We start from the raw sequence: 56,890 nt of genomic DNA on the forward strand, positions 1-56,890 counted from the left end.
GCTGCTGGCCGAAAAGATCGCCACCGGGCTGACCGTCATCGGCGTGCCGACATCGGAGCGCACTGCAGCCCTTTGCCGCGAACTCGGCGTGCCGCTGTCGACGCTGGAGGAAACGCCCGAACTCGATCTCACCGTCGACGGCGCCGACGAGATCGACGCGGCGCTGACGCTGATCAAAGGCGGCGGCGGCGCGCTGCTGCGCGAGAAGATCGTCGCGGCGGCATCTCAGCGCATGATCGTCATTGCCGATCGCTCGAAGATGGTCGAGACCCTTGGCCAGTTTCCCTTGCCGATCGAAGTCAACCGGTTTGGCCTGCGCGCCACCGAAATCGCGGTCGCGGCAGCGGCCAAAAGTCTCGGCCTTTCCGGCCCCGTTACATTGAGGATGACGGGGGGCCAGCCTTTTGTTACAGACGGCGGCCATTTTATCCTCGATGCATCTTTTGGCCGCATTCCGGATACAAGAGCGCTTTCGAATGCTCTCCATGCCATTCCTGGTGTGGTCGAGCATGGTCTTTTCATCGGGCTGGCGTCAGCGGCCATCATCGCCGGCGGCGACGGCATCCAAACCGTCCATGCCGCCCGAAAACCAGGGAGTTCTACCGATCATGATGTTGCATAACCGGGTTCGCAATCTTTGCGCCGTTCTGGCGGCTTCGGCCGTTTTCGCCTTCTCCTCCCCGGCGTTCTCGCAGGAGATCACGGAATCGCATCTGAAGGCGGCACGGGAAGCGGTCACGGCAATCCACGCGACCGACTCGTTCGACAACATCCTGCCGCAAGCGGCGGCCTCGCTCGAGCAGCAGCTCATCCAGAAGAACCCTGATATGCAGGAGCTGATCGGCAAGACCGTCAGCGAGAAGGCGCTGGCGCTGGCCTCGCGCCGTGCCGATCTGGAGAAGGAAGCAGCGCTCGCCTATGCCAAGGTGTTCTCCGAGAAGGATCTCACCGACATCGCCGCCTTCTACAATTCCGATGCCGGCAAGAAGCTGCTCGACAACGGCCCCAACGTGACGCGCGAACTGGTCAAGGCCGCCGACATCTGGCAGAACGGCCTGGCGCGCGATCTCGCCCAGCAGGTCGGCGAAACGCTGGCAGCCGCCGCGAAGGCCGCTGCTCCGGCCGCGCCTGCGCCGGATAACGCAACTGCCCCCGCCGATGGCGCTGCACCTGCCGACGGCGATGCGCCCGCAGACGGTGACCAGCCGGAAGCGCCGAAGAACTAAGACGTCTGATTTCGCCACCGGCATCCTTGCCGCTGGACCAGAAAGCCCGGTGGAAACCGGGCTTTTCTTTTGGCTTCATGCGGCCTACCTGTCTCAAACATTTCTTGAGGAACAGCAGCATGGCCGGTTACGACTACGATCTCTTCGTCATCGGCGGCGGCTCCGGCGGGGTGAGGGCGGCGCGCGTGGCGGCAGCGCTCGGCAAGCGTGTCGGCATCGCCGAGGAATACCGCTATGGCGGCACCTGCGTCATCCGTGGCTGCGTGCCGAAAAAACTCTATGTCTATGCCTCGCAATTTCCCGAGCATTTTGCCGACGCCGCCGGCTATGGCTGGACGGTGCCGGAGGCGAGCTTCGACTGGCCGACGCTGGTCGCCAACAAGGACCGCGAGATCGCCCGTCTGGAAGCGATCTACGAAAAGAACGTGAAAGGCGCCGGCGGCGAGACGTTCCACTCGCGCGCCATGCTGGTCGACCCGCATGTCGTGCATCTCCTGGGCGATGACCGCACCGTCACCGCCGACCAGATCCTGATCGCCACCGGCGGCCGGCCGGCGCCGCACCCGGCGCTGCCCGGTCACGAGCATTGCATCTTTTCCAATGAGGTTTTCGACCTCAAGCAACTGCCGAAGGCGATCATGATCGAGGGCGGCGGCTACATCGCCGTCGAATTCGCCAATATCTTCCATGGCTTGGGCGTCGACACCACGCTGGTCTATCGCGGCAAGGAGATACTGTCGCGCTTCGACATGGACCTGCGGCGCATGCTGCACGAAACCATGGAAAAGAAGGGGATCAAGATCCTCTGCCACGCCGTGTCGGAATGGGTCCGCAAGCGGCCGGACGGCAGGCTGGATGCGTTGGTCACCGGCGGCAAGGTGCTGACAGTCGACCAGGTCATGCTCGCCATCGGCCGCCTCCCCAACACTGAGAATATGGGCCTGGAAGGCGTCGGCATCGAACTCGGCAAAACCGGCGCCATCGTTGTCGACGAATATTCCCGCACCAACATCGACAACATCTGGGCGATCGGCGACGTCACCAACCGCGTGCAGTTGACGCCGGTGGCGATCCACGAAGCCATGTGCTTCATCGAGACCGCATTCAAGGGCAATCCGACCGCGCCCGACCACGACACCATTCCGACCGCCGTCTTCTCACAGCCGGAGATCGGCACCGTCGGGCTGTCCGAGGACGATGCCGTCAAGCGCTACTCCGATATCGAAATCTACCGCGCCACATTCCGGCCGATGCGGCACACGCTGTCGGGCCGCGACGAAAGGATGCTGACGAAGCTGGTGGTCGATGGCGCCACGCGAAAAGTGCTCGGCGCGCACATCCTCGGGCCGGACGCCGGCGAGATGGCGCAGTTGCTCGGCATTCCGCTGAAGGCCGGCGTCACCAAGGATGATTTCGACCGCACCATGGCCGTCCACCCGACGGCAGCGGAGGAACTGGTCACCATGTACAAGCCTACCTACCGCGTGAAGAACGGCGTGCGGGTCGATTGACGCCCCGCGCGCTCGATCTTGAAGAACCCCCCATGGCAGCCGCTGTTGCCACCGAGATGGGAGGCCTGAAGCTTATTACAACAAAGTGCCGCGCAGGATGACCAGCGCCACCGAGAAATAGATCACCAGGCCGGTGACATCGACCAGCGTGGCGACGAACGGCGCCGAGGCGCTCGCCGGATCGAAGCCGATCCGTTTCAGCGCGAACGGCAGCATCGACCCCGACAGCGAGCCGAAGGTGACGATACCGACAAGGGCTGCCCCCACGGTCGCCGCGATCAGCGGCCAATGCGGCCCATAATCGTAGAAGCCCATATACTGCCAGAGCGCGATGCGGCAGATGCCGACCACGCCAAGCATGGCGCCGAGTACCAGGCCGGTTGGCAATTCGCGCAACGCCACCCGCCACCAGTCACGAAGGCCGATCTCGCGCAGCGCCAGCGCGCGAATGACGAGCGAGGTCGCCTGCGAACCGGAATTGCCGCCCGAGCTCATGATCAGCGGGATGAACAGAGTGAGCACGATCGCTTTTTGCAGTTCGCCTTCATAGCTTTGCATGGCGTTGGCGGTCAGCATCTCCGAGATGAACAGCGCGCACAGCCAGCCGCCGCGCTTCTTGATCATGGCGAGGAAACTCATCTTCATGTAGGGCTCGTCGAGCGCCTCCATGCCGCCGAAGCGATGCGCGTCCTCGGTCGTCTCCTCGATCATGGTGTCGATGATGTCGTCGATGGTGACGATGCCGAGGATCTTGCCGTGGTCGACGACCGGAACCGCGAGCAGGTCGTATTTGGAGATCGTCTGCGCCAGTGTTTCGCGATCGGTAAGCGGCGTCACCGTCACCGGGGCGCGATCCGGCGCCACCGACAGGATCGGATCGTCCGGCTCGCCGGTGATCAGCCGGCGCAGGCCGGTCGAGCGCACCAGCACATGCGTGTCTGGATCGACGATGTAGATGGCGTAGACGGTCTCCCGCGTCCGCTCCACCTTGCGGATGTAGTCGAGCGTGCGCCCGACGGACCAGTCCGACGGCACGCTGACGAATTCGGTCGTCATGATCGAGGCGGCGCTGCCTTCGGGATAGCCGAGAATGGAAAGCAGCGTTGCCCGCAGCGGCGGGACCAACCCGCCGAGCAGCTCGGAGCGCGCCGGTTCGTCCAGTTCGCGCAGGATATCGGCGGCGCGGTCGACCGACATGGCGGTCAGGAGCTTGCACGCCTTGGCGCGCGGCAGCGCCTCGGCCAGATCGGAGGCGCCGTCGAGTTCAGGCTGGTCGAAGATCTCGACCAGCCGCTCGAACGGCATTTCGCAAAGCAGTTCTATCGCGGTATCGCGAGATTCCCGGTTCAGGGCCTCGACGACATCGGCGACGTGATCATTGGCAAGGATACGCGCGATAGCGACGGCATCGTCGCTTGCTACGACGGGGGTAAATTCGTTCATGGCTCACTCCTTGCCGTCCGGCGGGACGTGAGCCGTTAGAGGTCACATCGAGGCGGACGGCGGTTGCGTTCGACTACTGTCGCCAGGCATGGCGCGGTGACCTTTCTGCTCGCGGGTTCAAGTTGGAATTCAGCGAGCGGGCGCAACATAGGAGCGCATCTTGGCGAGTCAATCGCGGGGGTGGCGGAAAACAGCCGGGAGCCGGCCCAATCGCGAGACTGTGATGGTTATTGAAGGGGGAGGGAGCGAGTGCCCCGCCGCCAGTGGCGGAACGCGCTTCGGCGTGGCTGCTATTTCTGCTTCAGCCGGCGTGAAAAACGCATCCATTTGTCCTCGACCGGCCGCGGCTGCGTAAGGATGGTGGTGAGCTCGCGCGGAAGGTTCGGAACAAGCGGCCTCTTGGTGGCGACGCCGTCTGCGATCGCGACCACGCTGTGATAGAATTCCTCGCCCGAGGCCGAGCGTGGCGCCACCGCCTCGTGCATGATGCTGATCACCGTGACATCGGGACAATTGTCCTTGATCGCCTGATGGAAGGCAATCTTGCCATCGGGATCGAGCGCGCCGGTCGCTTCGTCGAGGAACAGCAGTCCCGGTTGCTGCAGCACGATGCGGGCCACCACCAGCTTCTGCTTCTGGCCGCCCGACAGCAGCTGGTCCCAGATCTTTCCCTCGCGGCTTTCATCGGCCATGTGTTCGATGAAATCGCCAAGGCCGGCCTTGTGCAGGGCTGCCGCGACCTGCGCATCGCCATAGTCGTCCTCGGAGCCGGGCAGGCACACCAGCTGCTTCAGCGACACCTGCTGCAGCTTGACCTCCTGGGCGGCATAGAAGCTCCTCACACCGTCAGGGAAGACGATGGTGCCGCGGCCATAAGGCCACAAGCCGTTGATCGCCTTGATCAGCGAAGTCTTGCCGCAGCCGGATTCGCCCTTGAGGAATGCCCACTCGCCGCGCCGAAAGCGCAGATTGGCTGCGCTCAGGAACGGCGTGGCGTCTTCACCCTGATGCGCCAGTTCAAGCTTCTGGATGGTCAGGCCGAAGACCGGGTTCTGGCTGGCATAGTGGAAGTCGGAACGGCCGGTCTGGCTGTAGAATTCCTGCGGCTGTTGGACGTTTTCAATGGCGTGCGCCAATTCAATGACGCGCTGGCTGTTGGCCCGCAAGGTGGCGAGACTCGGCATGACATGGATGAACCAGGAACATTTGCTGATCAGCGCGTTGACCTGCTCGGAACCGGTTATGTAGCCCTTGAGGTCGACGCCGTTGTGGATGAACGGCACCAGACCAGGTCCGTAGGCGACAACTTTGGCCCCGACGAAATTATAGACCGATTCGAATCCCGCATAGAGGGTGTTGACGATGTTGAGCTTCGACCAGGTGGTATCGATATCGAGATAGAGCCGTCCATGTATCGTCTTTTGCACGTCTTCGCCTTGCGACGCCGACACATGGAAACTGCGGCGCAACAAAGTGATCAGCTCGCTGCGATAGGTGCCTTCGGCCTTCTGAATCCTGACGTTGAGCCACTCCAGCATTCCGCCGAGTTTGATCGCGATCCAGGTATTGACCGGCACGTAGATGGCAACCGCCAGCAGAGCGAGGACGGCGCTGCCATAGCTGCCGAGGGCATCCAGGCCTTTTACCTCCACGGAATTCGCCAGCAAAGCGCCGCCGACAAAATAAAGTGAGGTGAAGACGCCGAACACACCTTGGGCAAGCCCGATGGCGCCGCCCGCCATGTCTTTGATGGATTCCTGCACGCGCTGATCAATGTTGTCGGGCGCTGGCGCATCTGGCGAGCCATTCTGGGCGTGGTAGTGCGTATGGTTGGTATCGAGCAGCGCCGCATTGAAACGCGCGTTCAACCAGGCGCGCCATTTGCGATGCAATGTCGCCGATACAAATTTGCAGGCGCCTATGATTCCCATGTCCTTGAACACGACCAGCAGGACAAGCAGGCCGGCATTGGTAAGCACCGATTCAAGGGGCGTGGTATTCGCGGCGTCGTGAAAAAAAGCGATTGAGGCTGCCAGTTCGCCCGCCAACACGGTAAACCACACGTCCGCCTTGCTCGACAGGGCTATGATGAGTGCGAGGACGACGGTGAGAGCCCAGGCTTCCCTCCACCGGTCCGAGAACCAGTAGGCCCGCATCAGTCCCCAGAAGGTCCGCATCGACGATACTGGCGTCAGGGGCGACGGCCCGGCGGGGGCGTCGCGGTTCCAAAGTGCCGATATTGAACGTCGCGGTCTGTCGACCCGAATCACAATCCCGCCCAAACCTTTTTTAGTTTTGTTACGGATAGTAACACCAATTGATCATTTTCTATGAATTTTATCCCGGCGAATGTGAGGCAGCCCACCCCCGTTGCTATGAGGCAACAGTTGGTGCTGCGAGACCGCCGTCTTTGGGCCCAATTTGTCCTTTGTTTCAATGTGTTGTGAGAACGCTTAGATGTGCGAAAATATTCCCTGGGGGAAGGCTCATACACGGCTTTGTGACCAAAAGGCCTGCCCGTCGGCCGGTTTTCCCACCGCGCGCTAACCGGATCGCCCGAAAAATTGCCGTCCGTGATCGCCCCAGGCCGCCCGAATCATTTCACTGGCCATCATGGTTGGGCACGCAAGATCGTCGCTCCTGTAAAGCGACTGTTCATGAGGTGGCACGCGCTTTTTAGCTGCAGCTCAACACCGTTTGACAATCAAGCGCACTGGAATGAACCTCGTCGGGCACTGTCGGCACCAATGCATGTCCGGTCCCCAACAAGGAAGCTCCCCAATGCTTGCACACGCCGCCGCTCCCGCGATCCTGTCGCTCTTTGCCTGGCTGCCTCTGGCGCATGCCGGCAGCCAGACCATTGCGGCAAGCGCCGAAGGGCAAATCGAGTTCAATGGGCCGTCCGGCAACATCGGCTGCATCTACACGCCGAAGGGCGGCACCAGCACCTACGAGCCACAGGATGGCGGTCCGGAACTGAGCTGTTCGCGCGTCGAGCCCAGCTACGTCACCGTGATCCTTGGGCCGAACGGCCCGGCGACATTGATCAAGAATCCGGGAGAGCAGGGCTGCTGCAGCGATGTCGCGAAGCTGGCCTATGGCAACAGCTGGAGCAAAGGGCCGTTTACCTGCCAGTCGTCAACCAAGGGACTGACCTGCACGGGCAGCAACGGGCATGGCTTCTTCCTCAGCAAAGCCAAGGTGACGGTGAAATAACTTCGGTCAGCCGGCCTTTTCCAGCTCGCCCTTGGCCTTTGCAGCCGCGACCTGGCGGATGGCATCAGTCAGCGTGTCGGCGTCCTGCGCGCCCATGACGGCGTATTTGCCTTCGAGCAGGAAACACGGCACGCCGGTGATCCCCATCCGCGATGCCGTGGCGATTTCTGTGCGCACCTCCTCGACGTCGGCATCGGTCGGCAACAGCGGTTCGACCACGGCAGCGTCCATGCCTGCCTCGCGGGCGGCATCGACCAGCACGGCGTGGTCGCCAATATTGCCGCCTTCCTCGAAATACAGCTGGAACAGCCGGCGCACGAGCCGGTTCTGCACGGCTTCACCGGCGGCACCGGCCCAGCGGATGACACGGTGCGCGTCCAGCGTGTTGGCGGCGACCTTGATGGCGTCGAAAGCGAAATCGATGCCTTCGGCTTCGCCGAGCGGCTCTATGCGGGCATGCATCTGACGGATGCGCTCGTCGCTGCCGAATTTGGCCAGCATGTATTCGCGCCGGTCCTTGCCCTCGAGCGGGATGGTCGGGTCGAGCTGGAACGGCCGCCAGCGCACATGAACCTCAACGTCGCCGGCAGCGGCAATCGCTTTATCCAGCCGCTTCTGGCCGACGAAGCACCAGGGGCAGACGACGTCGGAAACCACGTCGACCGTAATGGAATTGTCATCGCTCATCTTGATCTCCTGCAGCCGAGCGTTTTACCGAGCATGATCTCGGCTACGCTCAGTTCGGCTTGCGCCACCATGTCGGCCATTGATAACCGAATATGGGTGTCTTTTTGGGATGATCCAGGTAATTCCAGTAAGCGAGCCATTGCTGCGCGTTGTACTGCATCGGCACCATGTAATTGCCGGAGATCAGCAATCGGTCGAGCACGCGCACGGCGGCGACATAGTCTTCCTTGGTCCGTGCTCTCAGCATCGCGTCGATCGCCGCGTCGACCGCCGGATCGGCGACGCCGGCCAGATTGAATGAACCTTCTCTTTTGGCCTCTGAAGAACCCCAGCGAAGGTTCTGCTCCATACCGGGAGACAGCGAGTTGCTGAACCCGCTCGACCCGACAAGAACCTCAAAGTCGAAACGCTGCTTGCGCGACTGGATCTGGTCGGCCTCGAGGCTGCGGATGGTCACCGCGATGCCGATCTTTTCCAGCGAGCGCTGATAGATGGCGGCAAAGCGTTCCTCGTCCTGCGACGCCGTCAGGATCTCGAAACCGAACGGGTTTCCCTTGGGATCCAGCAGGACGCCATCCCTAACGGCGTAGCCCTGGCTCTTCAGCAGGTCGAACGCCAGCTTCAGCACCTTGCGGTCCTGGCCGGTGCCGTCATTCACCGGCGGGCGCCAGCTGCCGTCCATGACATCGGCCGGCACGCGGCCGGGGTAGGGCGCCAGCAGCGCCTTTTCCCTGTCGCTAGCGGGATGGCCGAGCGCGGAAAGTTCGGAATTCTGCCAGTAGCTCATCGTGCGCGTGTACTTGCCGCCGAACAGGTTCTTGTTGGCCCATTCGAAGTCGTAGAGCATGCCGAGCGCGCGCCGCACCTCCGGATTGGAAAACTTCTCCAGCCGCGTGTTGAACAGGAACCCGGTCACCACGGGCGGTATGCCGGTGTCGAAGGTCTCGGCGATCACCTCGCCGCGATGAAAGGCGGGAAAATCGATATCGCGCTCGCGCTTGACCGGATCGCCCTCATCGTAAATGGCGCAGATGCCTTTCTTGAACGCTTCCGTCTTGGCATTGGCGTTGAGGAAGTACTCGATGGTGATCTGGTCGTAATTGTCGAAGCCGCGCTTGGAAGGGATGTCCTTGCCCCAGTAATTCGGGTTGCGCTTGAACACGATGCGCTGTCCCGGCTGCACCTTGTCGATGATGTAGGGACCGCTGCCGATCACCGGCTTCAACGTCGTCTTGTCGAAGGTATCCTTGTTGAAGGCGTGCTTTGGGATGATCGGCGTCAGCGCGATGATCAAGGGGGTCTCGCGATTGGCCTTGTCGTTGAAGGTGAAGCGCACGCTGTGATCGCCGGTCTTTTCGAGCTTGGCGATCAGGCTCATGCGATCCCTGTAGGGCGGGCGGCCCTTGTCGGTGAAGACATCGTAGGTGAACAGCACGTCATCCGGCGTCACCGGGTCGCCATCGGACCACTTTGCATTTGGGTTGAGATGGAACTCGATCCACTTGCGCTCGGGATCCATATCGGCTGTGTCTGCGAGCAGGCCATAGAGGCTGAAGGCCTCGTCGTAGTTGCGCATCATCAACGGCTCGAAGACGAGATTGCCGAAAATGAGGTCCTGCATGCCGCGCGCCGTGGTGCGCAGGCTCTTCAGGATGAACGGGTTCAGATTGTCGAAGCTGCCGACGACGCAGTAAGTGATGTTGCCGCCTTTCGGCGCATCGGGATTGACGTAGTCGAAATGCTGGTAGTCGGCTGGCAGCGCCGGCTCGCCCTGCATGGCGATGGCATGTTTCGGTTCCGACATCGCCACGCCGGGTGCAAAGGCGAAGAACGAAATTGCGGCGATCAGCCAAACAAGAATGCGGCCCATGACCGTCTCCTTACTGGGCGGCTTGATGATTCGGAGTGCACCCTAACATGGCCCCGCGGCGCTCCGGCCAGATACATCAACCCAAATCGCACGACCCAAATTGCGAGGCCAAGAATTGCAGGCGGCGGGCTGGATTCGGCTGCTCATGCAGTGTAACACGCGCTCCGAAGTCATTCTGTTGCCTCAATTCGGCAACAGGTAGCAGGACCACACGGCGCGAAGAAGCCGGTCCCGGGATCATTTGAGAGGAAATGCACGACATGACGAGCCTGAACAGCAACGCATACCGCCTTTCGGTCCTGGCCGCGGGCGTGGTCGGCTTTCTGGGCGCCGGACTTCCCACCGCTTCGGCACAGCAACAGATTCCGCAGGGTTGGTTCAAGGCCTGCACCAAGCAGGAAGATGTCGACATCTGCAATGTCCAGAACATCATCACTGCCGGCAACGGCCAGTTCGTCACCGGCGTCAGCCTGATCGAGTTGAAGGGCAAGGTAAACCGCAAGGTCTTCCAGGTCACGGTTCCCCCAGGTCGCCTGGTGCCCCCCGGCATCGCCCTGCAAATAGACGCCGGCAAGGCGACGAAGCTGGATTATGTCATTTGCTTCGCCGACCGTTGCGTTGCCGAAGTGCCGCTGACCGACGCGCTCGTCGCGTCCTTCAAGAAGGGACAGGCGATCACGCTGACCTCGATCAACTTCCAGAGTCAGCCAAATCCAATCAAGGTTGCCTTGACCGGCTTCAGCGGCGCCTTTGACGGCGCGCCGCTGCAGCAGTCGGACATCGAGGATCGGCAGAAAAAACTCCAGGATTTCGTCGTCAAGAACAACCAGGACTTCGCCAAGAAGCTCAAGGACGAGCAGGCCAAGGCCAAAGCCGCCAACTAATCGCCGGGACAGATACCGGAGCGACAAAAAGCGGGGTCATGCCCCGCTTTTTTGTTGTCGTCACGTCGATGCAAGGTGATGTCAGTGTCTCGACTGGCGTTTCGGCTCATAGCGTCCGTCCGGCCGCTTGTCGAACATCTCGCCGATCTGCGGATGCCGGACCGGTTCGCCCGATTGATCCTCGAGCAGATTCTGCTCGGAGACATAGGCAATGTATTCGGTTTCCGAGTTTTCAGCGAGCAGATGGTAGAACGGCTGGTCCTTGCGCGGCCGCACGTCGGCCGGGATGGCTTCGTACCATTCGTCGGTGTTGGCGAATTGCGGATCGACATCGAAAATGATGCCGCGGAACGGAAACAGCCGATGACGAACCACCTGTCCGATCGAAAATTTGGCCGTTTTCATCATACTCACCACTAAGCCTCTAGAGCGCCCGGCGTCCCCTCGAATGTGCGAAGAGCGCTCTAAGACTTTGAATTTACACACACCGTGGCCAAAAATCGAGCCCGACTTAGGTCTGGGATCAGGCTTTATTTGGCGCAGATAGCGTGTCAGTTCAATGCCGAAGCGCTTGACGCCCGATGAAGCTACGGGCTAGCCCGGTCCAGGGGTTTCGGGCCAGGGCAAAAATGTCTGACGTCGTCGGTCTTGTTCTTCCGTTCTTCGGGCTGATTTTCATCGGCTTTCTGGTCGCACGCATGACCAGGCAGCCGCTGGAGGCGCTTGGCTGGATGAACACTTTCATCGTCTATGTCGCGCTTCCTGCCCTGTTCTTCCAATTGCTGGCCCGCACGCCGTTCGAACAGTTGACCGAATGGCGCTTCATCTTCGGCTCGGTATTTTCCACCTACACGATCTTCTCGATCATGTTCGTATGGTCGGTGACGGCGTCGCGCGGCGAGATCGCCCAGTCGACGATCAAGGCGCTGGCCGCGGCCTACGGCAATATCGGCTATATGGGGCCGGGGCTGGCGCTGCTCGCCTTCGGCGAACAAGCGGCGGTTCCCGTCGCGCTGATCTTCTGCTTCGAAAATATCATGCATTTCGCCATCGCGCCGATGATGATGGCGCTGTCGGGCGACGACAAGACATCGCCGTGGCGGCTCATCCTCGGCGTAGTCAGGAAAATCGTCCTGCACCCGTTCATCATCGCGACCGCGCTTGGCGTCGGCGCCGCCTATCTCGGCTTTCACCCACCGCAGCCGGTCGATCGCCTGCTCGAATATCTGTCTCGGGCGGCCGCCCCTTGCGCCCTGTTTGCCATGGGCGTGACGCTTGCGCTCCGGCCCCTCAACCGCGTGCCGCATGAGTTGGCGTCGATCGCGGCGCTGAAGCTGATCCTGCATCCATCGCTCTGCTACGTCGTGCTGAGCTGGATCGGGAACTTTTCCGAAATCTGGGTTTTTTCAGCCGTGCTTTTGGCGGCATTACCGACTGCAACCAACGTCTTCGTCATCGCCCAGCAATATGGCGTCTGGGTGCAACGCGCCTCGGCCAGCGTCATGATCACCACCTGTCTCTCGGTGCTGACGGTGACCGGGCTGCTCTACATGATCCGCCACGGCATCTTACCGCCGGACCTGTTTCCCTGAACCGCCGGTAAGCGCCGCAAAGCCGCTGCCCGGCCTCAAGCCTTCGCGCATGAAAAAGGCGCGCAGCGGCGCGAAACTGCCGAGCACATTGAGGCCGGCGCTGCGTGCCATCTGCGCCGGCAACATGTCCGACAGCAACGACATGTTAAGCAGATTGACCGCGCCCGAACGCGCCAGAACGTCGGGACGGCGCCTGGAATCATAGGCGGCCAAAGCCCTTGCGGCGCCAGGGTCGCCGCGATTTTCGCGTGCGATTCCAATCAGATCCTCAACGTCCCTGATGCCGAGGTTGAGACCTTGGGCTCCGATCGGCGGGAACACATGTGCAGCCTCGCCGACCAGCGCCACACGGTTTTGCGCGAAGCGCCCCGGTGATGCCGCTGAAAGCGGGTAAATTTGTCGGCCGGGCTCAACCGACACCCGGCCCAGCATCGACTGCATCTGCTGCTCGACACGCTCGGAAAGTGTCACGTCATCGAGTGCGGCGAGGTCCTTCGCCGTCTCCGGTTTCACCACCCAGACGAGGCTGGAGCGGTTGCCGGGCAGCGGTACCTGGGTGAACGGCCCGGTCTCTGTGTGGAACTCGGTCGAGGTGAAACCATGCTCGCTGCGATGGCCGAAATTCAGCACCAGCGCCGCTTGGCGGTAGGATCGCACCGAGGCCACTATGCCCGCCGCCTCACGCGCCGGCGACAGGCGCCCATCGGCAGCGACCGCGAGCGAGGCCGAGACTTCGCGGCCATCAGCCAAAACGGCATGCGCCTGATCGGCGTCCAGACGCCAACTCTCGACCATCGACGTCAGCCATTCGATGCCGGAATGTGCCGCGACGGACTTGGCCAGCGTCGGGTTCAGCTCACTGTTGGGCAGGTTGAGCCCGAACTGCTCCTCGCCGATCTCCATGGCGCGAAAAGTCACCACCGGGCTGCGGATCAGCCGGCTGGTCGCATCGACGATGCGCATGACCTTCAGCGGCGCGGCCTTCGGCGCAAGTTCGGCCAGCACGCCCAGCCGATCGAGAACCTTGAGAGCAGGGTTCATCAGCGCCGTGGTCCGGCCATCGGGCCCGCCTGCTTCGGGTCCGACCAGGGTTACCGGAAAGCCCGCCTCGGCGAAACCGAGCGCCGCGATCAGTCCGGCAGGGCCGCTGCCGGCTACCAGTATCCGTGCTGTCTCGCGATGATCCAAATTGGACTTCCAGTTTGCGATGCAGGTGTCTACCCATGGATATAGGTCAGACCATGCGGCTTGATCAACGCGGCGATTAGGCTCATTCGGTTGTCATGACCGGCCAGCAGGACGATTTCAGCCATCTCGACCGCGCCGGCCGCGCCACGGCAAGCCTGGCCCGCAGCCCCCGCCTGACGGTCAACATCGCCATCGTCGGCGGCATTCTGCTCGCCTGGTTCATTCTCGGCGCCATGGCGATCCGCGGCGCCGAAGGCCGGCTCCCCGGCGTACCAGGCGATGTGGTCCTGCGATATCTGCCGCAACTGCCGCTGCCGGATGTCCTCGACCGCTTCTTCGGCATGTGCCTGATGCCCGCACCACTTGATGCCGGCGGCGCACCGGTTCTGGCGCTGATCGTGATGTGGTTTTTGATGGCCGTGGCGACGATGCTGCCGTCGGCGGCGCCGATGATCCGTACCTATTGTGAAATCGCCGACACCGCCCGCATCAAGGGCGAGCCGGTGGCCCACCCGCTGGTCCTGGTCGCCGGCTACCTCTCGACATGGCTTGTCGCCTCTATCGGCTTCGCGGTGCTGACGTTGCTCGTCCACGCATTTGCGTCCTCCGCTCGATTGCTCGATGCGGTGAGCGGCCTTGCCGCGGCGGCCGCGCTGCTGGTTGCCGGCCTCTACCAGTTCAGCAGCCTCAAGCAGGCCTGCCTGACAGAATGCCGGAACCCGTTCTCGACACTGTTTTCCAACTGGAGCGCGGAGCCGGGTGGCATCTTCCGGCTAGGGCTGAAGCAGGGCCTGTGGTGCCTCGGCTGCTGCTGGGCGCTGATGCTGGTGATGTTTGCCGTCGGCGCGATGAACGTGTTCTGGATGGCGCTGATCGGCCTGTTCACCTTGATCGAAAAACAGACCACCGGCAGCCTTCCAACCCGAGTGGCCGGTGCGATACTGCTTGTCTGGGCAGTCGCCCTGCTAGTAGTCTCGGCATGACGGGGGATAATTCCATGGCAGAGCAAGGCTGGGCAATGAAAGGAGAGCTCGTACTCTCCTGCAATTGCACGGTTTTTGTCCTTGCGTACTGTCGCTTGGCAGCCATCCGCCGACGGAGGGTTATTGCCAGACCTGGGCGGGCTTCCGCATCGACGCAGGCCATTTCGGCGAGGTCGACCTGTCCGGCCTCAATCTCGGTCTGGTCATGGAAATCCCAGGCTATATGAGCCGCGGCAACTGGACCGCAGGCCTGTTCATCGACAAGCAAGCCTCCGTCTATGCGGTGAAAGCGCTGACCAGGATCTTCACCGGGAAGGCCGGCGGAACCACCGCGCTGTTGTCGATCCTTGTCGGCAAGTTCCTCGGCGTCGAGCAGGTGCCGATCACCTACGAGACGCGTGACAAGACCCGTATTTTCCAGATACCGAAGATCATCGACGGGGCGGTCACACCGATTCCCGGCAAGGATCGCGAGAAGGATACCGTGATCGGCAACTCGGAATACTGGATCGCGCCGGAGATCATCGTGGCCAGGTCCGATAAGAGCAAGATGCGGGCTTTCGGCCGCAACTGGAACTTTGCCGGCCGCTCGGCCGAAATCTGCAAACTGGATTGGCGGGGCCCGTGAGCAAGAACACAACGGCCAGAAACGCCGCCAAAAAGATCACCGACCGGATACCCAGGCCGAAGAAAAAGGTCACCTGGCCGCAGGCGCGGGCATTCTCGGTGCATCTGTTGACCGCGTCTGGCTCGTTCCTGGCTTTCCTGTCGCTGGTGGCGGCAAGCGAGCAACGCTGGACGGCGATGTTCTGGTGGCTGGGGTTGGCGCTGTTCGTCGACGGCATAGACGGGCCGATCGCGCGCAAGCTCGAGGTCAAGGAGATTTTGCCGACCTGGTCGGGCGAGCTCCTCGACAACATCATCGACTATGTCACTTACGTGCTGATCCCGGCCTTCGCACTCTACCAGCGCGGCTTCATGGGCGAAGGGCTGTCGTTCCTGTCGGCGGCCATCATCGTGGTGTCCAGCGCCATCTATTATGCCGACACCGGAATGAAGACGAAGGAGAACTTCTTCAAAGGCTTTCCGGTGGTCTGGAACATGGTCGTGTTCACGCTGTTCGTCATCGAGCCCGGACAGTGGGTGTCCTTCGGCGTCGTCGTGGCGGCCGGCATCCTGACCTTCGTGCCGATCAACTTCATCCATCCCGTGCGGGTGGTGCGGCTGCGGCCAATCAATCTTGGCATGACGCTGCTCTGGTGCGCTTTCGGTGCGCTGGCGCTGGCGCAGGCGGCCCTTGCCGCCTTCTACGACCAGATCGGCGTTTTGGGCGAACAGGTCGGCGTCTTTACCAAGGTCGGCATCACCATCACCGGACTTTACCTCGCCTGCATCGGCGGTATCATGCAGTTCTTCCCCAAACTCGGCGCCAAGCCGGACACTAAGAAAGCCTGACCGCAGGAAAGCCCACAAATGTCCAAAGCAATCCGTATCCACGCCCATGGCGGTCCGGAAGTCCTGACCTATGAAGACGCCGATCCGGGGCAACCCGGCGCCGGGCAGATCCTGGTCAGGCACACCGCGATCGGCCTCAATTTCATCGATGTCTATCACCGCATCGGCCTCTATCCGCCGCCCGGCGGCTTCCCGCTGATCCCGGGCGGCGAGGCGGCAGGTGTGGTTCTCGAGGTCGGCGCAGGCATCGACTGGCTGAAGCCGGGCGACCGCATCGCCTATGCCGTCAATGTCGGTGCCTATGCCGAACAGCGCATTGTCGCCGCCGACCGCGTGGTCAAGGTACCGGACCGCATCAGCGACGAACAGGCCGCCGGCATGATGCTTAAAGGCATGACGGCGGAGTATCTGTTGCGCCGGACCTTCAAGGTGAAGGCAGGCGACACCATCCTGTTTCATGCCGCCGCCGGCGGCGTCGGGCTGATCCTGGGACAATGGGCAAAACATCTCGGCGCCACCGTGATCGGCACGGCAAGCTCAACCGACAAGATCGAGCTCGCCAAGGCGCATGGCTTCGACCATGTCATCAACTACAAGGAGCAGGATTTCGTCGCCGGCGTCGCCGCCATCACCGGCGGCAAGAAATGTGACGTCGTCTACGATTCGGTCGGCAACGACACATTCCCGGCCTCGCTCGACTGTCTGAAGCCGCTCGGCATGTTCGTCTCTTTCGGTCAGTCCTCTGGACCGATCCCGCCATTTTCGATGTCGGTGCTGGCGCAGAAGGGCTCGCTGTTCGCTACCAGGCCGACGCTGTTCGTCTACAACGCCAAGCGTGAAGACCTCGAAATCTCCGCCGCGGCATTGTTCGATGTGGTGTTGAGCGGCGCGGTCGAGATCAAGATCAACCAGCGCTATGCGCTGAAGGACGCCGGCAAGGCGCAAGCCGATCTCGAAGGGCGCAAGACCACGGGTACGACAATACTGATCCCCTGACGGAGGTTTGCCTTCCTTTCAGTGCTTTGCCGCGGCGCCCAGGCACTGTTTGCACGAAAAACCGGTCGGTCGGTTTGTTGTGCGAAACGGGTCTATCTTTACCCCTTGAGTTTCCGCTGAAATTCTTGAAGCTCTTTCAAGGTGGGTGCTGCTTTCGCACGAGAGCGGCCAGCGCATACGATGTTGGCGGGAACACAGAACATGTCCGGGAACCGGATGGGAGGCACTGTGAGTGCAGATCATGATGGAGCGAACCTGCTTGAGGTTCGTGGCCTGACCAAGATATTCGGCACGCTGACGGCGTGCGATCATATCGACCTCAACATCGCCAAGGGCGAGATCCACGCGCTGCTTGGCGAAAACGGCGCCGGCAAGTCGACGCTGGTCAAGATGCTGTTCGGCTCGCTGGAGCCCAATTCCGGCGAGATATTCTGGAACGGGGAAGCGGTGCGGATCACCAGTCCGGGCATGGCGAAGAAGCTCGGCATCGGCATGGTGTTTCAGCACTTTTCGCTGTTCGAGGCGCTGACCGCGGCCGAGAATATCGCTCTGTCTCTGGATGACGGCTCACCGATCAGCTCGATCGCGGCCAAGGCGAGGGCGCTTTCCTTCAGCTATGGCCTGCCGCTCGATCCGGACTCGCTGGTCGGCGATCTCTCGGTCGGCGAACGCCAGCGCATCGAGATCATCCGCTGCCTGTTGCAGACGCCGCAGCTCATCATCCTCGACGAGCCGACCTCGGTGCTGACGCCGCAGGAAGCCGACAAGCTGTTCGAGACGCTGGAGCGCCTGCGCTCCGAGGGCAAATCCATCCTCTACATTTCGCACCGGCTGGAAGAGGTCAAACGCATTTGCGACCGCGCGACCGTGCTGCGTCACGGCAAGGTCGTCGGCCATTGCAATCCGCGCGAGGAAACGGCTTCGTCGCTGGCCCGCATGATGGTCGGCAACGAGGTGAAGGCCGTGGTGCGTGCGCCGGCCGAAGGCATCGAGACCGCGCAGCCGCTGCTCGAAATCCGCGCCCTCAGCCGCAAGCCGGCAACGCCGTTTTCGATTCCGCTGAAGAATATCAACCTCACTGTGCGCGCCGGCGAGGTGATCGGCATTGCCGGTGTCGCCGGCAACGGCCAGGGCGAGTTCTTCGAATCCGTCTCCGGCGAGGTGCTGCAGCAGGACGCCGCATCCGTGCGCATCCGCGGCAAGGATGCCGGCTCGCTCTCGATCACAGGCCGGCGGCTGATGGGCGCTGCCTTCGTGCCGGAAGAACGCCTCGGCCATGGCGCGGCGCCACGCATGAAGCTTTCGGAAAACCTGCTTCTGTCGCGGCACGCCACCGACGGCAAGGTTTTTGTCGGCGCCGGCGGCGCCGTCAAAAGCGGTGCGGTCTATGCCGCCGCCCAGCGCATCATCGTGGCGATGGATGTGCGCAAGAGCGCGCCCGATCCGGAAGCTGCGGCCCTTTCGGGCGGCAATTTGCAGAAATTCATCGTCGGTCGCGAACTCGACCGCAGCCCTGCCGTCATGGTCGTCAACCAGCCGACCTGGGGCGTCGACGCCGGTGCCGCCGCCCACATCCGCCAGGCGCTGATCGAACTGGCGCGCAGCGGCTCGGCAGTTCTGGTCATCAGCCAGGACCTCGATGAGCTGTTCGAGATTTCGGACGCGATCGCGGTCATGCACAATGGCGAATTGTCCAAACCGCTGCCGATCGCCGAGGCAACTTTCGAAAAGGTCGGTCTGTTGATGGGCGGCGCCGAGCCTGGCCACGCCGAACATGGTCTGGAGACGGCATGATGCGCCTCGAACTCGTCAAACGCCCGCAGCGCTCTATGCTCTTTTCGGCGCTGTCGCCCTTCATCGCCTTCGCCCTAACGATCATCGCCGGCGCGGTTCTGTTCGCGCTGCTCGGCGTCAACCCGCTGAGCGCATTCGAGATCTATTTCATCGAGCCGATCAGCCAGGTCTGGCAGCTGCATGAGCTGGCGATCAAGGCCGCGCCGTTGATCCTGATCGCGGTCGGCCTGTCGGTCTGTTACAAGGCCAACATCTGGAACATCGGCGCTGAGGGACAGTTCATCCTCGGCGGCATTTTCGGCTCGGCCATTCCGGTGCTGTTTCCCGGGTTCGAAGGCCCGCTGGTGCTGCCGCTGATGCTGTTGTTCGGCATGGTCGGCGGTGCCGCCTATGCAGCAATCCCGGCTCTCTTGAAGACGCGCTTCGGCACCAACGAAATCCTGACCAGCCTGATGCTGGTCTATGTCGCCCAGCTTTTCCTCGACTGGCTGGTGCGCGGCCCTTGGCGCGATCCACAGGGCCACGGTTTCCCGCAGACGATCCAGTTCAATGACTCGGCGGTCCTGCCGGAACTGATGCCGGATGCCGGCCGCGCCAATTGGGGTTTTGTCTTCGCGCTTGTTGCAGCCGTGCTGATCTGGGTGCTGATGAGCCGCCTGCTCAAGGGTTTTGAGGTCCGCGTGCTCGGCTCCAGCCCGAGGGCAGGGCGCTTCGCCGGTTTCGGCCTCAACCGCATGGTGTTCTTCGCCTTCCTGCTGTCAGGCGCGCTGGCTGGGCTTGCCGGCATTTCGGAAGTCTCCGGCGCCATCGGCCAGCTCCAGCCGGTGATCTCGCCCGGCTACGGCTTCACCGCCATTATTGTCGCGTTCCTCGGCCGGCTCAATCCGCTCGGCATCGTCGCCGCCGGCCTGGTGCTGGCGTTGACCTATCTCGGCGGCGAGGCGGTGCAGAGCGCGCTCGGCATTTCCGACAAAGTGGCACGCGTGTTCCAGGGCATGCTTTTGTTCTTCGTGCTCGGCTGCGACACGCTCATCCACTATCGCATCCGTCTGGTCGGCATGGCGCTGACGAAAAGCGCGGCGAAGCTTGAAGCCGCGCCGAAGTTGAAGGAAGCCCGCTGATGGACATCGCCGTCAACATCCTTTTGACCATCGCCACGGCGGCGACGCCGCTTTTAATAGCGGCCATCGGCGAACTGGTGGTCGAGCGCTCCGGCGTGCTCAACCTCGGCGTCGAAGGCATGATGATCATGGGCGCCGTCGGCGGCTTCGGAGCCGGCTATCTCACGGGATCGCCCTGGATGGGCCTGTTGGCGGCAATTGCCATGGGCGCGGTGTTCTCGCTGCTGTTTGCGGTGATGACGCTGTCGCTCGCCACCAATCAGGTGGCGACCGGCCTGTCGTTGACGCTGCTCGGCCTCGGCCTTTCCGGCATGATGGGGACCAGCTTCGTCGGCCAGCCCGGCGAGCGGCTGCCAAACCTCTACGTTCCGGTGCTCACCGACATTCCCGTGGTCGGCAGGCTGTTGTTCGGCCAGGACCCGATCTTCTACATCTCGATCGCGCTGACGGCGGCCGTCATGTGGTTCCTGTTCAAGACCCGCACCGGCCTCACTCTGCGCTCGATCGGCGACAGCCACACATCGGCGCATGCGCTCGGCATCAAGGTCATCCGCTACCGCTATCTCGCGGTCATCTTCGGCGGCGCCTGCGCCGGCCTTGCCGGCGGCCATCTGTCGCTGGTCTACACGCCGCAATGGGTAGAGAACATGAGCGCGGGCCGCGGCTGGATCGCGCTGGCGCTGGTCGTCTTCGCCTCCTGGCGGCCGTGGCGCGTGCTCGCCGGCGCCTACATCTTCGGCGCGGTGTGGATCGGCCAGCTTCATGCACAGGCATTTGGCATTCCGGTGCCTTCGCAGCTGCTTTCTTCTCTGCCCTATCTGGCAACCGTCGTGGTTCTCGTTCTAATCTCGCGCAACAAGCGTCTGACGATGATGAACACGCCGGCTTCCTTGGGGCAGCCATTCGTTCCGGATCGTTGAAAACAAAAACAAACGGGAAGCTCCAAGGCTAAACTCAGAGAGGTAACACAATGAAAAAACTGCTTATCGCGTTGATGACCACGACCGCCGCCATGTCACTGGCGGCGTCGGCGCAGGCCGCCGACAAGTTGAAGGCATGCTGGGTCTACACCGGCCCGATCGGCGATTTCGGCTATTCCTACCAGCACGACCAAGGCCGCCTCGAGGTGGAGAAGGCGCTCGGCGACAAGGTCGAAACCGCCTATCTCGAGAACGTCTCGGAAGGTCCCGATGCCGACCGCGCTTTCGAGCGTCTGGCGCGCGAAGGCTGCAAGATCATCTTCGGCACCTCTTTCGGCTTCATGGACCCGGAAGTGAAGGTCGCCAAGAAGTTCCCCAAAGTGATGTTCGAGCACGCCACCGGCTACAAGACCGCTGACAATCTCGGCATCTACAATGCGCGCTTCTATGAAGGCCGCTACGTGCTCGGCCAGATCGCCGCCAAGGAATCGAAGGCAGGGGTCGCCGGCTATATCGTTTCTTTCCCGATCCCCGAAGTGGTGATGGGCATCAACTCCTTCATGCTCGGCGCGCAGTCGGTCAACCCGAACTTCAAGGCCAAGATCGTCTGGGTGAACTCCTGGTTCGATCCGGGCAAGGAAGCCGACGCGGCCAAGGCGCTGTTCGACCAGGGCGCCGACATCATCGTCCAGCACACCGATTCCACTGCGGCACTGCAGGTGGCGGAAGAGCGCAAGCTGCACGGCTTCGGCCAGTCCTCCGACATGATCAAGTTCGCGCCGAACGCGCAGCTGACCTCGCTGACAGACGAATGGGGGCCGTATTACATCAGCCGCGTTCAGGCGGCGCTCGACGGCACCTGGAAGCCTGACAATGTCTGGCTCGGCATCAAGGACGGCGCCGTCAAGCTGGCGCCCTTCACCAACATGCCGGACGATGTGAAGGCGATGGCCGAGGCAACCGCCAAGAAAATCGCAGATGGCTGGAACCCCTTCACCGGACCGGTCGCCAAGCAGGACGGCACGCCGTGGCTCAAGGACGGCGAAGTAGCCGACGACGGCACGCTGCTCGGCATGAACTTCTATGTGAAGGGCGTCGACGACAAGTTGCCGCAGTAAGTATCGGAAACGCAAAAGAGAAGGGGCGCCGCCCGGCGCCCTTTTTCACTTCGCGGGCTGCACGCTTCGACCGCGAAACCGCGCCGAGGGCTGTGCCAAAAATCCGAGGGCGCCGGGAGGCGCCCTTTTTGGTATTTTTCTAAACCGCCGAGCCGTAAAGGTCGTAGACGTCGGCGCGGTCGATCTTGACCGTGACGATGTCGCCTTGGCGCAGCGGGCGGCGCGACTGGATATGCACCGAACCGTCGATCTCGGGCGCGTCGTATTTTGTCCGGCCCTTGGCAGACGTGCCATGCGCCTCGTCGATCAGCACCGGCAGGCGCTTGCCGACCTTCTTGGCCAGCTGCGTCGCCGAGATCTTCTGCTGGCGCTGCATGAAGCGATGCCAGCGCGCTTCCTTGATCTCCTGCGGCACCTGTTCGAGGCCGAGATCGTTGGAGCGGGCGCCGCGGACCGGCTCGTATTTAAAGCAGCCGGCGCGATCGATCCTGGCCTCGTCCAGCCAGTCGAGCAGCATCTCGAAATCCTCGTCGGTCTCGCCGGGGAAACCGACGATGAAGGTCGAGCGTATCGCCAGATCCGGGCACACCTCGCGCCAGCCGCGAATGCGCTCCAGCGTCTTTTCGCCATGCGCGGGCCGACGCATGTTCTTCAGCACCTGCGGCGAGGCGTGCTGGAAGGGGATGTCCAGATAGGGAAGGATTTTTCCATCCGCCATTAGCGGGATGACATCGGCGACATGCGGGTAGGGGTAGACATAGTGCATGCGTACCCAGATGCCGAGCTTGCCGAGCTCCTCCGACAGGTCGAGGAATTTCGCCCGCACTTCGCGGTCGCCGAACATCGACGTCTGGTACTTGATGTCGATGCCGTAGGCGCTGGTGTCCTGCGAGATGACCAGCAGTTCCTTGACGCCGGCCTTGGCCAGCTTCTCGGCCTCGCGCAGCACATCGGCCGCCGGGCGCGAGACGAGGTCGCCGCGCAGCGCCGGAATGATGCAGAAGGTGCAGCGGTTGTTGCAGCCTTCGGAAATCTTGAGATAGGCGTAGTGGCGCGGCGTCAGCTTGACGCCTTGCGGCGGCAGAAGGTCGATATACGGATCGTGGCTGGGCGGCGCCGCCTCATGCACCGCGGCCATCACGCTCTCATAGGCCTGCGGGCCGGTGATGGCGAGGACGTTGGGGTGCTTCTCTCGTATGACGTCCGGCTCGGCGCCGAGGCAGCCGGTGACGATCACCCGGCCGTTTTCCGAAAGCGCCGAACCAATGGCGTTGAGCGATTCGTCGCGGGCCGAATCGAGAAAGCCGCAGGTGTTGACGACGACCAGGTCCGCGCCGTCATGCTTGCGCGCGATCTCATAGCCTTCGGCGCGCAGGCGCGTGATGATGCGCTCGGAATCCACAAGCGCCTTCGGGCATCCAAGGCTGACGAAACTGACGCGAGGCGCAGACATGAGAAAACATTCCGGGTTTTTTCGGGATCGGCGGCCAGTACCACACTTATTGCGGCATTGGTATGGGCAGCGGCTGCGGCGAACGCGACCACTGCCTCCGGCAGATACCCGTACTATACAGAAGCTGTAGGACCGGCAGCGTCAGCTCACCACAGGACTGACATGCGGCCAGACCTCGACAAGGCCGCGATAGACCATATCGATCGCGACGTAGAGAATGATCAGCAGGCCGACATAGGCGATCCAGCGGTGGCGATGCAGCAGCTTGGCAATGAAGCTCGCGGCCAAGCCCATCAAGGCAATCGACAGCACCAGGCCTATGACAAGCACGGGAAAATGATCGCGCGCCGCACCGGCGACCGCCAGCACATTGTCCAGCGACATCGAAACATCGGCGACGACGATCTGCAGGGCCGCCTGGCCGAGCGTCTTGCGCGGCGCCTTGCCGCCCACCGTTCTGTCGCTGTTGAGGTCGGAATCGGACAGCGCCTCGGTCGCCTCGAACTCGTCGGCATGCGACGTCCGCAGCTCGCGCCACATCTTCCAGCACACCCACAACAAAAGGATGCCGCCGGCCAGCAGCAGGCCGACAATGGCAAGAAGCTTGACGGTGACGGCGGCAAACAGGATGCGCAGCACAGTCGCCGCCAAAACGCCGATCAGGATGGCTTTCTTGCGCTGCTCGACCGGCAGGCCGGCGGCGGCAAGGCCGATGACGATGGCATTGTCGCCGGCAAGCACCAGATCGATGGCGATGACCTGGAGGAGGGCCGTCATGCTTGCAGCGCTGAAAATGTCCATCGACCGGAGCCCCTTGCTGTATCGGCGTGTTCGTCGTCGGATATGCCGACGCCCTAACGTGTATGGTTCCCGCGCGTCAAGAGACTGCCGGCGCAATTCCAGGAAAAGTGCGTAGCGGTTTTCCGTCCGGAATCATGCAAAAACAAAGAGTTAGAGTGGGTCAGCTGCTCTGTAAAAAGCTGAACCGCTCTAACGGCCGACGCTGAAAGCCACGGGAATAGGGAAGGTCGTTCTGCCAGAGAGAATTCTGGTCGCAGCGAATTCAGTCGTAGAGATTGTACTTCGCCCAGTCGGCTTCCGGAATCTCGTCGCCGATGCGGTAACGGAACTGCAGGACCTCCATATGGTCAGGCGCCGTCTCGCATTTGAACTTCAGCCGGTACCACTGCCCCTTGCTGCGGAAGGCAGCGCCCGGGCTGCGGATGGCATCGGCCTTCATTTCCGGCGTCGCGAAGGCGTAGGCGACGACGCGGTCTGCCTTGTACTTGTGGTCGTCATGGCTGATGCGGTCGAGCACTTCGGCGTCGCATCTCTGCTCCAGCCGGGTCTCCGGGTCGAGTTTCAGCAGGCCGGCGCGCAGGGCGGCGTCCATCGCGTGGGCGGGCCAGGCCAGCGTCACCGAGGCCAGCGCCGCAAGGAATAGTTTTTTCATGGGCGGGAGAACGACCATAACTCGCGTGAAAAATCAACCGGAGTGCCATTTTGGGGCAGCCGGATATGCGCGGAAATCGCCGTTGGCCGGGCAGGGTGTTTTGACGCAGCCGCTTTGATACGTCGCCGGCGCCATTCTTATTTGTCCGGGCTGCCATGCACCGATTGCCTGTTTCGCCGTCTTTGCGCTTCTCGCGATCGCGGCACCCACCGCCACGGCCGCAAGGCGATATAGACAGCGAGGAAGGCTCTTTGTGCAAGGCCGGCCTCGCTGTGCCAGACCTCCCTTATCCCCGCCGCCCGCAAGGCCCTTCGTTGGGTGCTGTTGCGGTCCCAGCGCCGGCTGATGCTGCCCGCCCGGTAGTATTTGTGGCAGAGCACTTGCGGCACGCGGACAAAGCCGCCGAGCAGCGACAGATGCAGAAGCCAGGTCCAGTCGGCGCTGAATTCGCCTTGGCTGTTGGGCTTGATCCCGCCGCTACGGTGGAACGCCCAGGCCCTGAATATCCCACGATTGGGAACCCACCATCCATGCGGCTGGCGCGCCATCGCCCGGCCACGCGCAAAACCGTCCTGCAAGCCCTCCAGCAGGTCGAACTTCCACGTGGCACTTTCGCCGCTGACTTCGATCACTTCGACGTCGCTGAACGACAGTACGGCCGCGGGATTGGCATCGAGCGCCCGCACCAGCGCCTCGATATAGGTTGGATCGATGACGTCGTCATGGAAGGCAAAGAACATCAATTCGCCGCTGGCATTGGCCATCAGATCGTTGGAGTTCTTCAGCCATCCCAGGTTTTTGTCCCGGCGGAGGATACGGACATCGTCGCGGCCGCCGGCGAAGGCTGAAACGATCTCGAATGTCGCGTCGGTCGAATTGTCCTCCCCGACCAGGATCTCGATATTGTCCCAGGTCTGCGCGGCGAGGCTGTCCAGCGTACGCGAAATGAATGCCGCCGAATTGTAGCATGGCACCAGCGCCGTGACCTTCGGCCGCCAGCCGGATCGAAGCTGGACTTGTTTCTGCGCTACCTGCTTCGCGCCGCCCTGTTCTGTCTCACCCATTCACTCGATCCCGCAGATTTGCCGCGCCAGCCTGTCGGCAAGCCACGGCGCCGTCGAATATTTACCTGTGTCGACCGAGATGTAGTTGCCCAGGCGGTTGACCCCGAATTGGTCGCGGCGATGGATCGTGGCTTTCGGGTCGCTGAGCGAACCACGCCCTTGCGCAAACACGAAGCCGCCGCGTACCTCAAGCTCCTCGGCATCGTCGAACATGCTGGAAACACTGGGCAACAACCGGGCGAGCGTGGCGCGAACGTTGCCGATGAACCGCTGTCGTGCGTCGGCATCGAGCGCTTGCGGCGTTTCGATCGACAATTCGCCACTCTCCGCAAGCAACCCGCTCGGGTACCAGGAGAGATAGAAGTTGCGCCCGTCATAGTTTTTTATGTCGCCGAACGGGCCAAGGGCGACGACCGCGCACGGCACATCGACAGGCTGGCTGGTGCGGCCGAACAGGCAAAGCCTGTAGCGGTGCGACCATCCGGGAACCGGCTCGATGCCGGCCGTGCGGTCGACAGCCAGCCGCCCCTCCCAAAGGCAATTGACGACGATGTCGAACGCCTCACTTTTTTCGCTTGCGACCGCCACGCGCCATTTCCTGTCAATTCCGTCCACCGGCTGTGCCGACAGGACTTTGGACGCCATCCGCAAGCTGATATTGGGTTCACCCCGAAGCGCCGCGCAAAGCCGGTCGGCAACCCATCGCGTGTTGACGGATCGCTCCGGCACCTGGAAGCCCCCGACGATCTGGTCCGAGTTGGTGACATCGGCCAATTCAGTTTTGGAAAGCCGATTCGATCGCGCCGCCGATACGTCGGCAAGGTAGCTGGTGGCGTCAGCGTGGCTGCGCACCAATACATCCACACGTTCAAAGATCGCCCCCAGCGCCTCGGCAGCGACGATCGAGTTGCGATGGACCAGATAAAGGTCTTCCGAAAAGGTCGTGTGCGCTTCCAGATTGCTTCCGATCAGCTCGGAAACAAGCCTGCCGAAACACAGTCCTCCCGAAAGCAGATGCCGGGCGGTCAGCAGCGAGGGATCGTTCCCGTAGAGATAGCCGAGATGAATCTTGCCCTCGTTCCAACGGCTGGCGCAGGCCATCGGCTCGCTCTCCTTGTCGAAGAGGGACACCGCGTAGCCTCTGCGGGCCATCATGAGAGCGAGGCTGGCGCCCATGATGCCGGCGCCGAGAATAGCCATTCTGCCGCGAGGCGCTGTCATGTCCTGGCGCGCATCGCGGCCTCTCCTTTCCCGATGAGTGTCATCAGGGGTTCGATACGTAGTTTTCAGGGTCGTATTCGGTATCGCAGAAAACCAGCAAAGACGGGTTCTCCCCTTCATAGGTCTGCAGCGCCCACACCGGGGCATCGACCAGCACCGCGCGGTTCGATGCGGTGAGCGTCAGCCGTTCGACCTGTTCCTGGTAGCGAAATTCGATGCCGATCTCGCCCGACAGCTGCATCATCAATTGCCGGCCCGAGCCGTGTGCATGTCCGCCCCGCGACGTGCCGCGCGGCGCGGTGACGATGAACGCCCGCACGGCTTGGAAATTGTAACCGCTGAACTCGATAGCGGTCAGCATTCCCCTGGGATCGCTATGTAACGAAGTGGGGATCTCGGTGACCTTGCCGCCAAAGAACGTTCGATGCTGCATAACGTAAGCCCGCCAGATGCCGGTCGAAATTTTACCTCAGACTAGCGCTTATATCAAAAGACAGGGAATACAACCACTTAGGCGGTGTTTGGGAACACTGCAGCGGATCGATGTCGAGCTCGGCCTCAGGCCGATAGGTGCCGACTACCGAAGGTCGCCGCGCCGTCACGACTTCTGAGTCGCGGCCGAAACCACGGCTTAAGACCTTGGTCTGAGCGGTCTAGGACCTTTGAGTTCGGAAGGCCGGCCAGTTCCAAGGAGGGTGATCTACTTCAGCAATTTCAAAGAGTTATGCTGGTTGGCGTTTCGCCGGCCGGCCGCTTCGTTCTCGCAATGAAAACACATCTATATCTAAGTTTACCCTTTGTGTTAGCGATTCCTCATGTTGCCCGCTATAGCGGTTAGTGGCGGTGGCAATCTCGGAGGTAGTTATGACATCCCGAAAGACCCTTTTTGCTGCATTTGCGGTGTTCTCGCTTCTGGTGTCGCCGGCCCTGGCTGCTGCTGGTGGCAACGGCCATGGTAACGGCCATGGCAATGGTAACGGCAATGGCAATAGCGGAGGAAACGGTAATGCTGGCGGCAATGGCGGAGGCGGCGGTTCGGTCGGCAAGTCGGCATCCGCCAAGGGCCAGGCCCCTAAGGGCCAGGTCGCCAAGGCCGCTACCCCTTCTGTGTCCAAGGAAAAGAATATCCATGCCAAGCTCGGCCGGTTGAACTCGCTGCAGCGCAACGCCAACGCCTTTATGCACTCCAAGAGCAAGAACTTCGCTGGCGTGCAGGCTTTTGTGACACAGTCGGCAATAGCCAAGAACGCTCAATCGGCGCTCGATGCTGCTAATCAGGCGGTTACCGACGCCAAAGCGGCGCTCGACGCGCTGAATGCGAAAGCGGCTGACCCGAATACCCTGCCCGAAGATGTCCCGACGCAGGCCGACCTCGATGCAGCACAGGCAGCGCTCGATGACGCCACCCAGGATGCGGCCGCTGCTCAGACCGCCGCCACAGCTGCCGCTGCCAACGTCCCATCGATCGATGCAGCCCTTGCCCAAATGGCCAACAAGCCCGTTGACCCTGAGGTGACAGATTGGGCCAATAGCGTACTTGCCGACAAGATCGACCAAGTAGCCGCCAAGCTGGCGCCGGCCGCGCCTTAAGGCCCTATGCGGCGGCAGCGATCCAATCGACGATAAGCCGTCGGGTCCGCCCGGCGGCTGCACCTTTCTCGCCTATCTGCAGCGTTGGTCCCAATGCAGGTCCGAGATTCTGGTCATGGCTATTTTGCGAAATCTCCAGCCGGGCCGCCGTCCTCAAGGCTGAATTCATGCGTGCTTCGCGCATCTTCATCGACCACACGAAACCAATGCTCCTGAAGCGCTCTAGGCGACACCCTTTGGCCCGTGACCTTCTCTACCGCAGATAACGGATCATCGGCGCTCGTGGCCTGAGTTGAGACACACTCCTCTCCATGCCACTCTTCCACCTGGTACTCTGGCATGCCGGCCTACCTACCGCTCCCCAGAGCCTTCGCTTCCCGCTCCAGCGTCTCGCGTCGGTTGCCGTGCTTCGCGATCAATTCCTTGACCTGCTGCGGGGTGATGCCGGCCTTGGTGGCGAAATACTCGACTTCATAATCCTCATCGGCAGAGACGCGGTCCCAATCGCGGAAGTCCGTCTTCGTTTTGTCGTCGGCCATTTGCTTTGCTCCTGGTTGAATGATCAACCGCAACGTGCAGCCGCAGCCTTTTGTTGCAGCGGAGCCCGGATTTCCGAAACGGTCACATGGGAAAACGGCCCTCAGTCGCAGGAGGTGCTGGTATTGCTGTAACTTTGAACGGAACGGTTCTTCTCCTTGACGGTTGTGACGTGAAGGAGATGCCTCATGTTTGAAAGTGTGATGTGGTTGATCGTCGTTGCTGGTGGGCCACTGTTGCTGGCCCTATTGATGGCATACGTTCTTATGACCCGACGCCACCGTGGTCCTGCAGAACGCATGGAAAGCGACCGAGCGACCAAACGGCTCTATCGCCAGGACGAACGTTGATCCTGAGGCTGGCGCAACGTTTGCGCTCACGCTGGCCCGCTGCCTCGCGGTGGCAGGCTTCTTCGTTTTAGGAAGTTAGGAATAACTTAGGAAAGATTTGGCCCTCTTTGAAAATACAGAGGCAATTCAGCACGGTAGCCAAATATCTGGCGGAGGGAGTGGGATTCGAACCCACGGTGGGCTTGCACCCACGCCGGTTTTCAAGACCGGTGCCTTAAACCGCTCGGCCATCCCTCCAACGTGACTTTTCAATCATCTAGGAACATCAACCGACCCAGTGAACGACAGTTGGTATCGAATGATACCTGTCCTTCCGGACCAGCTTGCGGTTCATTTCTCTAGAGCGTTGCCCATCGCCAAGTCAACCATCGGCGCTGCCATGGATAATAGGGGGTGGCGTTCGTTACCCGAACGGAGCTGCGAACCCGTTTTCGAAGGAGCCGGGATCTAATTACGATCCTTGCTGCCGACCTGCACAAGTTGCAGAAGACCCAGCACGACAAGTGCGAGCAAGGTAGCCAAAGCCGCGATCTGCCAGAACCCGAGCCCAACCGCCAGGCCTATGGCGCCTGCCAGCCACATGCCCGCCCCAGTGGTAAGCCCTTGAACCTCGCCCTTGGAGAAGAAGATCAAGCCGGCGGCCAGAAATGCCACGCCGGCAGTCGTGGCTTCGATCAAGCGGATAGGATCAATGGCGATTTCCTGACCGTCGAAGACGTGAAGGTGAGTAATCTCGATCGTGAGGATGGCAATTAGAGCCGTCGCAACACAGACGAGGATGTGTGTCCTCAATCCGGCCGGCCGGTTGCGCCATTCGCGTTCGATGCCAACGATGGAGCCAAGGACGGCCGCGAGCAAAAGCCTGGCTGAAATTACGGAAAAAGGCAGCCACGTCTGTTGCCCAAAACGTTCAATGAATTCATCCATGAGGCGCAGAACGTATCTCGGGTCGGTCGGTTCCAGGCAGCCGCGCTTCGTGCCATAGATTCACATTCAGACTCCAAGGGCCTGGGCTAGGTCTCGAAGGTTGTGTGCGTCAAGTTCTGCAAAATGGGGCAGCCATGATGCTGGTCATGCGGCTTGGCGCAGAGCGAGCTTCTTGTGCTCGCGCAGGTCGTCCATGTTGATGTATCGGTTGGCCTCCATCCAGTTTTCATTGGTCTCGACGGCCAAGGCCCTGACCAGGCGCAGGCAGCTTTCGGTATTGGGGAAGATGCGCACGACATAGGTGCGCCGGCGGATTTCCTCGTTGAGCCGCTCCAGCATGTTGGTGGATTTGAGATGCTTGTGGTGCTGTCTCGGCAGCCTGAAGAAGGTCAGGGTTTGTTCGATGGCATCCTCGGCCCAGCCTGTCAGGCGCGGATAGCGTGCCGACCATTTGGCAAGCCATGCGGCAAGATCAGCCCTGGCCTCTGCGAGATCGCGCCGGTCGTAGAGCCAGCGCAATTCCTGCAGGCAGTCGTCGCCGTGCTTCCTCGGCAGATGATCGAGCGCGTTCCTGAGGAAGTGCACGTAGCAGCGTTGCCAGGCGGCTTCGGGGATCACCTCGCCGGTCGCTGCCACCAGGCCGGCGTGATCGTCGGACACAACCAACTCGACGCCCTTGAGGCCGCGCGCCTTGAGGCCGACGAGGAAGTCCCTCCAGGCCGAGCGGCTCTCGCGATTGGCCATCTCCACGGCCAGGATCTGGCGCCTTCCGTCCCAGTCGATACCGACCGCGATCAGCACCGCCTGGCTCATGACAACACCGGCTTCACGCACCTTCTCGTAGCGCGCATCGAGGATGAGGTAAGGAAACGGCTCTTGAAGGGGGCGCCTGGCAAAGGCAGCGAGGCTCTCGTCCAGCCGCTTGTTGATGGCCGAGATCGACGAGGCCGAGAAGGCATGGCCGCACAGTTCTTCCGTGATCGCCTTCACCTTGCGGGTCGACACGCCCTGCACATACATCTCCGCCAGTGTCGCCACCAAGGCCCGCTCGGAACGCTGGTAGCGCTCGAACAGCTCGGTGGAGAAGCGCCCGGCCCGGTCCTGCGGAACCCGCAGCTCGAGCTTGCCGACCCGCGTCACAAGGGTGCGGCCTTAATAGCCCGAGCGATAGCCAAGCCGTTCGGGCGTGCGCTCGCTCTTCGAGGCACCCAGCGCCTCGTCCATCTCGGCCTCAAGCACCTCCTGCATCACCGCACGGAGCACTTCGTGCAATCCATCCGGGTTCGAAAGCAAAATGTCTTTGACGGCAGCGCTGGCGGTCTTAACTTCAGTCTTGGTCATGGTGGCGTTCCTTCGCGGGAATCAGGTGACGTGAACAATCACCAGCCTGCCATGACCGCCCCCTCTCAGCGAATTTGCAGAACTCTCAGCACACTACCACCTCGAATGCCTCTCCACAGGCCCGACCGACCCAAGAACTCCGCCACATTCCTGCCCGGTTCCGGACACAATCGATTAATACGCTGATAAACAATTCCTGCGCACAAGGGATGGGGATTGGCGCGTCGCAGGCATTGCTCATCTGGCTCCGCCGAAATTCTAGAAGCGGCGCCTGTGTCGAGACGGTAGGGACATCGGAAAACATGCAGACCACGACGCATCGGCGTCTTCGTCGCGCTCCTGCTTTGGTGTTGTGCGCTCTTTCGGCTGCGTTGCTGGCCGCGTGCGCGTCGCCGCAGTCCGAGCCGAAAGCCATGGTCTACAAGAAGCCTCGCTCGAAGGAATATTTTGCCGAGACCGAATACGGCGTGAAGGCCAGCCCGCGCGTTCAGTACATGCGGCGCGGCGGCGGCCGCGACCAGTTGGGCAAACCCTATCAGGTGCGCGGCAAGTGGTATTACCCCAAGGAAGACAAGCGCTACGCCAAGGTCGGTCTCGCCTCCTGGTATGGCGATGCCTTCCACGGTCGTCTCACAGCCAATGGCGAAGTCTACGACATGACCCATCTGACCGCGGCGCATCCGACCATGCCGCTGCCGAGCTATGCCCGTGTCACCAACACCGAGACCGGAAGCTCGGTCATCGTGCGCGTCAACGACCGCGGCCCCTATCACGAGGGACGCATCATCGATGTCTCGGAACGCGCCGCGCAAATGCTCGACTATGCCAAGGTCGGCACGGCCAGGGTCAAAGTGGAATATATCGGCCGCGCGCCGCTCGACGGCGACGACGACCAATATCTGGTCGCCTCCTATCGCCCGGGCAACAACCGCCCGGACCCGTCCGATGGCTTGCCGACCGGCGTCATGGTGGCGATGAACGGACCTTCGCCGAGCCTATCTGTTGGCGCACCACCTGCCGCAGTGCCGTTTCCTGGTCAGTTGACGAATTCCGACACACAGCCAGTGATGTCGATGCAGGCACCGGGCTCAATCGATGTGACGCTGCCGGAATTCGGGCCGATCGTGCCTCAGCGCCCGGAATCGCCCTTTGCCGTGGCTTCGCTCTCCTATGCGGATGCACGCGTGCAGCGCGCCGACGTCTTTGCAGCACTCGATGACCAGGGCATGTCGCCAGCCGACATCCTGCAATCGTGGAAGAAATCCAACCCGCAGGCATCGCCTGCCGTTTCCGACTATGTCGCCGCCGGATCCTTCGACGATGCCGCCGAGGCAAAGCGGGTGGCTGCGGCTCTCGAACCGTTCGGCAGGACCGAAATCCAGAGCACCGAACTCGACGGCAATGACTGGTACGCGGTCAATCTCTATCCGGATGGCCACGGCAATGTCGACGACCTCTTGCGCGCGGCATGGTCGCATGGCGCGCCGGACGCGCTGGCTGTGCGCAACTGACCAACAAAGGCACGCCGGTTTTGTCATTGCGCGGTTGATCCGCCGGGAAGAAGCCTGATAGCGTTGCGGCAAGTTTCTGCCGGCTAACAGTCGAGCCTCTTCATGCGATTTCGCCTTTTCCACCCTTTTGCCGGGCTTTTTGGCCTTGGCTTCTTGCTTGCCGCGCTGGTTCCGGCCAACGCGCAGCTTTTCGAGACCAAGGCGACGCAGGCTTTCATGATCGATGCCGAAACCGGCACGGTGCTGTTTTCCAAGGATGCCGACCAACCGATCCCGCCGGCCTCGATGGCCAAGCTGATGACGATGGAGATGGTCTTCAACGCCATCAAGTCGAAGCGCATGAGCCTCGACGACACCTTCGTGGTTTCGGAAAATGCCTGGCGCAAGGGCGGTGCGCCTTCGGGAACGTCGACCATGTTTGCCAAGCTCAAATCGGCGATCCGGGTCGAGGATCTGATCCAGGGGGTCACCATACAGGCCGCCAATGACGGCTGCATGGTGCTGGCCGAAGGCATGGCCGGTTCGGAAGAGAATTTCGCGGCGCAGATGAACGATCGCGCGCGCCAGATCGGGCTGCCGAAATCGACATTTGTCAATTCCACCGGCCTGCCGGCCGACGGCCAGCAGACGACAGTGCGCGAACTGGCGCAGCTTGGCCTGCATATATGGCGCGAATATCCGGATCTCTATCTCTATTACGGCCGGGCCGATTTCACCTGGAACAAGATCTCGCAAAAGAATCGCAACCCGTTGCTGGCCATGGGCATCGGCGCCGATGGGCTGGCGGTCGGGTCGAGCGAGGCGGGCGGTTTCGGCATTGTCGGCTCGGTCAGCCATGACGGAACCAGGGTGTTCGCGGCGATGAGCGGATTGGCCAATGATCGCGAGCGCGCCGAGGAAGCGCGCAAGCTGCTCGAATGGGGCGTCCGCTCCTTCGAGAAGACCGAGATTTTCGCCAGCAACGAAGTGGTCGGCGAGGCCCAGGTGTTCGGCGGCGCCAAATCCAGCGTAGCGCTGAAGGCAAAGGCGCCGATCGACGTCCTGCTGCCGATCGCCAACCGCGACAAGCTGACCGCCAGGATCGTCTATCAGGGGCCGGTATCGGCGCCGGTGGAGGAGGGGCAACCCGTCGGCGCGCTGCGCGTCTGGATCGGCGATACGCTGAGCCAGGAAACGCCGCTTTTCGCCGCCGAATCGGTCGGCGTCGGCACACTGCCGCAACGCGCGTTTGATGCCGCCAGGGAACTGGCCGTAGGCTGGCTGCGTTGAGTTCCTGCGGCGTGGACCTTTTCTCGGGCGCGGACTAAGACACCAGCGCAAAGCAGGACAAAGGCCTTTCGATTGGCAAGCGGATTTTTCATCACCTTCGAAGGCGGCGAGGGCGCCGGCAAGTCGACGCAGATCGAACGGCTGGCCCAGAAGATGCGCGCCAAGAAATACGATGTCCTCCTCACCCGCGAACCCGGGGGTCACCCGGCGCCGAGGCGGTCAGGCACGTGCTCCTGTCCGGCGCCGCCGAGCCTTTCGGGCCGAAGATGGAGGCGCTGCTGTTTGCCGCCGCGCGCTCCGACCATGTCGAGCAGGTCATCCGGCCGGCGGTGGAGCGCGGCTCCATCGTGCTTTGCGACCGTTTTTTGGATTCGTCGCGCGTCTATCAGGGCGTCACCGGCGGCCTCGATCCGGCTTTCATGGAAGCTCTGGAGGAGGTCGCCATCAACGGCATGATGCCGGACATGACGCTGATCCTTGACATTGACCCCGCCGAGGGCTTGCGGCGCGCCGCCGCGCGGCGTGGCGCCGAGGACGGTCCGGACCGCTTCGAAAAGGAGACGCTGGACATCCACCAGCGCCGCCGTGACGCCTTCCTGGCGATCGCAACCGCCGAGCCGGACCGCTGCATCGTGATCGACGCGTCGGCGCCTCCCGCTACGGTGGAGGATGTCATCACCGCGGTGGTGTTCGCCGCACTTGAGGCGAGGGCGCCCGCGCGCAACCGACAGGCGGCGCCCGCATGATCTTCGAACGCATCGCTCCCGAGCAGCACGACACGCTGGACGGTGTACCGGAGCCGTCCGAGACGCTGCGCCTGGTCGGCCATGAGCAGGCGGCCGCGATGCTCGCTGCCGCCTATCGCTCGGGAAAACTGCCGCATGCGGTGATCTTTGCCGGGCCGATCGGCATCGGCAAGGCGACGCTTGCCTTTCACCTGGCGCACCATCTGTTGAAGCATCCGGCCTTCGACCAGGCGCCGGATGTGTTTGCCGTTCCCGATCCGGCCTCATCGCTGTTTCGCCAGATCGCCACCGGGGCGCATCCCGGCGTGCTGCATCTGACCAGGCCGCTGAACGACAAGACCAAGAGCTTCAAGACGGTCGTCACCGTCGACGAGATCCGCAAGGTCAACCGCTTCCTGTCGCTGACCTCGCATGACGGCAGCTACCGGGTGGTGATCGTCGATCCGGCCGACGACATGAACACCAACGCCGCCAATGCCTTGCTGAAGAACCTCGAGGAGCCGCCGAGCCGCACGCTGTTCATCCTCATCGTGCATGCGCCGGGCAGCCTTTTGCCGACCATCCGTTCGCGCTGCCAGATGGTGCGGCTGACGCCGCTCGATGCCGGCAGCCTGATGAGTGTTCTGGAGACCGTCGAGCCGCCGCCACCTTCCGATCCTGCTGCGCGCGCGGCACTGGCGGAACGGGCAGGGGGCAGCGCCCGCAATGCGATCCTTCTGACCCAATATGGCGGGCTGGAGATTGCCGGCACCCTCGACGCCCTGGTCACGTCGGGCAAGAGCGACATCGCCGGCGCCTATCGCCTTGCCGAGGCCGTCGCCGGCCGCGACCAGGCGATCCAGTTCGACATCTTCAACCGCCGCGCGCTCGATCTGCTCTCCACCGGCGCCAGTGAAGCCGCGCTGGCTGGGGATCTCGCGCGGGCGAAAACGCTGTCCGACACTTGGCACGAGGCGCTGAACGCCATATCTGAGACCGATACCTACAATCTTGACAAGAAGCAGCACGCCTTGACCATGATCGACCGCCTGAATTCCGCAATGCGAATGTGACCGGTTTCGGCATTGGGGCGGGATGGCAATCGCCGTCTCGATGCGATATCCACCGCTCACATTCATTCGGCCATTCATGACGGTTAATTCATGTCACGCGACACATTCTACATCACGACACCAATTTTCTATCCGAACGGCAAGCCGCATATCGGCCACGCCTATACGGTCATCGCGACCGACGCGCTGGCCCGCTTCCAGCGCCTGGACGGCAAGGACGTGCTCTTCCTCACCGGCACTGACGAACACGGCCTCAAGATGCAGCAGACGGCCGAGAAGGAAGGCATAACGCCACTCGCGCTTGCCGACCGCAACTCGGCGATCTTCCGTTCGATGACAGAGGTCCTGGGCGGCTCGAATGATGATTACATCCGCACGACGGAACCACGCCACTACGAGTCGTGCCAGGCGATCTGGAAGGCGATGGCGGCCAATGGCGACATCTATCTCGACCGCTACAGTGGCTGGTATTCGGTCCGCCAGGAAGCCTATTTCGAAGAGAGCGAAACCACGCTCGGCGACGACGGCGTGCGCCGCGAGCCGCTTGGCTCGCCGGTCGAATGGAATGAGGAGGAAAGCTACTTCTTCAGGCTTTCCGCCTATCAGGACAAATTGCTTGCGCTGTACGAAAGCCAGCCCGATTTCGTCGGTCCGGCCGAGCGCCGAAATGAGGTGATGAGCTTCGTCAGGTCCGGCCTCAAGGACATCTCGGTCTCGCGCACGACCTTCAATTGGGGCGTGCCGGTGCCGGGCGACGACAAGCATGTGATGTATGTCTGGGTCGATGCCCTGACCAACTACATCACCGCTGCCGGCTATCCCGACACCAAGGCCGAGCAATGGCGCTACTGGCCGGCCACGCACATTATCGGCAAGGACATCGTCCGCTTCCATGCCGTCTACTGGCCGGCTTTCCTGATGTCGGCCGGCATCGAACTGCCGAAGCGCGTCTTCGCGCATGGCTTCCTGTTCAACCGCGGCGAGAAAATGTCGAAGTCGGTCGGCAATGTCGTAGACCCCTTCACCATGGTCGAGCATTACGGCCTCGACCAAGTGCGCTATTTCTTCTTGCGTGAGGTGCCATTCGGCCAGGACGGCAGCTACAGCCATGACGCGATCGTCAACCGCACAAATGCCGATCTCGCCAACGGTCTCGGCAATCTGGCGCAGCGCTCGCTGTCGATGATCGCCAAGAACTGCGGCGGCGTGGTGCCGCATCGCGGCGAGCTGACCGAAGCCGACAGCGCGATCCTCGACCAGGCGGTGGAAGCGCTGGGTACCGCGCGCCAGGCGATGTCGGAACAGGGCATCCATCTCGCGTTGGCGGCGATCTTCGGCGTTGTGGCGGAAGCGGATCGCTACTTCGCCTCGCAGGCGCCCTGGGCGCTGAAGAAGACCGATCCGGCGCGCATGGAAACAGTGCTGTGGACGACCGCCGAACTGGTGCGGCGCGTGGCATTGCTGTGCCAGCCCTACATTCCGGGGTCGGCCGGCAAGCTGCTGGACCTGCTGGCGGTGCCGGCGGACAAGCGTGACTTCGCGCATGTCCATGCCGACTATGCGCTGGTGCCCGGCACGGCGCTGCCCGCGCCGGAGGGCGTGTTTCCGCGTTATGTCGAAAACCCTGAGGCGAGCGCCTGATGCTCGTCGACAGCCATTGCCATCTCGACTTTCCGGATTTCACCGAGGAGCGGGCGGCCATCGTCGCCCGCGCCAAGGCTGCCGGTATAGGTCACATGGTGACCATCTCGACGCGCGTGAAGCGGTTTGCGCAAGTGCTTGAGATTGCCGAGAGTTTCGACGAAATCTATTGCTCGGTCGGCACTCATCCTCACAATGCCGGCGAAGAGCTGGATGTGACGGCTGAGGACCTTGTGCGCCTGTCCGCGCACCCGAAGGTGGTGGCGATCGGCGAGGCCGGGCTCGACTATTTTTACGACAAGGCGCCACGCGATGCGCAGGCGCAGGGTTTTCGCACTCATATAGCAGCTGCGCGCGAGACCGGGCTGCCGCTGGTGATCCATTCGCGCGATGCCGATGACGACATGGCTGCCATCCTCGAAGACGAAACAGGGAAGGGCGCCTTCCCCTTCATCCTGCATTGTTTTTCGTCGGGGCGACGGCTGGCAGAGGTCGGCGTGGCGCTTGGTGGCTATGTGTCCTTCTCGGGCATACTGACCTTCAAGAACTCCGCCGATTTACGCGCCATCGCAGCCGATGTGCCGCATGACCGGCTGCTGGTCGAGACCGACGCACCGTATCTGGCGCCGGTGCCGTTCCGCGGCAAACGCAACGAGCCGGCCTATATCGCGCATACAGCCAAGGTGCTGGCGGAGACGGTCGGCGTTGGCGAAGCCGAGATCGCGACGCTGACGACGGCGAACTTCTTCCGGCTGTTCGGCAAGATGCCGCGGCCCGCCGGGCTCTGACGCATGAGCGACCGGCTGCGCCTCACCATCCTCGGCTGCGGCTCGTCACCTGGCACGCCGCGCATCACCGGCGATTGGGGCAATTGCGACCCGGCCAATCCGAAAAACCGGCGTACACGCTCAGCCGCGCTCGTCGAGCGGATAGCAGCCAACGGCGCCAGAACCACGGTCGTCATCGACACCGGGCCTGATTTCCGTGAGCAGATGCTGATGGCGGCGGTCCGGCGCATCGACGCCGTCGTCTATACGCATCCGCACGCCGACCACATCCACGGCATCGACGATCTGCGCGGCTACGTGCTGGAGCAGCGCCATTTGATCGATGTCCATGCCGACCAGCCGACCATGCTCAGGCTGCGCGAAGCGTTCGGCTATTGCTTCGAGACGCCGCTTGGCAGTTCCTATCCGCCGATCGTCAGGCCGCACATCATCGATCACGCAAGGGCGGTGACGATCGAAGGCGAGGGCGGTGCCCTCACCCTCGAGCCGCTGCCGCAGATCCATGGCGACATCATTTCGCTCGGCTTCCGCATCGGCGGGCTGGCCTACTGCCCCGATATAAGCGACTTCCCGGATACCACCGCCGAGCGGCTGCGCGGCCTGGAAATGCTGGTCATCGATGCCTTGCAGTACCATACCCATCCCAGTCATCTGTCGCTCGGTCAGGCGCTTGGCTGGATTGAAAAACTGGCGCCGAAACAGGCCGTGCTGACGCATATGCATGTGCCGCTCGACTATGCCACGGTGAAGGCCGAGGTGCCGGCCAACGTCACTCCGGCCTATGACGGCATGGTGATCGAAATTCCTTTATGAGACAGCATGATACGAGCAGATCTTTATAAGGACGTTCGGTTCTTCGGCGCGAAGATCAGCAGCGTTCCAATCCGCTCATAGCCCATGCGGGGATAAAGCAGCGCTCCGGCACGCGTCGCCAACAGCATCGAGCACCGCGACGCATGCGCTTTGTCGTCATGCAGCATTTTGGCCATCAGCGCCTGGCCGATGCCTCGACGCCGGTACGAAGGCTCGACAAACATTGCCGAGCACCATGTGGCGCCGATGGCGTCTATGCTGCGCACACGCCCGACGATGGCGTCGCCATCGAGCGCCACATACTGGCGAAACGGCGCATCGTCGCCGAGTTGATCGTCTGGAAGTGGCCGCCTGCGTATGACCTTTCCCAGTTGTGCAGCGCGTTCAGCCGTCCTCACGCGTTCGATAGAGACGATTACTGGCGGGTCTGGAATTTGGCGCAGCGACTGGACGAAAAAGCCTTCCGTCCGCAGCAGCCGGTAGCCGAGCGCCTTGTAGGCAGTTCGCGTCGGTTCGTCCGGGCCGTCATTCGCGATCACGACCGAAACGGCAAAGCTTGGCCGCGCATGCTGCCGCACGATGGCATCGGCTTCCTCGGCGGCGACGTCATGGACGATCCATTCTTCGCCACGGTAGTCGCGTGCATTCTTGCGCTCGGCATCGCGCATCAGCCACAAGGGTCCGACGCGGCTGGCCTCGTAGGGAAAGGAACGGCTCTTGTCGGTGCTGAAGCCGTGCACGAACACTTCGATCGCCGCTTCGATGTCACGCTTTGCTGTCGTCATCGACACAGCGTAGCGTTGGCCATCGGCTCAAGGCAACACGCGTCGATCATGCCAAACCCGTGAAAATCGCAGCAATTTCCAGCTTCAGTCTAATGCACAAGTTCCATAATCTATCTTATGCGACTTTCATATGTGGCTGCTGCTTCCATTACGGACGTGCCAATATACGCCCTGCTGACTGAGATGCGGGCCGGCGGCTCTGATTGCTTGGCGGGAGGAACGTTGACGAAGCAGTGGCGAAATGAGTTGGCGTGGTCTTCATTTCTCAAGGGATGGCGCCTTTCGCAAAGGCCTCGACTTCCTGCTCGACCGGCCCGCGCCGGGATAACGAACAGGAGCGTCATCCCGAAAAGCTTTCCAGGAGGCCGCTGAAGGCTGCTGCGATTGCAACAAGATGGAAGACGCCAAGGGCCAGCCATCTGGAGCCGCCGGCGCCCGCAACAAATGCCCCATAGGCAGGAAACTGCAGCGCAGCCAATCCGATGGAAAGGCTGGTGATCGTTGTGTTGGTCAAAAGCGTTGCCAGCATGGGGACCGGATAGAGAAGTCGCGCCAGCACATAGTCGCCATGCCCGGCCCCGGCCGAATAGAGCGCCAGGAAAAAGGCGACCGGCGTGACGCCGAGGCCGACAAGGAACCCTGCCCGCGAGGAGAATTTTGGCGACGTCATCTGGCCATGGCCATGGCGGCCGGTGGGTCGCCGCCGGGTGGCAGTGGTACGGGAGCGTATCCGGAATAGTCGGCGCGCAGGCGTGCCAGTCCGTTCGAACAGGACCGGAGCGCATCCTCCAGCATGAACATGTTCGCGAGCGGCATTGTCGCTTTGACAACGACGACCACGCCGCTGATTTCCCGACTCCGGATCAGGCCCCGGCGGCTGTGCAGTTCGGCGATGATTTTGTCGACATAGGCCGCCGACGTGTTCACCTCGACTTGCATGATCGGCTCGAAGAGCTGCACGCCCAGCTTGGGAGCGGCTTCACGGAAGCAGGCTCGGCCGGCGATCTCGAAAGTCAGGGGCGAGGAATCAGTATCGTGATACGCGCCGTCGATCAGCGTTGCCTTCACGCCAAGCATCGGGAAGCCAGCAAACGGGCCTGAAGACAGAATGTTCCGCAGCCCCTTTTCGACGCCCGCAACATATTCGTTCGGAAGCGCACCGTCGGCGACCTTGGACCCGAAGACGAAGTCCCAGCTACCGCCATTCGGCTCGAACGCAATCTTGACGCGGGCGAACTGACCCGTACCACCGGACTGCTTATTGTGCGTGTAGTCCTGCTCGTGCTTACGGGTGATCGTCTCGCGATACGCTACCTTGGGCGCGCCGACATTCACCTCAATGCGAGACTCGCGGCGCAGGTGGTCGATGACTATGTCGAGGTGGAGTTCGTCCCTGCCGGCGACGATCGTCTGGCCCGATTCCGCATCCTGCTTGACGTGCAACCAGGGATCCTCGTCCGCCAGCTTCGACAAGGCAGTAGCTAGCTTCTCCTGATCCGCCCGCGACTTCGGCTCGATCGCGATTTGCAGCAGAGGCCAGGGCGCGGCAGACTTTTCTATCATGACGCCATGGTTGCAGATCGATCCGATGATCGCAACGGAGGGGTCTACGCCCGGCCGGCCGCCCTGCCCGTCCCTTTCGCTTCCTGACTGTGGACGCGCGCCAGGAAATCGCGCACCAGCGGAAGTGCCTCATCGAAATGCGTTTCGAGCAACCAGTGGCCGGCGCCATCGATCAGATGAAGCTCCGCTTCCCGCAAATCGCGCTGGTAGGCATGCGCCGATTGTGCCGGCATGTAACCATCCTCGGGGCCCCAGACGATGAGCGTTTGCGGTTGGTGCTCGCGCAGATAGCTCTGATAGCGCGGGAACCAGCCGAGGTTCGCCTCCAGCTTCTCCATCAGGCCGACCGCGAGCCGCCGGCGGATCGGCGTGTCCATCAAAGGCCAGTGGAGTTTCCAAAGATCGGGAGGCACGCGCTCGGCTACAGCGTAATCCACCTCTCCGACAAACTCGTGCCGGAACCCCTCCTCGCTCACCGCCTCTTCCAACGGCCGGTGCTTTTCGGGCGTCTTTTCCGTCCAATAGGCTTTTATCCCAGCGTATTTCGGCCCGAGAACATCCTCGTATATATCGCCGTTCTGGATGATGAGTGCCGCGATGCGCTCGGGATGTGCGATGGCGTGGCGCAGTCCGATCTGTGAGCCATAATCGTGCAGCCAGAGAGCATAGCGCGACGTGCCGAGCGCATCGGCGAAAGCTGTCAGAAACCCGGCATAGGCATCGAAATCATAGCCAAAAACCGACATTTCGGGCGTGGCGCTGTAGCCAAAGCCGGGAAAGTCCGGCGCGAATGTATGCCAGCGATCGGCAAGTGCCGGCATCAACCTTCGGAATTGATACGACGAGCACGGATAGCCGTGCGGCAGCAGGAGGACGGGAGCATCAGGCGGGCCGTCTTCGCGATAGAAGATGCTGTTTCCGTCAACGTCGATCCGGCGATGTTGCAACTCTACCTCCTTGCTCAAAGCTTGCCCGCCACTTTGTTTACGGCGCTCCGGCAAGAAGGTTCCCTTGAAGTCAGGGCGTGACGGCTTCCGGCTCTCCATTGCCCGACAGGATCTGCAGCGTTCCGCGCGTGGCGTTGCGGAACGCATCGTCGAAACTGACGCCACGTACCTGCCAGCGATACTCCTTATCCTTGAAGCTGAGCCGCCAGTCGCCGACCCAGCCCAGCGCTTCCTGGCGCCATACCAAAGTGCCGGCAAGCAGGGCGTCCCCATCCAGCGTGTTGGCCACGTCGGCGAGCGCGACGTCGGACGGCCGACGCAACTCCAGCGGCAAACCGGTCCGGTGCGCCGCGTCCGCCAGCGCAACGCGCATATCCGCAGCAAGCTCGCCGCCGCCATCGCGCACCAGCGTGAAGCCGTCGCCTTTCATCGGCCTTACATCCAGCAGTGCGACGATTTTTGGCCGCGGCACCGCCCACGGTTTGCGCCCGAGCGACGCCAGCAAGGCATCGATCTTGTCCGGGTCGAAATCGGCGGTGATGTAATGCGGCCGGTCATGGGTGCCCTGCTCGTCATGCGGCGGACGGTTGTTGAGCAGGTCGCGGTAGCCGACACCAGTGACATAGTCGCTTGCGTGCCGACTCATGTCCGCAACACGCGGGTCGCCGATCAGCCGCGGGTCGCCGGAAACCTTGACCAGCACCTCTTCAAGGCACGGCGCCAGGCCCCAGGCCCGGTTCTCCTCGCCAGTGCCGCTGGTCACCGATTGCGCGCGGTAGAGGCTGGCGCGGTCGATGTCGGCGGCAGCGACCGGAAAGACAATCAGCACAGCCAGCGCCGCTGCCACAAAGCCCAATTTCAAGCATCCAGGCACCCGCCGACCCTCCCGAACGGTCCGGAACATCCGTTGGAGCCATACTCCTGATCATCAGGGAATTTCAAGGTACCGCCCATCAAGGCGTATCGCCGACGATGCGCCGGTGTACGCCGTCCAGGCTCTCGGTGAGCGCCTCGAACATGTTTCGCGCCGTGAGTTCGCGAAGAACCTGTTCGTTGATGCCGCCGCGCGTCGCATAGTCCTGCGCCAGATGCATGAAGTCGGCATCCGGCGACATATCAGGAGCGCATCCCAAGGCTTTGAAAAGCGAGGCGATGTAATCGCGCCCCTTCCCTTCCTCCACGCCATTCCTCTTGAGCCAGCTGTTAATCGTATCGAGATATCTAAAGTAGCTGGCATAGGTTGCGGTGGCCACGCTCAACGCGTTGAATTCGGCTGGGTTCTCGACCTCGATCACTTTCCCCAGATTGCCGAACAAGGCAGCGACAGTGGCATCCGGCGGGCAGATGATCGTTGCCCCCAGCCGGTGGGCGATCATCGGCATGGGCAGCGCTTTCGTCACCTGGTGCGCGGGTGCGGTCAAGCGGGCAATCTCCTCGCGCGGCAGCGTGGCGATCAAGCTGATGAGGTGATGCTCGCGCCGAAACCGCAAACCCGGCAGGACGTCATGCGCAATTTGCGGCCGGACAGCCAGCATGACCAGGTCGCATTGATCGAGAACCGCCTGATTGTCATCAGCGATACGCACATCCGGATAACGGGCTGCCAGCTCTGCGGCGATCTCTTCATTGCGCGGCGACAGCAGCACGGAGACGGAGTTATCCGCGACGGATTTGAGCCCGCTGACAATGGCCGCTGTAAGGGCACCCGTGCCGATGAAGCCAAGTTTCATCGCGCCTGTCTCTGGTTCATCGGTCACAGCGGCGCATGCTCGAGCCGTACCTGATAGCTCAGCACGCGCTTTTCACCGGGCGCGATCAGCATCACGCCCGGCTTGTCCGCGAACTCGCCATCGAAATCCACGGGGCTGGCAAGCCCGTGCCAGGGTTCGATGCACAGGAACGGAGCGCCGCCCGGCTTCGACCAGATGCCCAATTCCTTAAAACCCTGCCACGACATCTCGATCGCCGCACCGTTCGCGGCGGCATAGCGCACGCTGGTGCTGGCCGGCCGGTCGAGGATCACGGCGTCTGCCTCGAACAGCTGTTCGGAAAGCGCCAGCGTTTTGCCTTCGATAGGCGTCGGCCGCGGTGCAGCCAGCACCAGGCCATCCTTCAGCCGGCGGATCGGCGCCGGCTCGTCCTGGGCAAAGGTCAGGTGGTAGTCTGTCTTGGCGAGCCCCGGCTGCAATGGCCAATTGAAAGCCGGATGTGCACCGATGGAGGCTGGCAGCGTCTCGTCGCCGGTGTTGGCAATCTCGAAGCTCACACCAAGTTCGCGACGCTCGAGGGTGTAGGTGATGGCAAGGCGAAAGGCGAACGGATAGCGCGTGCGTGTATCGGCATCGTCGGTCAACACCAGCGTGCAGGATCGGGGGCTCGCGTCAGCCCACACAAATGGCTTGTCGCGGGCAAATCCGTGCTGCGTCAGGGGATAGACCCGGCCCCGATGGCGAAGCTGGTCCCCCTTCAGCCGGCCGACGATCGGAAACAGCACCGGCGAATGCCGCCGCCATTCCGGCCCGGCCTGCCACAAAAACTCCAGACCCTCGGCATTGCGCAAGGAGACGAGCTCGGCCCCTGCCCGACAATGGTTGCCGAGATGCCGTCGCCCTGAAGCGTCACTTGTTCCATGCGTTCTCGCGGAAAGCTGCGTGCGAGCGGCAGGTTAGCAAAAGCCCGCATGGACTCAAGGGCGCAGCGACATCGCGCTGATAGAGGAGCGATGTCTCCACGCCAAAACGACAGTGGCCGGAGATTCTCCTCCGGCCACTGCGAGATCGAGATTGTTGCCTTGCTACGGTTCGACTATTCGCGTTCGCCGGTGAAGTTCAGCAGCAGCTGGAAGATGTTGACGAAGTTCAGGTAGAGCGACAGCGCGCCGAAGACGGCGAGCTTCTGCTGCGATTCCGCGTCGAAATTCTCAGCATACTGTTCCTTGATCGTCTGCGTGTCCCAGGCGGTCAGGCCAACGAACACCGCGATGCCGATCACCGAAATGGCGAACTGCAGCGCGGTCGAGCCGAGGAAGATGTTGACGACGCTGGCGATCACCACGCCGATCAGACCCATGATCAGGAACGACGAGAACTGGGTCAGGTCGCGCTTGGTCGTGTAGCCGTAGAGGCTGGTGGCGCCGAACATGGTGGCGGTGATGAAGAAGGTGCGCGCGATGCTGGTGCCGGTGAAGACCAGGAACACCGAAGCCAGCGACAGGCCCATCACCGCGCAGAAGGCCCAGAACATCAACTGGGCGCTCGCCGCCGACATCGTCTGCATCTTGAACGAAAACAACAGCACGAAGGCGAGCGGCGCCAGCATCACCACCCATTTCAGCGGGCTGGAAAAGATCGGCACGTAGAGGGCCGGCGTCGAGGACACCACCATGGCAACGATGCCGGTGACGACGAGGCCGATGCCCATATAATTGTAGACGCGCAGCATGTGGCTGCGCAGGCCCTCGTCATAGACGGCGCCGGCGCGCGCGCCAGTGCCCATGCGGTATCCGAGGTCAGGGGTATTCATTGCGGGTTCTCCTTATGTGGTCTCAGTAAAGCGTCTTGATCAGTAAAGTGTCCTGATCAGTAAAGTGTCTTGGCAAGCGTCTCGGCGGTGCGGTCGAGGTCGTGGACATCGCTGCGCGCGACGACCGCGTACGCGACCTCGCCGATCTGGAAATAGGCAGAGGAGATGTCGCCGGAGGGCGCGATGGCAGGCTTGACCACGTCGAAGGTTCCGGGCCGGATCGCAAACAGCGAGACCAGCCCCATATCCTTCGTCTCCAGCGCCACCTCGACGCTCGGCCCGAAGCGCGACGGATAGATCTGGACGTCGCGGACCTTCCAGTCCTTGGGCAGCGATGGCATGACGATTGCGGTGGCGGCGCGGATTTCGTCGCCATTGTAGTTGGGCGCCTCCAGCTGCGAGGGCATCGCCTCGCGCATGAGCGTCGTCTTGTGCGCCCGGATCGCTTCTTCGACATAGGCGGGCGGCGGCGGCGAAGCCACGACCTTGGTCACCAGCAGCGGCCCGAAGAGGCCGTTCGCCAGCCAGCCGGCAGCGACAAAGATGGCGACCGCGGCCGCCCGCTGCAGCACGGCGAAGACGCGGCGACTGGCCAGCCCCTGCCCAGCCGGCGCGCGACTTCAGTCGTCGCCGGCCGCGCCATGCCTGTGGAAGCAGCCAGCGCCAGGCGCAGTTCGTCGCGCGTCCTCAAGTCGGACATCACCCGCGCCGCAGCCTCCGGACGAGCCGACAGGAACGCCTCGACCTCGATGCGGCGCGCGACATCCAGCTGGTCGTCGACATAGGCGTCGAGATCGGTATCGGTCACCGGGTCCCGCAACAGGTCGGTCATGATGGGTCTCCCACGATCCTCAGATGGCTTTTGGCCGGCGAAGGTGCAGCGTTTTCCATCTCGCGCAGTGCTGCGCGCGCCCTGCCGATACGCGACATCAGCGTGCCCAGCGGCACCCCGCTGGCGTCGGCGGCCTGCTGGTAGGAAAGGCCCTCGATGGCGACCAGATGCAGCGCCGAACGCTGCTCCTCCGGCAGACTGAAAAAGGCCTCGCGCACCTGCGCCAGTCGCACGGAATGTTCCTGCGGCGCCGGCGTGCTGGCATCGGTGAGATAGCCGGCCTGCTCGACACGCGCTGATTCCGACCGGCGCGAGCGCATCTTGTCGATGAAAGCGTTGTGGACGATCGACAGCAACCATGCCCGCAGATTGCCGCCCGAGCGGAATGTGTCGCGCCGCTCGTAGGCGCGCACCAGCGCATCGTGCACCAGATCCTCGGCGTCAGTGCCGTCGCGCGTCAGCGAGCGTGCGTAGCGCCTGAGCGAACCCAGCTGTCCGACAATATCGAAGCGTGGCATCGACCGTTTCATGCCCCGTTTACGAAACAGGCGGGGATCTTAATCCATCGCCACCAAAACTTTTTTGCGTCGCCACAATAGGCATCATGCAATCAGAAGTCCGCTGCGCACTTACCCATCTCCCGTGCGGCAGATGTTTGCTTTATGGATGAAGTCTAGCCTTATCCGTCTGTCCCAGGAGCAAAAGATGGCCAATGGTAGTCGTGTAACGGGTTTTGCAGCGTTGCCGATCGTCGGCAGGGTGTTCATCATCTTTGGCATTGTCGGACTGATCGCTTCCGGCGTGCTGGCCATCGTCGAGATGTACGGCCCTCGTACCGCTTCGGCGACAGGCAGGATTGTCGCCGCCGAATACAATCCCCGCATCGAGTTCTCGACCGCCGACGGCACCGTCATCCGCTTCAACAATGCCGTCCACAGCTCGTTCTGGGGTGATGGCGACAGCGTCCCTGTCGCTTACGACCCAACCAATCCGCAAAATGCCTCCGTCGACAGCTTCGCCGGACGCTGGTTCCTTGCCGGGCTGGCCGGCATGCTCGGCGGTTTCTCCCTGCTGACCGGCATCGGTCTCGCCGTGATTGGACGGGTGCTTATCCGGCGGATTGGAATGAACCCGTCGCCATAGCCGCCGACCCCTGCCGTACAGACAAAGCTTGGCGTAACGGTCCAGTACGCTAGCGGACTGGCGCAGATGGAAGCACTGGCGAAACGCGGCCGCTTTGCGTATTACTCCGCCGCCATTGGAGCCGTATTGATGTTCGAGACCCTGCAACCTGCCCCGGCCGACAAGATCATCGCCTTGATCGGCCTCTATCGCGCCGATCCGCGCCCCGGCAAGATCGATCTCGGCGTCGGCGTCTACAAGGACCGCGACGGCAGGACGCCGGTCATGCGCGCCCTGCGCGAGGCCGAGAAGCGGTTGCTGCAGGACCAGGACACCAAGACCTATCTCGGCCTTGCCGGCGACACCGGCTTCAACACGGCGATGGTCAAGCTGGCCTTCGGCCCCGCTGCCGACATGACGCGCATCCGCGCCGCGCAAGCGCCTGGCGGTTCCGGCGCGCTGCGGCTGGTGGCGGAGCTGTTGAAGCGGACCCGCCCCGACGCAACCGTCTGGCTGTCGGACCCGACATGGCCGAACCACCCGCCGGTGATGCGCGGGGCCGGCCTCAAGGTGCGCGATTATCCCTATTTCGATGCCGTTTCCGGCGCGGTGCGCTTCCACGAGATGCTGGCAACGCTTGGCGCAGCCGAGCCCGGCGATATCGTGCTGCTGCATGGCTGCTGCCATAACCCGACCGGCGCCAATCTCGATATCGCGCAATGGGCCAGCGTCACCGATCTTGTCGTCGAGCGCGGGCTGTTGCCCTTTGTCGACATTGCCTATCAGGGCTTTGGCGAAGGCCTGGACGCCGATGCGGCCGGCTTGCGCCTTCTCGCGGGCAAGGTGCCTGAAATGGTCGTTGCCTCGAGCTGCTCGAAGAACTTTGCCGTCTACCGCGACCGCGTCGGCGCGGCGATGATCCTGGCGAAGGATAGCGCGCAAGCCGATGTCGCGATGAGCCAGATGCTGGCGGCGGCGCGCGCCATGTATTCGATGCCGCCGGACCACGGCGCCGCCGCCGTGCGCACGGTGCTGGAAGATGATGGCCTTCGCGCCGACTGGGAGGCGGAGCTGGAGGAGATGCGGCTGCGCATGCTGAGGCTGCGGGTCCAGTTCGCCGACGCGCTGCGCCGGCAGTCCAACTCCGACCGCTTCGACTTCATCGCCAGCCATCGCGGCATGTTTTCCAGGCTTGGCCTGACCGAGGCGCAAGTCGAGCGGCTGCGTGCCGAGTGTGGCGTCTACATGGTCGGCGACAGCCGCATCAACGTCGCCGGCCTGCCCGAGGACGGCATGGATGACCTCGCCAAGGCGGTTGTGTCGGTACTCGGCTGAAGCTCGCTGTGGACAATCTCCCCTCTCCGGCTGACGCCGTTGGCCGCACGACAGGCAGCGGGATAGCATTCGCCGCATGAAACCTTCGCGCGACATTTCCCGGCTGATCGAGATCATGGCGGCGCTCAGGGCGCCGAAGACCGGCTGTCCCTGGGACATCGAGCAGGATTTCTCGACCATCGCGCCCTATACGATCGAGGAAGCCTATGAGGTGGCGGACGCCATTGCGCGCGGCGATCTCGACGATCTGCGCGACGAATTAGGCGATCTCCTGCTGCAGGTCGTCTACCACGCGCAGATGGCTGAGGAAGCCGGCGATTTTGCCTTCGGTGATGTGGTCGAGGCCATCACCACCAAGATGATCCGGCGCCATCCGCATGTCTTCGGCGACGAGAAGGCGCGCAACGCCGGCATGGCAAAGGGCATGTGGGAAAAGATCAAGGCTGAGGAAAAAGCCGAAAAGCGAAGTGCGCGCCTCGCCCGCGGCCTCGACCCCGAAGACCATGGCAAGGGTTTCCTGGACAGCGTGCCCGTCGCCCTGCCCGCTTTGACTCGTGCGCTGAAGCTGCAGGAAAAGGCAGCGCGTGTCGGTTTCGACTGGAGCGAGGCAGCACCCATCCTCGACAAGATCGAGGAAGAGATCGGCGAGCTGCGCGAGGCACTGGCTAAGGGCGAAACGGCTGAGATCAAGGACGAATTCGGCGACATGCTGTTTGCCGTCGTCAATCTGGGGCGTCACCTCAAGCTCGATTCGGAAGCGGCGCTTAGCGGCACCAACGAAAAGTTCCGCTCGCGCTTCCACTATGTCGAGCGCGCGATCGATGCATCGGGAAGCACGCTCGAAAAAGCCACGCTGGACGAGATGGAAGTGCTCTGGCAGCAGGCCAAGGGCGTGAAATAATCAGGCTTACTGCCTGTTTTTGCGGTGCAATCGGCTTTCGATCTCTTGCCGGGCGGTGTGCGTGGCCTTGAGTGCGATGGTCGCGCTGCCATCCTCATTGTCTACCCGCGAAACGACGTCGCCATTGCGGTATAGCCAGTCGACAAGGCCGAACTGCGGCGGTTCGATCGTCACCGTCAATTCCTCGAGTTCGCCCGACATCCTGGTCTCGATCAGCGCCTTCAGCGCATCGATGCCTTCGCCGGTGACCGCCGAGATGGCGATCGGCGGCGCCTTGTTGGCGTCAGTGCCGTCGGCGAGCAGGCGCTCCCGGTTGCCGTCGTCGAGAAGGTCGACCTTGTTCCACACCTCGATGACCCGGTTCGCATCGCCAGCGTCGACACCGAGATCGGCAAGGATGCGCTCGACGTCCTCGGCCTGGGCGGCCGTATCCGGATCTGAGATATCACGCAAATGGATGACCAGATCGGCCTCGACGACCTCTTCCAGCGTGGCGCGGAAGGCGGCGACCAGATGCGTCGGCAGGTCCGAAATGAAGCCGACTGTGTCCGACAGGATGATCGGCGTGCCGTGCGGCAGGCGCACGCGGCGCAGCGTCGGGTCGAGCGTTGCAAACAGCATGTCTTCGGCCAGCACGTCGGCCCCGGTCAGCCGGTTGAACAGCGTCGACTTTCCGGCATTGGTGTAGCCGACAATCGCCACCACCGGGAACGGCACCTTCTTGCGCTTGGCGCGGTGCAGGTCGCGGGTGCGGCGCACCGTTTCCAGCTCATGCTTGAGCTTGATGATTTTTTCCTGCAGCTGCCGCCGGTCCGACTCGATCTGGGTTTCGCCGGGGCCGCCGAGGAAGCCGGCTCCGCCGCGCTGGCGTTCAAGGTGGGTCCAGCTCCGCACCAGACGGCCCTTCTGGTAGTTGAGATGGGCAAGTTCGACCTGCAGCGTGCCCTCCTTGGTCCGCGCGCGCTCGCCAAAAATCTCCAGGATCAATCCGGTGCGGTCGAGCACCTTGGCATTCATTTCTTTTTCGAGATTGCGCTGCTGCACCGGCGTCAGCGGATGGTCGACGATGACCACCTCCGCGTGACCCTCTTTGACGATCTCGGCGAATTCCGCGACCTTGCCGCTGCCGAGCAAGGTTGCCGGGCGTGGATCGTTGACGGTGACCACCGCCGTGTGGATCAGATCCAGGTTGATGGCGCGGGCAAGGCCGACCGCTTCGTCGTGGCGCGCATCCGCCGAACGCGTCAGCCGTGGACGGTTCGTTTCGTCATCGTTGCGCTGATGCCGGGTAAGCACCGGCACAATGACAACCGCCCGGGTCGGACCTGTGGCTTCCGTCCCGGAATTATGTGCTGGTTTCCCGCGGACGCCGCGGTCCGCGTCTTTTTCACGTGCCAATCAGGCGCCCTGGCTTTCCTCGCCATCGAACATCTGAACCGGCTGGCTCGGCATGATCGTGGAAATGGCATGCTTGTAGACGAGCTGGGAGTGGCCGTCACGGCGCAGCAGAACACAAAAATTGTCGAAGGAAGTGACCACGCCGGTCAGCTTGACGCCGTTGATGAGAAAGATGGTGAGTGGATTTTTGCTCTTGCGAACAGAATTCAGGAACAGGTCCTGAAGGTTTTGCGATCGTTCCGCCATTGTTCTTGTCTTTCGCCGATCCCCTTCGGTTTGCAGGCTAATGCGCCAAATTAGCGGGCACATGTCAAGCTTGCAAACACCCCCTTGCCGTCAGTAGCGACAAGCAGAACGAGATATATTGATGTGCAGTCCGTCTGTGCGGTTATCAGGCTGGACTTTTTTCCGCAACGTCAAAAAAGGCTTGCCGCAATGAAAGTGTTATCGAACCGGGGTGCCCATTGGCGACCGCGGCACCGTCGATTGCCACGACCGGCATGGCGATTGTCGTTGCCGAACTGATGAAAGCTTCTCGCGCCGCCTTGGCTTCAGTGACTGAAAAACCGCGCTCCTCGATCGTCAACCCGAGCTTTGCCGCCACTTCGAACATGGTCGTGCGGGTGATGCCGCGCAGGATGCCATGCTCCGCCGGCCGGGTGACCAGAACGCCGTCCCTTGTAACGATCCAGGCGTTGGACGAGCCGCCCTCCTTGACGTTGCCATCGGTGTCGACGAACCAGGCCTCCTGGGCGCCGGCCTCCTTGGCCTTCTGCTTGGCCAGTACGTTGGGCAGCAGGCCGGTGCTCTTGATGTCGACCCGGTCCCAACGGTTTTCCGGCACGGTGATGACCTTGATGCCCGCCTCGGCTCGCTTGGCGGCCGCCGCCGGGTCGGCCTTTCTGGCCGTAATCACCAGCGATGACGGTGTATCGGCGGGGAAAACGAAGTCGCGGCTGGCAACACCGCGCGTAACCTGGACATAGACCAGGCCGTTGACGACGTGGTTGCGCCGGACGATTTCGCGCAGAAGAAGCGGCAGCACACCCTTGGTGACCGGCCAGTCGATCGACAATTCGCTAAGGGAGCGGCTCAGCCGGGCAAGATGGCGCGGCATGTCGACGATAAAGCCCTGCGCCACCTCGCAGACCTCGTAGACGCCGTCGGCGAATTGATAGCCGCGATCCTCGATATGCACGGCAGCGTCGGCATGGGCGACATAGCGCCCGTTCACATAGGCAATGTGCGGCATGGGTGATCCCTCAGAAAAGTCCCGGTTTTTCTATGCGATTCCGCCGCTGCCGTAACCGGCAATTGAATGGGCCACAGCCCGCTGGACCAACAACAACGGGGGTCAGACCCCCAGCGACTTCAGTTTCCGGTGCAGCGCCGAGCGCTCCATGCCGATGAATTCGGCCGTCTTCGAGATGTTGCCGCCGAAACGGTTGATCTGGGCGATCAGATAGTCCTTCTCGAACTGTTCGCGCGCCTCGCGCAGCGGCAGCGCCATGATGTGCTGGTCGGACTGGTTCGGCGTGCGCGGCATGACATCGCCGATCTCCGACGGCAACAGGTCGGCGGTGATCGGCGCATCGATATCGTCGCCACGCGCCAGGATCATCAGCCGTTCGACATTGTTGCGCAGCTGGCGGACATTGCCCGGCCAGTTGTGCGCCTGCAGCACGGCAAGCGCATCGTCGCCGATGCGGCGCGGCTTGATGCCGGCCTGGCGAGCGATCTGCTTCATGAAATTGTCGACGAGATAGGGAATGTCCTCTCGCCGCTCGGCCAGGCCCGGCACCATGACCGGAACCACCGCCAGGCGATGATAGAGGTCTTCGCGAAAACGGCCGTCGGCGATCATCGCCTCCAGGTTCTGCGAGGTCGAGGAGATGATGCGGACGTCGACCTTGACCCGCTTGGTGCCGCCGACCCGCTCGAACTGCTGTTCGACCAGCACGCGCAAAATCTTGTTCTGCGTCTCGCGCGGCATGTCGGCCACTTCGTCGATGTAGAGAATGCCGCGGTGCGCCTCTTCAAGCGCGCCGACCTTGCGCTCGGTGCCGTTCGATTCGGTGCCGAACAGCTCGATCTCCATGCGCTCGGGCGTGATGTTGGCCGCGCTCAGCGTCACGAACGGCGCGCCCTTGCGCGTCGACAGCGTGTGGATGGCGCGCGCGGCGAGCTCCTTGCCCGAACCGGACGGACCGATGATCATGACGCGGCTGTTGGTCGGCGCAACGCGCTCGATGGTCTGGCGCAGCTGGCTCATCGCCGACGACATGCCGATCAAGTCGAAAGTTTCGCCGCTGCGCTGCTTGAGGTCGGAGACCTCGCGCCGTAATTTCGAGGTTTCGAGCGCCCGCTCGGCGATCAGGATCAGCCTGTCGGCCTTGAACGGCTTCTCGATGAAATCATAGGCGCCGCGGCGGATGGCCGACACCGCTGTCTCGATATTGCCGTGGCCGGAGATCATCACCACCGGCAGGCTCGGATGCATCGTCTTGATCTCGTCGAGCAGCGCCAGCCCGTCGAGGCGCGAGCCCTGCAACCAGATGTCGAGGAAAATCAGCCGCGGCGCCCGGTCGGCGATTGCCGCGAGCGCGCTGTCGGCATCGAATGCCGTGCGGGTTTCATGCCCTTCGTCGCTCAATATGCCCGCGACGAGTTCACGGATGTCTTCCTCGTCATCGACGATGAGAATATCAGACGCCATTACCGACCTTTTCAGTTTCTCGTTCGTGTTCCGTTTCGCCTTGACCGCGTGGCGGCGCGGTTGCGGCAGCTGGCGGCAGGATGATCGAGATCATCGCGCCGCGTCCACCGTGGAAATCCGCGGGCGCATCGTGCAATTCGAGCCGCCCGCCATGGTCCTCCACGATCTTCTTGACGATGGCGAGACCAAGCCCGGTGCCCTTCTCGCGCGTCGTCATATAGGGCTCGAGCAGCCTTTGGCGGTTCTCGCGCGGCAAGCCTTTGCCATTGTCGATGACGTCGATTCTGATCGCGCCATTCTGCCGGGCAGCTTGAATCCGGATTATGCCGTGCGAACCGTCCTTTTGTTCCAGCCCGTCAATCGCCTCGGCCGCGTTCTTGATGACGTTGCCGAAAGCCTGCGCCATCAATCGGCTATCGAACGTGCCCTTGAGCGGCTCGTTGCCGAACACGCGTTCGAAAGCAATGTCGGCGCGGCTGACTTCGACCAGGAACGACGCCTCGCGCAGCGATTCACGCAGATCGATGGCTTTCATCTCGGGCTTGGGCATGCGGGCGAAAGCCGAGAACTCGTCGACCATGCGGCCGATATCCTCGACCTGCCGGATGATCGTGTCGGTGCACTGGTCGAAAATCTCGCGGTCCTCGGTGATGACCTTGCCGAAGCGTCGCTTGATGCGCTCGGCCGAGAGCTGGATCGGCGTCAGCGGGTTCTTGATTTCATGTGCGATACGCCGCGCCACATCCGCCCAGGCCGACGAGCGCTGTGCCTGGACCAGATCGGTGATGTCGTCGACAGTCACGACGTAGGATTTCTCCTCCTCGCCGTCGTCGCCGGCCTCGATGGTGATCTGCACGTTGAAGGTACGCTCGGCGCCGGTGCGATAGAAGGTGACCTGCTCGCGATAGACCGGCTTGCCGGATTTGCGGCCGATCTCGAAGACACGGCCGACATGCGGCAGCACGGCGGACAGGTTCTGCCCCAGCGCCGCCGTGGCCGATATGGCCAGCATCGTTTCGGCCGATTTGTTGACGATGGAGACGATGCCGTAGGGATCGACGCCGATGACGCCGGCGGTGACGCCGGCCAGCACCGCTTCCGAGAAACGACGCCGTTCGTCGATCAAATCCTTGGCCGACAGGATCTCGTTGCGCTGCGATTTAAGCTCCAGCAGCATCTTGTTGAACGTATCGCCAAGCGAGGCGACATCGCCGTCGGAAGGCCGTACCGGAACGGCGACATCGAGATTGCCGGTCGCAACCTCGTCAGCCGCGCCGATGAGCTGACGGATGGGCCGCACCAGACGGTCGGCGACCGCTATGCCGGTCCAGATGGCCGACAGGATGATGATCAGCGTCAGCGACAGATAGGGCAGCGCGAACGCCACCTGCGACGTCCGCCTGTTGTCTTCCAGGCCGCGATATTCGGCGGTGTTGGACTGGACGATCGCCCTCGCCTTGATCACTTCGGGGTCGACCAGGCGATTGGTGTAGAGGTAGAGGCCTTCGATCTCCCGCAGCTTGATGATGGCGCCCATGATGTTGCGCGTCTTCGGCTCGATCAGCACCGGCTTGCCGTCGGCCGCACTTGCCACCGCGCCCTCAGGCGGTGCCGGCATGGCGAAGTCCGCATCGGTCTGGGCACTCACGACAAAGGAGCCGTCTTCCCTGACCAGCGCCGCATGCACCAGGCTTCTGCCGACGGCTTCCTTGTTCATCAGGTCGAGAAAGCCGGTTCGATCGAGGCCGTAAAGCGTGCGCGACGCATCGAGATCGTAGGCCATCGACAGCGTCGTGCCCTGAAGATTGCGAGCGTTTTCCTGCACATAGGCGTCGGCGATCGACAGCGACGAGTTGACGATCGCCTTGGTGCGGATCTCGAACCAGCGGTCGAGGCCGATATCGAGCGTGATCGAGGCGATGATGGCCACCATGATGGCGGGGATGGCCGCGACCAGCGCAAACATCGTCACGATGCGCACATGCAGCCGCGACGCCGCCTTGCCGTGC

At 62.4% G+C, this 56,890-nt stretch carries 50 protein-coding genes, 1 tRNA gene and 6 pseudogenes (2 of these 57 running past the window's edge); 26 read left to right on the forward strand and 31 right to left on the reverse strand.

Going from position 1 to position 56,890, the window contains the following annotated elements:
- From rpiA to gor, 3 genes are all read left to right on the forward strand, one after another.
- Positions 1–622, forward strand: the 3' portion of a protein-coding gene (gene rpiA, locus NLY33_RS20795) for a ribose-5-phosphate isomerase RpiA (protein WP_023706831.1). It extends 110 nt beyond the left edge of the window; the window shows 622 of its 732 coding nt (coding positions 111–732); the start codon falls outside the window, past its left edge; its stop codon occupies positions 620–622.
- The gene (locus tag NLY33_RS20800; protein WP_023706830.1) at positions 609–1,226 is read left to right on the forward strand and encodes a DUF2059 domain-containing protein; all 618 of its coding nucleotides are present in this window, start codon (positions 609–611) and stop codon (positions 1,224–1,226) included. Before rpiA ends, NLY33_RS20800 begins: the two co-directional genes overlap by 14 nt.
- A 119-nt stretch (positions 1,227–1,345) precedes the next feature.
- A complete protein-coding gene (gor, locus tag NLY33_RS20805) occupies positions 1,346–2,737 on the forward strand; it encodes a glutathione-disulfide reductase (protein ID WP_023682513.1) in 1,392 nt (463 codons plus the stop codon).
- A gap of 75 nt (positions 2,738–2,812) precedes the next feature.
- Here gor and mgtE read toward each other — a convergent pair whose 3' ends face one another.
- Positions 2,813–4,180, reverse strand: coding sequence for a magnesium transporter (gene mgtE / locus NLY33_RS20810; RefSeq protein WP_023706828.1), 1,368 nt, complete (start codon positions 4,178–4,180; stop codon positions 2,813–2,815).
- Positions 4,181–4,470: 290 nt separating this feature from the next.
- Positions 4,471–6,357 carry an ABC transporter ATP-binding protein/permease gene (locus NLY33_RS20815; RefSeq protein WP_023706827.1) on the reverse strand — a complete coding sequence of 629 codons (1,887 nt, stop codon included), beginning with the start codon at positions 6,355–6,357 and terminating at the stop codon, positions 4,471–4,473.
- A gap of 604 nt (positions 6,358–6,961) precedes the next feature.
- Between NLY33_RS20815 and NLY33_RS20820 the strand changes: the two genes are divergently transcribed.
- On the forward strand, positions 6,962–7,396 hold the full coding sequence (locus tag NLY33_RS20820; protein ID WP_023706826.1) for a hypothetical protein: 435 nt from the start codon (positions 6,962–6,964) through the stop codon (positions 7,394–7,396).
- A 6-nt stretch (positions 7,397–7,402) separates the two neighbouring features.
- Here the strand turns inward: NLY33_RS20820 and NLY33_RS20825 are convergent, their stop codons facing one another.
- Entirely contained in the window at positions 7,403–8,083 is a 681-nt protein-coding gene (locus tag NLY33_RS20825; protein ID WP_023706825.1) for a DsbA family oxidoreductase, read from the reverse strand.
- A gap of 49 nt (positions 8,084–8,132) precedes the next feature.
- Complete coding sequence (locus NLY33_RS20830) at positions 8,133–9,953, reverse strand: extracellular solute-binding protein (protein WP_023706824.1); 1,821 nt, start codon at positions 9,951–9,953, stop codon at positions 8,133–8,135.
- A gap of 260 nt (positions 9,954–10,213) precedes the next feature.
- Between NLY33_RS20830 and NLY33_RS20835 the strand changes: the two genes are divergently transcribed.
- A complete protein-coding gene (locus tag NLY33_RS20835; protein ID WP_023668972.1) occupies positions 10,214–10,837 on the forward strand; it encodes an invasion associated locus B family protein in 624 nt (207 codons plus the stop codon).
- A gap of 81 nt (positions 10,838–10,918) precedes the next feature.
- Here the strand turns inward: NLY33_RS20835 and hspQ are convergent, their stop codons facing one another.
- Entirely contained in the window at positions 10,919–11,242 is a 324-nt protein-coding gene (hspQ, locus tag NLY33_RS20840; protein WP_023668971.1) for a heat shock protein HspQ, read from the reverse strand.
- A gap of 224 nt (positions 11,243–11,466) precedes the next feature.
- Between hspQ and NLY33_RS20845 the strand changes: the two genes are divergently transcribed.
- Positions 11,467–12,429 carry an AEC family transporter gene (locus NLY33_RS20845; protein WP_023706823.1) on the forward strand — a complete coding sequence of 321 codons (963 nt, stop codon included), beginning with the start codon at positions 11,467–11,469 and terminating at the stop codon, positions 12,427–12,429.
- Here the strand turns inward: NLY33_RS20845 and NLY33_RS20850 are convergent.
- Positions 12,406–13,617 (reverse strand): UbiH/UbiF family hydroxylase, encoded by a 1,212-nt coding sequence (locus tag NLY33_RS20850; RefSeq protein ID WP_023706822.1) that lies wholly within the window; start codon positions 13,615–13,617, stop codon positions 12,406–12,408. The two genes, NLY33_RS20845 and NLY33_RS20850, sit on opposite strands and share 24 nt — an antisense overlap.
- Before the next feature lie 95 nt (positions 13,618–13,712).
- Here NLY33_RS20850 and NLY33_RS20855 point away from each other — a divergent pair, with 95 nt between their 5' ends.
- The 8 genes and pseudogenes from NLY33_RS20855 (at position 13,713) to NLY33_RS20890 (ending at position 22,004) form a co-directional block, all read left to right on the forward strand.
- Positions 13,713–14,600 (forward strand): DUF2182 domain-containing protein, encoded by an 888-nt coding sequence (locus NLY33_RS20855; protein ID WP_023682520.1) that lies wholly within the window; start codon positions 13,713–13,715, stop codon positions 14,598–14,600.
- Between the two features lie 14 nt (positions 14,601–14,614).
- Positions 14,615–15,228, forward strand: a pseudogene (locus NLY33_RS20860) (DUF1326 domain-containing protein).
- Positions 15,225–16,055 (forward strand): phosphatidylcholine synthase, encoded by an 831-nt coding sequence (gene pcsA / locus NLY33_RS20865; protein WP_023682522.1) that lies wholly within the window; start codon positions 15,225–15,227, stop codon positions 16,053–16,055. The pseudogene NLY33_RS20860 and the gene pcsA overlap by 4 nt, the downstream one beginning before the upstream one ends.
- 18 nt (positions 16,056–16,073) lie before the next feature.
- A complete protein-coding gene (locus NLY33_RS20870) occupies positions 16,074–17,051 on the forward strand; it encodes a quinone oxidoreductase family protein (protein WP_023682523.1) in 978 nt (325 codons plus the stop codon).
- Positions 17,052–17,267: 216 nt separating this feature from the next.
- The gene (locus NLY33_RS20875; RefSeq protein WP_023682524.1) at positions 17,268–18,845 is read left to right on the forward strand and encodes an ABC transporter ATP-binding protein; all 1,578 of its coding nucleotides are present in this window, start codon (positions 17,268–17,270) and stop codon (positions 18,843–18,845) included.
- Positions 18,842–19,966 (forward strand): ABC transporter permease, encoded by a 1,125-nt coding sequence (locus NLY33_RS20880; protein WP_031193354.1) that lies wholly within the window; start codon positions 18,842–18,844, stop codon positions 19,964–19,966. Before NLY33_RS20875 ends, NLY33_RS20880 begins: the two co-directional genes overlap by 4 nt.
- Positions 19,966–20,886, forward strand: coding sequence for an ABC transporter permease (locus NLY33_RS20885; protein WP_023682526.1), 921 nt, complete (start codon positions 19,966–19,968; stop codon positions 20,884–20,886). Before NLY33_RS20880 ends, NLY33_RS20885 begins: the two co-directional genes overlap by 1 nt.
- Positions 20,887–20,936: 50 nt before the next feature.
- Positions 20,937–22,004: a BMP family ABC transporter substrate-binding protein gene (locus tag NLY33_RS20890; protein WP_023682527.1), complete on the forward strand. Its 1,068-nt coding sequence runs from the start codon at positions 20,937–20,939 to the stop codon at positions 22,002–22,004.
- A 139-nt stretch (positions 22,005–22,143) separates the two neighbouring features.
- Here the strand turns inward: NLY33_RS20890 and rimO are convergent, their stop codons facing one another.
- The 6 genes from rimO to NLY33_RS20920 form a co-directional block, all read right to left on the reverse strand.
- Entirely contained in the window at positions 22,144–23,457 is a 1,314-nt protein-coding gene (gene rimO / locus NLY33_RS20895; RefSeq protein ID WP_023682528.1) for a 30S ribosomal protein S12 methylthiotransferase RimO, read from the reverse strand.
- A 141-nt stretch (positions 23,458–23,598) separates the two neighbouring features.
- A complete protein-coding gene (locus NLY33_RS20900; protein ID WP_023682529.1) occupies positions 23,599–24,258 on the reverse strand; it encodes a TerC family protein in 660 nt (219 codons plus the stop codon).
- Positions 24,259–24,520: 262 nt separating this feature from the next.
- The gene (locus NLY33_RS20905; protein ID WP_032889884.1) at positions 24,521–24,928 is read right to left on the reverse strand and encodes a DUF930 domain-containing protein; all 408 of its coding nucleotides are present in this window, start codon (positions 24,926–24,928) and stop codon (positions 24,521–24,523) included.
- A 119-nt stretch (positions 24,929–25,047) separates the two neighbouring features.
- Positions 25,048–25,974: a glycosyltransferase family 2 protein gene (locus NLY33_RS20910; protein WP_023691313.1), complete on the reverse strand. Its 927-nt coding sequence runs from the start codon at positions 25,972–25,974 to the stop codon at positions 25,048–25,050.
- Positions 25,975–27,315, reverse strand: coding sequence for an FAD-dependent oxidoreductase (locus NLY33_RS20915; RefSeq protein ID WP_286438874.1), 1,341 nt, complete (start codon positions 27,313–27,315; stop codon positions 25,975–25,977). It abuts the gene before it with no gap.
- A complete protein-coding gene (locus NLY33_RS20920; RefSeq protein ID WP_050590887.1) occupies positions 27,239–27,556 on the reverse strand; it encodes a sugar 3,4-ketoisomerase in 318 nt (105 codons plus the stop codon). The genes NLY33_RS20915 and NLY33_RS20920 overlap by 77 nt, the downstream gene beginning before the upstream one ends.
- Before the next feature lie 503 nt (positions 27,557–28,059).
- On the opposite strand from NLY33_RS20920, the gene NLY33_RS20925 reads away from it, so the two are divergent.
- Positions 28,060–28,785, forward strand: a complete 726-nt coding sequence (locus NLY33_RS20925; protein WP_023706818.1) for a hypothetical protein — start codon at positions 28,060–28,062, stop codon at positions 28,783–28,785.
- A gap of 347 nt (positions 28,786–29,132) precedes the next feature.
- Here the strand turns inward: NLY33_RS20925 and NLY33_RS20930 are convergent, their stop codons facing one another.
- A complete protein-coding gene (locus NLY33_RS20930) occupies positions 29,133–29,324 on the reverse strand; it encodes a DUF3606 domain-containing protein (protein ID WP_023706817.1) in 192 nt (63 codons plus the stop codon).
- Between the two features lie 186 nt (positions 29,325–29,510).
- Between NLY33_RS20930 and NLY33_RS20935 the strand changes: the two genes are divergently transcribed.
- Complete coding sequence (locus tag NLY33_RS20935) at positions 29,511–29,672, forward strand: hypothetical protein (RefSeq protein ID WP_023691300.1); 162 nt, start codon at positions 29,511–29,513, stop codon at positions 29,670–29,672.
- 147 nt (positions 29,673–29,819) lie between these two features.
- Here the strand turns inward: NLY33_RS20935 and NLY33_RS20940 are convergent.
- The 3 genes and pseudogenes from NLY33_RS20940 to NLY33_RS20950 all read right to left on the reverse strand — a co-directional run bounded on the left by NLY33_RS20940 (position 29,820) and on the right by NLY33_RS20950 (position 31,940).
- Positions 29,820–29,909, reverse strand: a tRNA-Ser gene (locus tag NLY33_RS20940).
- Positions 29,910–30,119: 210 nt separating this feature from the next.
- Positions 30,120–30,599 (reverse strand): MgtC/SapB family protein, encoded by a 480-nt coding sequence (locus tag NLY33_RS20945; protein WP_027050850.1) that lies wholly within the window; start codon positions 30,597–30,599, stop codon positions 30,120–30,122.
- 144 nt (positions 30,600–30,743) lie between these two features.
- Positions 30,744–31,940 (reverse strand): annotated as a pseudogene (locus NLY33_RS20950) (IS256 family transposase).
- Positions 31,941–32,242: 302 nt separating this feature from the next.
- On the opposite strand from NLY33_RS20950, the gene NLY33_RS20955 reads away from it, so the two are divergent.
- The 7 genes and pseudogenes from NLY33_RS20955 (at position 32,243) to NLY33_RS20985 (ending at position 39,760) form a co-directional block, all read left to right on the forward strand.
- Positions 32,243–33,451, forward strand: coding sequence for a septal ring lytic transglycosylase RlpA family protein (locus NLY33_RS20955; protein ID WP_023708499.1), 1,209 nt, complete (start codon positions 32,243–32,245; stop codon positions 33,449–33,451).
- A 102-nt stretch (positions 33,452–33,553) separates the two neighbouring features.
- Positions 33,554–34,720, forward strand: a complete 1,167-nt coding sequence (locus NLY33_RS20960; protein ID WP_023706566.1) for a D-alanyl-D-alanine carboxypeptidase family protein — start codon at positions 33,554–33,556, stop codon at positions 34,718–34,720.
- Positions 34,721–34,792: 72 nt separating this feature from the next.
- Positions 34,793–35,466 (forward strand): annotated as a pseudogene (gene tmk / locus NLY33_RS20965) (dTMP kinase).
- A complete protein-coding gene (locus NLY33_RS20970; protein ID WP_023706565.1) occupies positions 35,463–36,518 on the forward strand; it encodes a DNA polymerase III subunit delta' in 1,056 nt (351 codons plus the stop codon). Before tmk ends, NLY33_RS20970 begins: the two are co-directional and overlap by 4 nt.
- 90 nt (positions 36,519–36,608) lie before the next feature.
- A complete protein-coding gene (gene metG, locus NLY33_RS20975; RefSeq protein ID WP_023706564.1) occupies positions 36,609–38,159 on the forward strand; it encodes a methionine--tRNA ligase in 1,551 nt (516 codons plus the stop codon).
- Positions 38,159–38,947 carry a TatD family hydrolase gene (locus NLY33_RS20980; RefSeq protein ID WP_023696113.1) on the forward strand — a complete coding sequence of 263 codons (789 nt, stop codon included), beginning with the start codon at positions 38,159–38,161 and terminating at the stop codon, positions 38,945–38,947. Before metG ends, NLY33_RS20980 begins: the two co-directional genes overlap by 1 nt.
- A 3-nt stretch (positions 38,948–38,950) precedes the next feature.
- The gene (locus NLY33_RS20985; protein WP_023682541.1) at positions 38,951–39,760 is read left to right on the forward strand and encodes an MBL fold metallo-hydrolase; all 810 of its coding nucleotides are present in this window, start codon (positions 38,951–38,953) and stop codon (positions 39,758–39,760) included.
- Positions 39,761–39,783: 23 nt separating this feature from the next.
- Here the strand turns inward: NLY33_RS20985 and NLY33_RS20990 are convergent, their stop codons facing one another.
- The 10 genes and pseudogenes from NLY33_RS20990 to NLY33_RS21035 form a co-directional block, all read right to left on the reverse strand.
- The gene (locus tag NLY33_RS20990; protein WP_023708498.1) at positions 39,784–40,545 is read right to left on the reverse strand and encodes a GNAT family N-acetyltransferase; all 762 of its coding nucleotides are present in this window, start codon (positions 40,543–40,545) and stop codon (positions 39,784–39,786) included.
- Positions 40,546–40,885: 340 nt separating this feature from the next.
- Positions 40,886–41,215, reverse strand: coding sequence for a hypothetical protein (locus NLY33_RS20995; protein ID WP_023668943.1), 330 nt, complete (start codon positions 41,213–41,215; stop codon positions 40,886–40,888).
- Positions 41,212–42,111: pseudogene (locus NLY33_RS21000) on the reverse strand (translation factor GTPase family protein); the annotation flags it as partial. The gene NLY33_RS20995 and the pseudogene NLY33_RS21000, both read right to left, overlap by 4 nt.
- Before the next feature lie 41 nt (positions 42,112–42,152).
- Positions 42,153–43,073 (reverse strand): alpha/beta fold hydrolase, encoded by a 921-nt coding sequence (locus NLY33_RS21005; protein ID WP_245261167.1) that lies wholly within the window; start codon positions 43,071–43,073, stop codon positions 42,153–42,155.
- A 52-nt stretch (positions 43,074–43,125) separates the two neighbouring features.
- Positions 43,126–43,902 carry a DUF8605 domain-containing protein gene (locus NLY33_RS21010; protein ID WP_245261165.1) on the reverse strand — a complete coding sequence of 259 codons (777 nt, stop codon included), beginning with the start codon at positions 43,900–43,902 and terminating at the stop codon, positions 43,126–43,128.
- 106 nt (positions 43,903–44,008) lie between these two features.
- Positions 44,009–44,785 (reverse strand): pyrroline-5-carboxylate reductase, encoded by a 777-nt coding sequence (locus NLY33_RS21015; protein ID WP_023668939.1) that lies wholly within the window; start codon positions 44,783–44,785, stop codon positions 44,009–44,011.
- A 23-nt stretch (positions 44,786–44,808) separates the two neighbouring features.
- A pseudogene (locus tag NLY33_RS21020) lies at positions 44,809–45,686 on the reverse strand (aldose 1-epimerase family protein).
- Positions 45,687–45,860: 174 nt separating this feature from the next.
- A complete protein-coding gene (locus tag NLY33_RS21025; RefSeq protein WP_023668937.1) occupies positions 45,861–46,577 on the reverse strand; it encodes a Bax inhibitor-1/YccA family protein in 717 nt (238 codons plus the stop codon).
- Positions 46,578–46,633: 56 nt separating this feature from the next.
- Positions 46,634–47,409 (reverse strand): annotated as a pseudogene (locus NLY33_RS21030) (anti-sigma factor family protein).
- Positions 47,406–47,939, reverse strand: coding sequence for a sigma-70 family RNA polymerase sigma factor (locus tag NLY33_RS21035; protein WP_023668935.1), 534 nt, complete (start codon positions 47,937–47,939; stop codon positions 47,406–47,408). The pseudogene NLY33_RS21030 and the gene NLY33_RS21035 overlap by 4 nt, the downstream one beginning before the upstream one ends.
- Before the next feature lie 175 nt (positions 47,940–48,114).
- Here NLY33_RS21035 and NLY33_RS21040 point away from each other — a divergent pair, with 175 nt between their 5' ends.
- The 3 genes from NLY33_RS21040 to mazG all read left to right on the forward strand — a co-directional run bounded on the left by NLY33_RS21040 (position 48,115) and on the right by mazG (position 50,767).
- Entirely contained in the window at positions 48,115–48,552 is a 438-nt protein-coding gene (locus tag NLY33_RS21040; RefSeq protein WP_023706554.1) for a DUF3592 domain-containing protein, read from the forward strand.
- A gap of 129 nt (positions 48,553–48,681) precedes the next feature.
- A complete protein-coding gene (locus NLY33_RS21045) occupies positions 48,682–49,866 on the forward strand; it encodes an amino acid aminotransferase (protein ID WP_023668933.1) in 1,185 nt (394 codons plus the stop codon).
- A 76-nt stretch (positions 49,867–49,942) separates the two neighbouring features.
- Entirely contained in the window at positions 49,943–50,767 is an 825-nt protein-coding gene (gene mazG, locus NLY33_RS21050; protein WP_023691283.1) for a nucleoside triphosphate pyrophosphohydrolase, read from the forward strand.
- A 6-nt stretch (positions 50,768–50,773) separates the two neighbouring features.
- On the opposite strand, the gene hflX is transcribed toward mazG, so the two are convergent.
- From hflX to NLY33_RS21075, 5 genes are all read right to left on the reverse strand, one after another.
- Positions 50,774–52,165: a GTPase HflX gene (gene hflX, locus NLY33_RS21055; protein ID WP_023708495.1), complete on the reverse strand. Its 1,392-nt coding sequence runs from the start codon at positions 52,163–52,165 to the stop codon at positions 50,774–50,776.
- Positions 52,166–52,411, reverse strand: coding sequence for an RNA chaperone Hfq (hfq, locus tag NLY33_RS21060; RefSeq protein ID WP_006202172.1), 246 nt, complete (start codon positions 52,409–52,411; stop codon positions 52,166–52,168).
- 145 nt (positions 52,412–52,556) lie between these two features.
- Positions 52,557–53,417, reverse strand: coding sequence for a D-amino-acid transaminase (locus NLY33_RS21065; RefSeq protein ID WP_023708494.1), 861 nt, complete (start codon positions 53,415–53,417; stop codon positions 52,557–52,559).
- A gap of 102 nt (positions 53,418–53,519) precedes the next feature.
- Positions 53,520–54,881, reverse strand: coding sequence for a nitrogen assimilation response regulator NtrX (gene ntrX, locus NLY33_RS21070; protein WP_023668929.1), 1,362 nt, complete (start codon positions 54,879–54,881; stop codon positions 53,520–53,522).
- Positions 54,871–56,890, reverse strand: partial view of a sensor histidine kinase NtrY-like gene (locus NLY33_RS21075; protein WP_023706551.1) — the 3' portion only. The gene runs 269 nt beyond the window's last position; 2,020 of the gene's 2,289 nt are visible here — the last part of the coding sequence; its start codon lies beyond the right edge, outside the window; the stop codon is at positions 54,871–54,873. The genes ntrX and NLY33_RS21075 overlap by 11 nt, the downstream gene beginning before the upstream one ends.

Origin of the sequence: Mesorhizobium sp. C432A (assembly GCF_030323145.1) — a bacterium.
Taxonomy (GTDB): Bacteria; Pseudomonadota; Alphaproteobacteria; order Rhizobiales; family Rhizobiaceae; genus Mesorhizobium.

Coding starts and splice junctions, on each gene's coding strand:
- NLY33_RS20800 (WP_023706830.1), top strand. CDS start 609: ATGATGTTGCATAACCGGGTTCGCAATCTTTGCGCCGTTCTGGCGGCT.
- gor (WP_023682513.1), top strand. CDS start 1,346: ATGGCCGGTTACGACTACGATCTCTTCGTCATCGGCGGCGGCTCCGGC.
- mgtE (WP_023706828.1), bottom strand. CDS start 4,180: ATGAACGAATTTACCCCCGTCGTAGCAAGCGACGATGCCGTCGCTATC.
- NLY33_RS20815 (WP_023706827.1), bottom strand. CDS start 6,357: ATGCGGACCTTCTGGGGACTGATGCGGGCCTACTGGTTCTCGGACCGG.
- NLY33_RS20820 (WP_023706826.1), top strand. CDS start 6,962: ATGCTTGCACACGCCGCCGCTCCCGCGATCCTGTCGCTCTTTGCCTGG.
- NLY33_RS20825 (WP_023706825.1), bottom strand. CDS start 8,083: ATGAGCGATGACAATTCCATTACGGTCGACGTGGTTTCCGACGTCGTC.
- NLY33_RS20830 (WP_023706824.1), bottom strand. CDS start 9,953: ATGGGCCGCATTCTTGTTTGGCTGATCGCCGCAATTTCGTTCTTCGCC.
- NLY33_RS20835 (WP_023668972.1), top strand. CDS start 10,214: ATGACGAGCCTGAACAGCAACGCATACCGCCTTTCGGTCCTGGCCGCG.
- hspQ (WP_023668971.1), bottom strand. CDS start 11,242: ATGAAAACGGCCAAATTTTCGATCGGACAGGTGGTTCGTCATCGGCTG.
- NLY33_RS20845 (WP_023706823.1), top strand. CDS start 11,467: ATGTCTGACGTCGTCGGTCTTGTTCTTCCGTTCTTCGGGCTGATTTTC.
- NLY33_RS20855 (WP_023682520.1), top strand. CDS start 13,713: ATGACCGGCCAGCAGGACGATTTCAGCCATCTCGACCGCGCCGGCCGC.
- NLY33_RS20870 (WP_023682523.1), top strand. CDS start 16,074: ATGTCCAAAGCAATCCGTATCCACGCCCATGGCGGTCCGGAAGTCCTG.
- NLY33_RS20875 (WP_023682524.1), top strand. CDS start 17,268: ATGGGAGGCACTGTGAGTGCAGATCATGATGGAGCGAACCTGCTTGAG.
- NLY33_RS20880 (WP_031193354.1), top strand. CDS start 18,842: ATGATGCGCCTCGAACTCGTCAAACGCCCGCAGCGCTCTATGCTCTTT.
- NLY33_RS20885 (WP_023682526.1), top strand. CDS start 19,966: ATGGACATCGCCGTCAACATCCTTTTGACCATCGCCACGGCGGCGACG.
- NLY33_RS20890 (WP_023682527.1), top strand. CDS start 20,937: ATGAAAAAACTGCTTATCGCGTTGATGACCACGACCGCCGCCATGTCA.
- rimO (WP_023682528.1), bottom strand. CDS start 23,457: ATGTCTGCGCCTCGCGTCAGTTTCGTCAGCCTTGGATGCCCGAAGGCG.
- NLY33_RS20900 (WP_023682529.1), bottom strand. CDS start 24,258: ATGGACATTTTCAGCGCTGCAAGCATGACGGCCCTCCTCCAGGTCATC.
- NLY33_RS20905 (WP_032889884.1), bottom strand. CDS start 24,928: ATGGTCGTTCTCCCGCCCATGAAAAAACTATTCCTTGCGGCGCTGGCC.
- NLY33_RS20910 (WP_023691313.1), bottom strand. CDS start 25,974: ATGGGTGAGACAGAACAGGGCGGCGCGAAGCAGGTAGCGCAGAAACAA.
- NLY33_RS20915 (WP_286438874.1), bottom strand. CDS start 27,315: ATGAAGGGGAGAACCCGTCTTTGCTGGTTTTCTGCGATACCGAATACG.
- NLY33_RS20920 (WP_050590887.1), bottom strand. CDS start 27,556: ATGCTGACCGCTATCGAGTTCAGCGGTTACAATTTCCAAGCCGTGCGG.
- NLY33_RS20925 (WP_023706818.1), top strand. CDS start 28,060: ATGACATCCCGAAAGACCCTTTTTGCTGCATTTGCGGTGTTCTCGCTT.
- NLY33_RS20930 (WP_023706817.1), bottom strand. CDS start 29,324: ATGGCCGACGACAAAACGAAGACGGACTTCCGCGATTGGGACCGCGTC.
- NLY33_RS20935 (WP_023691300.1), top strand. CDS start 29,511: ATGTTTGAAAGTGTGATGTGGTTGATCGTCGTTGCTGGTGGGCCACTG.
- NLY33_RS20945 (WP_027050850.1), bottom strand. CDS start 30,599: ATGGATGAATTCATTGAACGTTTTGGGCAACAGACGTGGCTGCCTTTT.
- NLY33_RS20955 (WP_023708499.1), top strand. CDS start 32,243: ATGCAGACCACGACGCATCGGCGTCTTCGTCGCGCTCCTGCTTTGGTG.
- NLY33_RS20960 (WP_023706566.1), top strand. CDS start 33,554: ATGCGATTTCGCCTTTTCCACCCTTTTGCCGGGCTTTTTGGCCTTGGC.
- NLY33_RS20970 (WP_023706565.1), top strand. CDS start 35,463: ATGATCTTCGAACGCATCGCTCCCGAGCAGCACGACACGCTGGACGGT.
- metG (WP_023706564.1), top strand. CDS start 36,609: ATGTCACGCGACACATTCTACATCACGACACCAATTTTCTATCCGAAC.
- NLY33_RS20980 (WP_023696113.1), top strand. CDS start 38,159: ATGCTCGTCGACAGCCATTGCCATCTCGACTTTCCGGATTTCACCGAG.
- NLY33_RS20985 (WP_023682541.1), top strand. CDS start 38,951: ATGAGCGACCGGCTGCGCCTCACCATCCTCGGCTGCGGCTCGTCACCT.
- NLY33_RS20990 (WP_023708498.1), bottom strand. CDS start 40,545: ATGACGACAGCAAAGCGTGACATCGAAGCGGCGATCGAAGTGTTCGTG.
- NLY33_RS20995 (WP_023668943.1), bottom strand. CDS start 41,215: ATGACGTCGCCAAAATTCTCCTCGCGGGCAGGGTTCCTTGTCGGCCTC.
- NLY33_RS21015 (WP_023668939.1), bottom strand. CDS start 44,785: ATGAAACTTGGCTTCATCGGCACGGGTGCCCTTACAGCGGCCATTGTC.
- NLY33_RS21025 (WP_023668937.1), bottom strand. CDS start 46,577: ATGAATACCCCTGACCTCGGATACCGCATGGGCACTGGCGCGCGCGCC.
- NLY33_RS21035 (WP_023668935.1), bottom strand. CDS start 47,939: ATGAAACGGTCGATGCCACGCTTCGATATTGTCGGACAGCTGGGTTCG.
- NLY33_RS21040 (WP_023706554.1), top strand. CDS start 48,115: ATGGCCAATGGTAGTCGTGTAACGGGTTTTGCAGCGTTGCCGATCGTC.
- NLY33_RS21045 (WP_023668933.1), top strand. CDS start 48,682: ATGTTCGAGACCCTGCAACCTGCCCCGGCCGACAAGATCATCGCCTTG.
- mazG (WP_023691283.1), top strand. CDS start 49,943: ATGAAACCTTCGCGCGACATTTCCCGGCTGATCGAGATCATGGCGGCG.
- hfq (WP_006202172.1), bottom strand. CDS start 52,411: ATGGCGGAACGATCGCAAAACCTTCAGGACCTGTTCCTGAATTCTGTT.
- NLY33_RS21065 (WP_023708494.1), bottom strand. CDS start 53,417: ATGCCGCACATTGCCTATGTGAACGGGCGCTATGTCGCCCATGCCGAC.
- ntrX (WP_023668929.1), bottom strand. CDS start 54,881: ATGGCGTCTGATATTCTCATCGTCGATGACGAGGAAGACATCCGTGAA.